General features: G+C 47.9%; 55 protein-coding genes (2 of these 55 cut by a window edge). 29 read left to right on the top strand and 26 right to left on the bottom strand.

The genetic code is table 11. The annotated features are described in order from the left end of the window. On the bottom strand, positions 1-73 hold the 5' portion of the coding sequence (locus tag JHJ32_RS16390; RefSeq protein WP_079718197.1) for a phosphatidylserine/phosphatidylglycerophosphate/cardiolipin synthase family protein. Its footprint begins 1,145 nt before the window's first position; only the first 73 of its 1,218 coding nucleotides appear in the window; the start codon lies at positions 71-73; the stop codon falls past the left edge of the window. An 86-nt stretch (positions 74-159) separates the two neighbouring features. On the opposite strand from JHJ32_RS16390, the gene JHJ32_RS16395 reads away from it, so the two are divergent. Continuing rightward, positions 160-408 carry a Rho termination factor N-terminal domain-containing protein gene (locus JHJ32_RS16395; RefSeq protein WP_200121679.1) on the top strand — a complete coding sequence of 83 codons (249 nt, stop codon included), beginning with the start codon at positions 160-162 and terminating at the stop codon, positions 406-408. Here JHJ32_RS16395 and JHJ32_RS16400 read toward each other — a convergent pair. Beyond that, positions 405-1,559, bottom strand: a complete 1,155-nt coding sequence (locus JHJ32_RS16400; protein ID WP_200121680.1) for a hypothetical protein — start codon at positions 1,557-1,559, stop codon at positions 405-407. The two genes, JHJ32_RS16395 and JHJ32_RS16400, sit on opposite strands and share 4 nt — an antisense overlap. 164 nt (positions 1,560-1,723) lie before the next feature. Here JHJ32_RS16400 and JHJ32_RS16405 point away from each other — a divergent pair, with 164 nt between their 5' ends. Both JHJ32_RS16405 and JHJ32_RS16410 read left to right on the top strand, forming a co-directional pair. Then, the gene (locus JHJ32_RS16405) at positions 1,724-2,677 is read left to right on the top strand and encodes a CvpA family protein (protein ID WP_200121681.1); all 954 of its coding nucleotides are present in this window, start codon (positions 1,724-1,726) and stop codon (positions 2,675-2,677) included. A gap of 13 nt (positions 2,678-2,690) precedes the next feature. Continuing rightward, positions 2,691-3,371, top strand: a complete 681-nt coding sequence (locus JHJ32_RS16410; RefSeq protein WP_079718201.1) for a DUF421 domain-containing protein — start codon at positions 2,691-2,693, stop codon at positions 3,369-3,371. 11 nt (positions 3,372-3,382) lie between these two features. Here the strand turns inward: JHJ32_RS16410 and JHJ32_RS16415 are convergent, their stop codons facing one another. Beyond that, the gene (locus tag JHJ32_RS16415; protein WP_079718202.1) at positions 3,383-4,123 is read right to left on the bottom strand and encodes an MBL fold metallo-hydrolase; all 741 of its coding nucleotides are present in this window, start codon (positions 4,121-4,123) and stop codon (positions 3,383-3,385) included. Between the two features lie 69 nt (positions 4,124-4,192). On the opposite strand from JHJ32_RS16415, the gene JHJ32_RS16420 reads away from it, so the two are divergent. Then, positions 4,193-5,497 carry a M23 family metallopeptidase gene (locus JHJ32_RS16420; RefSeq protein ID WP_200121682.1) on the top strand — a complete coding sequence of 435 codons (1,305 nt, stop codon included), beginning with the start codon at positions 4,193-4,195 and terminating at the stop codon, positions 5,495-5,497. Positions 5,498-5,627: 130 nt separating this feature from the next. On the opposite strand, the gene JHJ32_RS16425 is transcribed toward JHJ32_RS16420, so the two are convergent. Continuing rightward, positions 5,628-7,121 carry an MFS transporter gene (locus JHJ32_RS16425; RefSeq protein WP_200121683.1) on the bottom strand — a complete coding sequence of 498 codons (1,494 nt, stop codon included), beginning with the start codon at positions 7,119-7,121 and terminating at the stop codon, positions 5,628-5,630. A gap of 80 nt (positions 7,122-7,201) precedes the next feature. On the opposite strand from JHJ32_RS16425, the gene JHJ32_RS16430 reads away from it, so the two are divergent. The 4 genes from JHJ32_RS16430 to JHJ32_RS16445 all read left to right on the top strand — a co-directional run bounded on the left by JHJ32_RS16430 (position 7,202) and on the right by JHJ32_RS16445 (position 10,498). Continuing rightward, positions 7,202-7,378: a hypothetical protein gene (locus JHJ32_RS16430; protein ID WP_176146257.1), complete on the top strand. Its 177-nt coding sequence runs from the start codon at positions 7,202-7,204 to the stop codon at positions 7,376-7,378. Positions 7,379-7,561: 183 nt separating this feature from the next. Next, entirely contained in the window at positions 7,562-8,524 is a 963-nt protein-coding gene (locus JHJ32_RS16435; RefSeq protein ID WP_200121684.1) for a YihY/virulence factor BrkB family protein, read from the top strand. Positions 8,525-8,885: 361 nt separating this feature from the next. Further along, positions 8,886-9,398 (top strand): RNA polymerase sigma factor, encoded by a 513-nt coding sequence (locus tag JHJ32_RS16440; protein WP_079718207.1) that lies wholly within the window; start codon positions 8,886-8,888, stop codon positions 9,396-9,398. Between the two features lie 2 nt (positions 9,399-9,400). Beyond that, positions 9,401-10,498 carry an AI-2E family transporter gene (locus tag JHJ32_RS16445; protein ID WP_200121685.1) on the top strand — a complete coding sequence of 366 codons (1,098 nt, stop codon included), beginning with the start codon at positions 9,401-9,403 and terminating at the stop codon, positions 10,496-10,498. Positions 10,499-10,508: 10 nt separating this feature from the next. On the opposite strand, the gene JHJ32_RS16450 is transcribed toward JHJ32_RS16445, so the two are convergent. The 4 genes from JHJ32_RS16450 to JHJ32_RS16465 all read right to left on the bottom strand — a co-directional run bounded on the left by JHJ32_RS16450 (position 10,509) and on the right by JHJ32_RS16465 (position 12,683). Next, positions 10,509-11,534 carry a DNA topoisomerase IB gene (locus JHJ32_RS16450; RefSeq protein ID WP_200121686.1) on the bottom strand — a complete coding sequence of 342 codons (1,026 nt, stop codon included), beginning with the start codon at positions 11,532-11,534 and terminating at the stop codon, positions 10,509-10,511. 10 nt (positions 11,535-11,544) lie between these two features. Further along, positions 11,545-11,748: a hypothetical protein gene (locus JHJ32_RS16455; protein WP_079718210.1), complete on the bottom strand. Its 204-nt coding sequence runs from the start codon at positions 11,746-11,748 to the stop codon at positions 11,545-11,547. Positions 11,749-11,869: 121 nt separating this feature from the next. After that, positions 11,870-12,262 carry a PleD family two-component system response regulator gene (locus tag JHJ32_RS16460; RefSeq protein WP_200121687.1) on the bottom strand — a complete coding sequence of 131 codons (393 nt, stop codon included), beginning with the start codon at positions 12,260-12,262 and terminating at the stop codon, positions 11,870-11,872. Between the two features lie 145 nt (positions 12,263-12,407). Then, positions 12,408-12,683, bottom strand: a complete 276-nt coding sequence (locus tag JHJ32_RS16465; protein ID WP_079718212.1) for a hypothetical protein — start codon at positions 12,681-12,683, stop codon at positions 12,408-12,410. A 161-nt stretch (positions 12,684-12,844) separates the two neighbouring features. Between JHJ32_RS16465 and JHJ32_RS16470 the strand changes: the two genes are divergently transcribed. The 11 genes from JHJ32_RS16470 to JHJ32_RS16520 all read left to right on the top strand — a co-directional run bounded on the left by JHJ32_RS16470 (position 12,845) and on the right by JHJ32_RS16520 (position 21,631). Further along, a complete protein-coding gene (locus tag JHJ32_RS16470) occupies positions 12,845-13,762 on the top strand; it encodes an SDR family oxidoreductase (protein ID WP_233632711.1) in 918 nt (305 codons plus the stop codon). 32 nt (positions 13,763-13,794) lie between these two features. After that, complete coding sequence (locus JHJ32_RS16475; RefSeq protein WP_139378764.1) at positions 13,795-13,983, top strand: hypothetical protein; 189 nt, start codon at positions 13,795-13,797, stop codon at positions 13,981-13,983. Positions 13,984-14,043: 60 nt separating this feature from the next. Then, positions 14,044-15,387 carry an adenylosuccinate lyase gene (gene purB / locus JHJ32_RS16480; RefSeq protein ID WP_079718213.1) on the top strand — a complete coding sequence of 448 codons (1,344 nt, stop codon included), beginning with the start codon at positions 14,044-14,046 and terminating at the stop codon, positions 15,385-15,387. Between the two features lie 63 nt (positions 15,388-15,450). Then, positions 15,451-16,005 carry a NifU family protein gene (locus JHJ32_RS16485; protein WP_079718214.1) on the top strand — a complete coding sequence of 185 codons (555 nt, stop codon included), beginning with the start codon at positions 15,451-15,453 and terminating at the stop codon, positions 16,003-16,005. Between the two features lie 8 nt (positions 16,006-16,013). Further along, on the top strand, positions 16,014-16,697 hold the full coding sequence (locus JHJ32_RS16490; RefSeq protein WP_200121688.1) for an arylesterase: 684 nt from the start codon (positions 16,014-16,016) through the stop codon (positions 16,695-16,697). Between the two features lie 75 nt (positions 16,698-16,772). Next, positions 16,773-17,618: a transketolase gene (locus JHJ32_RS16495; RefSeq protein ID WP_079718216.1), complete on the top strand. Its 846-nt coding sequence runs from the start codon at positions 16,773-16,775 to the stop codon at positions 17,616-17,618. A 67-nt stretch (positions 17,619-17,685) separates the two neighbouring features. Then, a complete protein-coding gene (locus JHJ32_RS16500; RefSeq protein ID WP_200121689.1) occupies positions 17,686-18,639 on the top strand; it encodes a transketolase family protein in 954 nt (317 codons plus the stop codon). A 30-nt stretch (positions 18,640-18,669) separates the two neighbouring features. Further along, positions 18,670-19,215 carry an RNA polymerase sigma factor gene (locus tag JHJ32_RS16505; RefSeq protein WP_079718258.1) on the top strand — a complete coding sequence of 182 codons (546 nt, stop codon included), beginning with the start codon at positions 18,670-18,672 and terminating at the stop codon, positions 19,213-19,215. Positions 19,216-19,248: 33 nt separating this feature from the next. Beyond that, on the top strand, positions 19,249-19,950 hold the full coding sequence (locus tag JHJ32_RS16510) for a hypothetical protein (protein ID WP_079718218.1): 702 nt from the start codon (positions 19,249-19,251) through the stop codon (positions 19,948-19,950). 2 nt (positions 19,951-19,952) lie between these two features. Further along, positions 19,953-20,426 carry a hypothetical protein gene (locus tag JHJ32_RS16515; protein ID WP_200121690.1) on the top strand — a complete coding sequence of 158 codons (474 nt, stop codon included), beginning with the start codon at positions 19,953-19,955 and terminating at the stop codon, positions 20,424-20,426. Positions 20,427-20,440: 14 nt separating this feature from the next. Further along, positions 20,441-21,631: an aspartate aminotransferase family protein gene (locus JHJ32_RS16520; RefSeq protein ID WP_200121691.1), complete on the top strand. Its 1,191-nt coding sequence runs from the start codon at positions 20,441-20,443 to the stop codon at positions 21,629-21,631. 10 nt (positions 21,632-21,641) lie between these two features. On the opposite strand, the gene JHJ32_RS16525 is transcribed toward JHJ32_RS16520, so the two are convergent. Both JHJ32_RS16525 and JHJ32_RS16530 read right to left on the bottom strand, forming a co-directional pair. Then, positions 21,642-22,391 (bottom strand): LytTR family DNA-binding domain-containing protein, encoded by a 750-nt coding sequence (locus JHJ32_RS16525; protein WP_139378765.1) that lies wholly within the window; start codon positions 22,389-22,391, stop codon positions 21,642-21,644. Between the two features lie 4 nt (positions 22,392-22,395). Further along, complete coding sequence (locus JHJ32_RS16530; RefSeq protein WP_176146258.1) at positions 22,396-24,138, bottom strand: histidine kinase; 1,743 nt, start codon at positions 24,136-24,138, stop codon at positions 22,396-22,398. 267 nt (positions 24,139-24,405) lie between these two features. Between JHJ32_RS16530 and JHJ32_RS16535 the strand changes: the two genes are divergently transcribed. Then, positions 24,406-25,092: a hypothetical protein gene (locus JHJ32_RS16535; RefSeq protein ID WP_200121692.1), complete on the top strand. Its 687-nt coding sequence runs from the start codon at positions 24,406-24,408 to the stop codon at positions 25,090-25,092. A gap of 62 nt (positions 25,093-25,154) precedes the next feature. Continuing rightward, a complete protein-coding gene (locus JHJ32_RS16540) occupies positions 25,155-25,772 on the top strand; it encodes a hypothetical protein (RefSeq protein WP_200121693.1) in 618 nt (205 codons plus the stop codon). A gap of 2 nt (positions 25,773-25,774) precedes the next feature. Here JHJ32_RS16540 and JHJ32_RS16545 read toward each other — a convergent pair whose 3' ends face one another. Further along, positions 25,775-26,962 carry a class I SAM-dependent rRNA methyltransferase gene (locus JHJ32_RS16545; protein ID WP_200121694.1) on the bottom strand — a complete coding sequence of 396 codons (1,188 nt, stop codon included), beginning with the start codon at positions 26,960-26,962 and terminating at the stop codon, positions 25,775-25,777. A 206-nt stretch (positions 26,963-27,168) separates the two neighbouring features. Between JHJ32_RS16545 and JHJ32_RS16550 the strand changes: the two genes are divergently transcribed. Genes JHJ32_RS16550 through JHJ32_RS16560 form a run of 3 tightly spaced genes read left to right on the top strand, consistent with a single transcriptional unit; the run spans position 27,169 to position 29,444 of the window. Beyond that, positions 27,169-27,705 carry an RNA polymerase sigma factor gene (locus JHJ32_RS16550; RefSeq protein WP_079718226.1) on the top strand — a complete coding sequence of 179 codons (537 nt, stop codon included), beginning with the start codon at positions 27,169-27,171 and terminating at the stop codon, positions 27,703-27,705. Positions 27,706-27,727: 22 nt separating this feature from the next. Next, on the top strand, positions 27,728-28,288 hold the full coding sequence (locus JHJ32_RS16555; RefSeq protein ID WP_200121695.1) for an anti-sigma factor: 561 nt from the start codon (positions 27,728-27,730) through the stop codon (positions 28,286-28,288). Further along, complete coding sequence (locus JHJ32_RS16560) at positions 28,275-29,444, top strand: hypothetical protein (RefSeq protein ID WP_200121696.1); 1,170 nt, start codon at positions 28,275-28,277, stop codon at positions 29,442-29,444. Before JHJ32_RS16555 ends, JHJ32_RS16560 begins: the two co-directional genes overlap by 14 nt. A gap of 27 nt (positions 29,445-29,471) precedes the next feature. Here the strand turns inward: JHJ32_RS16560 and JHJ32_RS16565 are convergent, their stop codons facing one another. Beyond that, the gene (locus JHJ32_RS16565) at positions 29,472-30,584 is read right to left on the bottom strand and encodes a hypothetical protein (protein ID WP_200121697.1); all 1,113 of its coding nucleotides are present in this window, start codon (positions 30,582-30,584) and stop codon (positions 29,472-29,474) included. Between the two features lie 276 nt (positions 30,585-30,860). Here JHJ32_RS16565 and JHJ32_RS16570 point away from each other — a divergent pair, with 276 nt between their 5' ends. Beyond that, on the top strand, positions 30,861-31,436 hold the full coding sequence (locus tag JHJ32_RS16570) for a thymidine kinase (protein ID WP_200121737.1): 576 nt from the start codon (positions 30,861-30,863) through the stop codon (positions 31,434-31,436). 32 nt (positions 31,437-31,468) lie between these two features. Here JHJ32_RS16570 and JHJ32_RS16575 read toward each other — a convergent pair whose 3' ends face one another. From JHJ32_RS16575 to JHJ32_RS16605, 7 genes are all read right to left on the bottom strand, one after another. Continuing rightward, positions 31,469-31,984, bottom strand: a complete 516-nt coding sequence (locus JHJ32_RS16575) for a glutathione peroxidase (protein WP_200121698.1) — start codon at positions 31,982-31,984, stop codon at positions 31,469-31,471. A 61-nt stretch (positions 31,985-32,045) separates the two neighbouring features. Beyond that, the gene (locus JHJ32_RS16580) at positions 32,046-32,912 is read right to left on the bottom strand and encodes an N-acetylglucosamine kinase (protein ID WP_200121699.1); all 867 of its coding nucleotides are present in this window, start codon (positions 32,910-32,912) and stop codon (positions 32,046-32,048) included. A gap of 108 nt (positions 32,913-33,020) precedes the next feature. After that, positions 33,021-34,322: a TolC family protein gene (locus tag JHJ32_RS16585; protein ID WP_200121700.1), complete on the bottom strand. Its 1,302-nt coding sequence runs from the start codon at positions 34,320-34,322 to the stop codon at positions 33,021-33,023. Positions 34,323-34,324: 2 nt separating this feature from the next. After that, positions 34,325-37,435, bottom strand: coding sequence for an efflux RND transporter permease subunit (locus tag JHJ32_RS16590; RefSeq protein ID WP_200121701.1), 3,111 nt, complete (start codon positions 37,433-37,435; stop codon positions 34,325-34,327). Positions 37,436-37,446: 11 nt separating this feature from the next. Further along, complete coding sequence (locus JHJ32_RS16595) at positions 37,447-38,511, bottom strand: efflux RND transporter periplasmic adaptor subunit (protein ID WP_200121702.1); 1,065 nt, start codon at positions 38,509-38,511, stop codon at positions 37,447-37,449. Between the two features lie 151 nt (positions 38,512-38,662). Further along, positions 38,663-39,982: a gluconate:H+ symporter gene (locus JHJ32_RS16600; RefSeq protein WP_233632712.1), complete on the bottom strand. Its 1,320-nt coding sequence runs from the start codon at positions 39,980-39,982 to the stop codon at positions 38,663-38,665. 13 nt (positions 39,983-39,995) lie between these two features. Next, positions 39,996-41,570: a gluconokinase gene (locus JHJ32_RS16605; protein WP_233632713.1), complete on the bottom strand. Its 1,575-nt coding sequence runs from the start codon at positions 41,568-41,570 to the stop codon at positions 39,996-39,998. 71 nt (positions 41,571-41,641) lie between these two features. Between JHJ32_RS16605 and JHJ32_RS16610 the strand changes: the two genes are divergently transcribed. Continuing rightward, entirely contained in the window at positions 41,642-42,154 is a 513-nt protein-coding gene (locus JHJ32_RS16610; protein WP_079718236.1) for a hypothetical protein, read from the top strand. Positions 42,155-42,174: 20 nt separating this feature from the next. Here JHJ32_RS16610 and JHJ32_RS16615 read toward each other — a convergent pair whose 3' ends face one another. Continuing rightward, entirely contained in the window at positions 42,175-44,523 is a 2,349-nt protein-coding gene (locus tag JHJ32_RS16615) for a BamA/TamA family outer membrane protein (protein WP_200121703.1), read from the bottom strand. 5 nt (positions 44,524-44,528) lie between these two features. Between JHJ32_RS16615 and JHJ32_RS16620 the strand changes: the two genes are divergently transcribed. From JHJ32_RS16620 to JHJ32_RS16630, 3 genes are all read left to right on the top strand, one after another. Continuing rightward, positions 44,529-45,278 (top strand): RNA methyltransferase, encoded by a 750-nt coding sequence (locus JHJ32_RS16620; RefSeq protein WP_079718238.1) that lies wholly within the window; start codon positions 44,529-44,531, stop codon positions 45,276-45,278. Between the two features lie 119 nt (positions 45,279-45,397). Next, entirely contained in the window at positions 45,398-46,186 is a 789-nt protein-coding gene (locus JHJ32_RS16625) for an SDR family oxidoreductase (RefSeq protein ID WP_079718239.1), read from the top strand. Then, positions 46,183-47,157, top strand: a complete 975-nt coding sequence (locus tag JHJ32_RS16630) for an NAD-dependent epimerase/dehydratase family protein (protein WP_200121704.1) — start codon at positions 46,183-46,185, stop codon at positions 47,155-47,157. The genes JHJ32_RS16625 and JHJ32_RS16630 overlap by 4 nt, the downstream gene beginning before the upstream one ends. Before the next feature lie 20 nt (positions 47,158-47,177). On the opposite strand, the gene JHJ32_RS16635 is transcribed toward JHJ32_RS16630, so the two are convergent. The 6 genes from JHJ32_RS16635 to JHJ32_RS16660 all read right to left on the bottom strand — a co-directional run. Continuing rightward, a complete protein-coding gene (locus JHJ32_RS16635; RefSeq protein WP_079718241.1) occupies positions 47,178-47,933 on the bottom strand; it encodes a Ku protein in 756 nt (251 codons plus the stop codon). An 82-nt stretch (positions 47,934-48,015) separates the two neighbouring features. Next, positions 48,016-49,176, bottom strand: coding sequence for a Gfo/Idh/MocA family protein (locus JHJ32_RS16640; protein WP_200121705.1), 1,161 nt, complete (start codon positions 49,174-49,176; stop codon positions 48,016-48,018). 151 nt (positions 49,177-49,327) lie between these two features. Beyond that, entirely contained in the window at positions 49,328-50,773 is a 1,446-nt protein-coding gene (locus JHJ32_RS16645; RefSeq protein ID WP_200121706.1) for a RagB/SusD family nutrient uptake outer membrane protein, read from the bottom strand. 13 nt (positions 50,774-50,786) lie between these two features. Further along, complete coding sequence (locus tag JHJ32_RS16650) at positions 50,787-53,729, bottom strand: TonB-dependent receptor (protein WP_200121707.1); 2,943 nt, start codon at positions 53,727-53,729, stop codon at positions 50,787-50,789. Positions 53,730-54,420: 691 nt separating this feature from the next. After that, a complete protein-coding gene (locus tag JHJ32_RS16655; protein WP_079718244.1) occupies positions 54,421-55,800 on the bottom strand; it encodes a RagB/SusD family nutrient uptake outer membrane protein in 1,380 nt (459 codons plus the stop codon). A 15-nt stretch (positions 55,801-55,815) separates the two neighbouring features. Continuing rightward, positions 55,816-57,671 carry the 3' portion of a TonB-dependent receptor gene (locus JHJ32_RS16660; RefSeq protein ID WP_079718245.1) on the bottom strand. Its footprint extends 1,159 nt past the window's final position, so the window shows 1,856 of its 3,015 coding nt (coding positions 1,160-3,015); its start codon lies off the right edge, out of view — the gene reads right to left on this strand; it ends in the stop codon at positions 55,816-55,818.

Below are 57,671 nucleotides of genomic sequence, written 5' to 3' on the forward strand. Positions count from 1 at the left end.
CTTGATGATTGGGAAGATAGTCTTGGTAGTTGCGCGTCGTGTTGTCTGGCATTTTAGGGTTATCTGCGTTCATGCTACCTAACAAATGGGGCGGACGGTTGTTTTCGCGCCAAATTTGGTTTGGACTTTGTAAAACATGTTATAAAAAACTTCACGGCCATGGCTAAAGATCACGGAAAACAAATCAAGGACGACGAAAAGTATGAAGCCTTGAAAGAAAAGGGAATGAGTAAAGAAAAAGCCGCCCGCATTGCCAACACACCAGATGCCGGCAAAAAGGGCGTTAAAGCTGGAAAACTAGACGAGCGGACAAAGGGTGAATTGATACAGGAGGCAAAAAAAATCGGTATCACGGGCTATTCTAAGCTCAACAAGAAAGACCTTATCGACCGGATAAGAAATCACTAAAACCGATTGATGGACGCCGCACCAGTTTCCGAAGGCATTTTACTTTTGGGGACAACCCATACTTCCCCGCCGAAGCGCAAGACGAGTTCGGCCAGATCGTCCAACACGTCATCAACCGGATGATCCGTCTCATCCGTATGATAAAGCACATTATTGCGATCGACAATGCGTCCCCTGATGACGCGATCCTCTTCGAGCAACACGGCTGCGACCTTGCCATCAAACGCATCCTTTACGATTTCATCGAGCTGATCGGCCCCTAACCGCTTGGTGGTTGCCTGCCTGTATTCACCAATGATATCCTCCAGGCGTTTGTCGTAGTGAGGCGCAAACACTTGCCAAGCGGCTTCCCGAAGCTCCTTTTCAGATAATGCAGCTGCATTCGTCTTTATCCCTTCTTCCAATAACTGTTTATTTCGGCTTATTCGTCTGAAAATGTGCTGATGCTCGGGAAGTGACGCCAATATAAGTGGAAGTCGCGTAGGAATTGAATATTTAGCCATAACTGCCCGGTCAACCGCCCGAAAAAACTGCTCAATATCGTTATCCAAATCTGTTTTTTTTAGCCCATGGTTTTGCGCCGTATCCCATTTTTTTCCGGTAGCCGTACGATAAGCAGCCAGCGTGGCGTGCAGATCACGCAATTCGTGATCCAGTGCATCAATCATGGATTCGGGTATACTTTCCTCCGATAAATCGATCTCATCCAGTTGATATCGGTCTCCTTCGAATAGCTGCGCTGTATTGGTGGTAAGTACCAGCACATGATAGCGATCATTGCTTTGCAAGTATTTCAACAACGGCTTTGTATGGGCGCTATCTGCCACGACAGCCAATGGTTGGACTTTTTTCCGCAATCGATACACATCAAACGACTCACGCGTAGCAAATACGGCCAACCCTTCTCTCGTATGTTGCCAAAACTGGTAATCTCCGGCCAATGCCTCAAACTCGGAAAATATGTTTTGGATAGCCTTATCTCGTACGTATTCTGCCCTGACCGGCTCAAATTGTTGTACCAGTTTCTTAAACACATCAGGGTCCTGCGCATTGTCAGGATGTGTGCGATGGGTAGGCATATACAGGGAAAAAACAGGGGGTTCATGATGCCCCAGCAGTGTATCGAGTTGCTTTTCAGTTAGTGTTGCCATAATTCTTTCTTTAAGCGTTCAACAAACAATAGGCAGTCAATGATGACTACTCTCATACGGTAAACAGCCATCTACGCCAATTGTTGGACACCTTGCGACAAAACATTTTATCCATAGGGATGTATATTTCATGGAACTTTGACAGTTATCGGCTGACATAAAAAATGAACGTTATAGACATCATATTGGTCCTCGTGGTGCTATTTGCCCTGTGGAATGGCATTTCAAGAGGTTTTTTGATTGGGATAGCCAGCTTAGTTTCGTGGGTCGGAAGCCTTGTGCTGACGTTTTGGCTATATCCTTATTTGGCCCGTTTTGTTGAAGTGTACATCATGGATAATGTCTGGACGGTACCGTTGTCTTTCTTAACGACGTTGCTGTTTACAGGCACTATCCTGTCGTTACTGGTGAACCATATTGTACAGCGGATTCCTCAAGCTGCACACACAAATTTGCTGAATAGGTGGTTGGGCATTATTCCGGGCTTTATAACAGGCATACTCTATGCAGCGGTTATTGCGACGTTGTTGTTGTTATTCCCGTTATCCGCGGCGCTCACCGCCCACACACGTGAGAGTGTGTGGGCGCAACGGTTGACCGCAGGTTTGGAACAGGTTGAGCAACCATTTGCGCCGGCGTTCCAAAAGGCGGTAAACCGCTCAGTGAACAAAATGACGATAGCTCCTGAATCTACCGAGCGTGTACGTTTGCCGTTTACCGTCGCCAACCCAACGCCACGGCCTGACTTGGAAAGCCAGATGCTTCAACTCATAAACGAAGCGCGGAAAAAGGTGGATCTATCACCCTTACAGCATGATGAAGAACTTACGCCCGTAGCTCGTGAACATGCAGCAGATATGTTTGCAAACGGCTATTTTTCGCATATCTCACCGGATGGCAGCACCCCTTTTGATCGTATCCGCCGGGCAAAGATCACGTTTCTTGCCGCTGGCGAAAACCTGGCGCTCGCGCAAACCTTGCCGTTGGCCCATGAAGGACTTATGAACTCGCCAGGGCACCGCGAGAATATCCTCCGCCCCGCGTTTGGCCGCGTTGGCATAGGCGTGCTTGACGGCGGCGTATATGGTTTGATGGTGACGCAAAACTTCCGCAATTAACGGATTCAATGACATGGATTGGGAACGTATCTTTCTCCACGAAGTCGACGGCCATTTTGCCTTGGAAGTTGTATTTCGTACGGCGTTCATGTTTATCGTTGTTATGGCCGTGCTGCGGCTATCGGGAAAACGGGGCGTACGGCAATTGTCGGTTTTTGAATTGGCAATCATCCTGAGCTTGGGATCAGCAGCCGGCGACCCGATGTTTTATGACGATGTGGCTATCGTGCCCACTGTGCTGGTGTGCGCCACAGCAATTGGCTTGTACCGCCTGATTACTTGGTTGATGACCAAAAATGAGCGATTTGAGCGGCTTCTGGAGGGACAGCCGGTGTATATTGTAGAGGATAGTATCCTGATCATTAAGGACGAGGCTAAGGACAGCCTTTCGAAGGATGAATTTTTTGCTGAATTGCGAGACAAGGGTGTTGAGCACCTTGGGCAGGTCCGAGCAGCTATTTTGGAAACCAACGGAAGCATGAGTGTATTTTTTTATCCGGAGGACGAAGTGAAATACGGGTTACCGATCCTGCCGCATGCCTATCGCAAGCATTCGGATCTTATCAAACAAGCCGGCTTGTACGCCTGCATATATTGCGGCACGTTACAGCAATTGCCGCCAGGCCGCCATCGCTGCAGTCGTTGCAATCGTCATGACTGGGTGTTGGCCATTAATACAAGACGGGTAAGCTAACCTTTTTTCGGTTAATTCAGCGTCACGCGAAGCCCGTCATGTGCATAGGGATAGTCGATTTGCTCACGGTTTCGGAACATTTCTGTACCGAAGTGAGTAAGCAAAATTCGCTTATGGGTCAATTGATCGGCATAGGCCAGCAGGGTCTTATAATTCATGTGCCCTTTTGCTTCCGAATGGTAGTCATTGCATTCGCAGATGAATAAATCGGCATCTCTTGCCAATTCGATTAACACCGGGGTCCAAGCGGTATCACCCGAAAAACTAATGATCTTCCCCCCAATTTCTATCCGCACGCCATGCGGCAGCGTATCGGGCGTATGCATCACCGGAAAAGCCGTTACTTCAAGATGGTCTGCCTCCATAACACCGTCCGTTATATAGGTTTTGAATAGGAGGTTTAGCTTGCCTAATACGTTGCTGCCTGGATAGAGCTGGTCAAGGAGTTTTGTAATCCGCTCCTTCCCCGTCGGCGGACTGATAATGGTTAATGGTTTTTCGCGGCGCCGAATGGCTTCCTCCAGCAACAAAAACGGCACACCGCCATAATGGTCGCCATGAAAGTGAGAAATCATGATGGTATCTATATCGTCTATGTTGATGCGCTGCTGTTTTATTCCGTAATACGCAGTAGCCCCGCAGTCAAGCAACAAGCGCGAATGCGAAGTATGAATATAAAAGCACGTTTGCAGCTGTCCGCCGCTTCCAAAGGCATCACCACATCCAATGATATCTACTGTTATGTCTCCCATGTTGTTATTGTTTTTTAAAAGATACAAACCAAAATCCGAATTGTTATATAAACAAACAAATGAATCAACATGCGTGTAACTAAAGGTATGAACAGTTATCGCCGTCACATCCGATTCGCTGTCATCCTGCTTGCTGCTTTTACGGCAGCATGCAGCGACCAATTAACGGGAACACTTTTTAGGAGCCCATCGCCGCATGAGCGCTACCTTAACCAGCTACGGGACGCCGGGCTTGAGCATAGTACGATGTACCAGCAATGGCTACATGCATCAAGACATAGCCTTGCCAGTCCGACGACCGTGACTGTCCCCCATCAAGAATCTGCCTATATTGCGCGCGAAAAACCCACAGCTATTGGTTACCTATTCAACGCGCGACAAGGCGAACGGCTACATATCGATATAACAATAAGTAGCACAGACAGCGTACAATTATTTATCGACCTTTTTGAAGCTGCATTGGACACAACCGGCGAACCGCGGCACCTTACCTCAGCAGACACCGGGGCTACAGTGCTTACCTGGGATACGAAGCGGGATGGGCAGTATATACTGCGTGTACAGCCAGAGCTCCTGACCGAGCTGTCTTTCAAGCTCCGGCTTACCGCGGAGGCCTCGCTCGGGAACCCGGTGGCACCAAACGCCAAGCAACACATAGGCAGCGTTTTCGGTGATATCCGGGATGGCGGAAGACGGAGCCATGAGGGTATTGATATTTTTGCTGCGCGCCATACACCCGTTATCGCAGCCGTTGACGGCGTGGTAGGTCGTGTAGGTGATAACCGGTTGGGGGGAAAAGTAATCTGGCTCCGGCCAAAAGACCGTCAGTTTAATTTATATTATGCCCACCTTGATAGTCAATTGGTAACTCCCGGCCAATTCGTAACTATGGGTGACACGCTCGGGCTGATGGGAAATACCGGAAATGCGCGGACTACCCCACCGCACCTTCACTTCGGCATCTATGGGATAGGTGGGGCCGTCGATCCACTGCCTTTTTTGCGCCCAGGGAAATCGACACCACCAAAGATTATCGCCGATACCACCCGCGTCGGCGACACATTACGCAGCAGTACGTCACTGCTTCCCGGCATTTCGCGGCATATGCCCATGCTTGTGGAAGCGTCTTATCGCAACGGATACCGTGTAGTCCTTCCGGATTATAGCAAGCATTTTGTACTCGAGAAACACGCCACACCGCTCACCCCCTTACGTCGCATACGGCTTGCCAGGCAACGTACCCTGTACGCCCAACCAGACACTACATCGGCACAAATCACCCACCTGAACGTAGGCAGCCAAGCCCATGTTTTGGCAGAGTACGATGATTTCTTGCTCATAGAAAGTCCGATACGAGGCTGGATACAGCAATGAAAGGTAATGCCAAAAAAATAAAACTAACTTGCTGCTCCATTGTATAGAGAATAACAAACACTTAACACTTATACCATGTTTTTTGCTATCCTATTTGGTGCAGTTTTTTTCATCGGCATACTGATCTATGTTATCTATCGGGCGAGACGGAGGAGGTAACGGTTCGTTTTTTTCTCAATTTCAAAATGGCCCTCAATTGATTGTTCCAGGTGATGAGGTTGCCGATGATAATTGCATCTTTCATATTGCTTTTCAGGCGCTTCCGCATAATCCGCTTAACAATATCTTTTCCCACTTCACCCGTTTCTTTTACACGGCCCAGCAGTTCTAACGCACATAAGGCGAGGAAAGCACCTATCAAAAACAGAAAATTCCATTGGTGGAGGGACACCAGCTTGAACGTTTTATCAAAATCAGGGCTATTCCATTCAAAGGTGATTTCCAAAGTTCTTTCGGCAAAGTAATCCGCCAACACACCACCTAATAATGGACCAAGCGCAGAAAAAACAGCCGTCACGATGTTCTTGACCGAGAGGTATACGATCGCATCTTCCTTTGGAGCGAGCTTAAGCCCGATATTGGTGAGCGAAAGATTGATCCCCGCGGTGGATATGCCGCTGAACATATGGATAAGCACAAGCAATCCGAGGTTGATATACATGATAGAATAGATGCCAACAAATGACCAAGCGATAATACAAAGAATATATACGGGTGCGCTTATCGCAATGATGCTTTTGTTGCTGTACCTATCGGAAAATATGCCCCACATCCGCAACGTCATTATGCTGGATAGTTGGCTGATGATGGTTAGTACAATGATATAAGACAGCGGTAATCCCATCCCTTGCAACATAAACACCGTAAAAAAAGGTGTGGCAATATTCAGTGCAAAAACCCAAGCAGAATTAAACACCAGCAACCGACGGAAATTTTCGTTTTTCAACGGCATTTTCAGAAGCGTAAACAACCGGGCTTTTGACAGATAAGATTGCGGCTCGGGTGCTCTGGACAAAAAATAAGCCCCTACCAGGCCAACGGCGCCTGCAATAATGAAAAACACGGCAAACGTAGTAAGCTCGTACGCCGGATACCGGCTTCGTATAAAATCAAGAAGCAAAGCAAGAATAATACTCAGCGCCACATTGAGCGTCTGCGTATACCGACTTCTTCGGGAAAAATATTTGCCCAGCATTTTCTCTGGAATCATGTCTTTCATCCACGAATTCCAACTCAAGCCGGATACTGAGCTGAAGAAAAAGTGAAAGAAAAGAAAGAAAATAAGCATATTGATCGACCCGCCCTGCCAACGGAGAACCATCAACCCAATAATCGCGAGTGGAATCCTTGCCAAAGCGATGCAAACGACAGATATTGCCCGCCGGTTCTGGTATTTCCTCACCAACATGATGGAGAGTAACTGGAAGACATTTGTAATCATGGGCAGGGCTGCTAACAGTCCGATTTGAACATTATTGGCGCCAAGTAACAACGCCATAGCGACCAAGAAAGCTCCACCCGTGAGCGACGTTACCACTTCAGAAGCAAGCCCATCCCAAATAACCATCCTCAGCCCACGCTTCACATCTCCTTCCGTTAGTTCTTGCTGGGGTTTTAAAGCCATATATTTTCAATGATATGCGTGTGTTATTGGTGTTTGCATATTTCGCACAACAAACCGGATGGCCAACTGTTGGCACAATAATGAAAAACCGAAAAAAACTCTGGATAGCTTTTGCGTTTATCATCTTAGCTGGGATGCTTGGCAGGTTTGCCTGGATCTATGTCCACGAAACGGCAGGAGTAGTACTTATCATCCTCAGCACGGCATGTTTGGCGGTAGCCCTAACGGTGTTTGCCCGTTATTTCAGCGAATATTAGCAGTTCGCAGGCGAGCACCCAGAGCCATTTTCGACTTCGCTGTAAACTAAACGACGATATTGTCTGTTATCCGACATAGCTGGCGGAACCTTGACATAAATAAAAATATTCCATCACCGGGCTTGCGAACGCATCGATTGATGAGAAAATGGCGATAACATCGAACTATTAAAAAGATAACAGATGAAATCAAAAGGCTTTATCAAAGATTGGCTCACCATCCTTAAGAACACGTTCACCATCTTTATGGACGTAAAAGGACTCAAATTTAGTGCCTCCCTGGCCTATTACACGATATTTTCGCTCGCACCGCTGCTGGTTTTAACCATATCATTGGCTGCATTATTTTTCGGACAAGAGGCGGCTGAAGGAAAAATTTTTGAAGAAATCAATGGACTTGTAGGCAACAGTGCCGCAGCACAGATACAGGAGATACTTAAAAATGTCCAACTCAAAGAAGACAATACATTGGCTCTTGTCATAGGGATCGGAACCTTATTGCTGGGAGCGACCACTGTGTTTGGGGATATGCAGCATTCCATCAACAAGATTTGGGAAATCAAGCCGAAACCGAAACGGGGTTGGGTCAAGCTAATTACCGACCGGCTCCTCTCCTCTTCACTCGTGCTGTCATTAGGCTTTTTGCTTATCGTATCGTTGATTGTCAATGGGGTATTGATGGTATTCATGGACTATGTAAGAAGGCTGTTTTCAGACCTTGCCGTCTACTTGTCCATCGCCATAGAAACCATTACCAACTTCATTGTCATCAGCACCTTATTCGGCGTCATTTTCAAGTTCTTGCCCGATGTACGCATCCAGTGGAAAGATGTAAAAGCCGGTGCTTTTTTCACGGCCGTGTTATTCATGGTCGGTCGTTTTCTCATCAGCTTCTACATCCAGACAACCGGTCCGGAATCTACCTATGGCGCCGCTGCATCTGTCATTGTGCTCCTCCTGTGGGTGTATTATACAGCAGCCATTCTCTATATCGGGGCGTCATTCACCAGAGCATATACTGAATACCATGGATCACATATTGCTCCTGCGGAATTTGCGGTACATGTGGAAGAACGGGAAACAGAAAGCGAAGTTGACCATATTCCCCCTGCAGATGCCGTAAGGAAAAAGACGGAATCCGAATAACGCGACGAATGATTCACCGCAGGGTTGAACCAAATATTTAATTGTAAAAATTATATTACAATACAAAAACATATCCTTGGTATTACTAAATACAGTAATTTTATAGAAGCACATGCAAGAAGCGTTTAATTAGTTAAAATAATTAAAACAAAAAAGCAGCTGTTTTGTTGGCACTTGGCAAACAGATATTCTATTAAACAAACACATTAATCTAATACAGTTTCCGTTAAATTAGCAAGAGACAAAAACTGAAACGGTCAATTCAGTGGTTTCTTCATCGACGATGGCCTTAAAAAGAGCATCAAGCGCATTGTTGACACTTGTTATAAGGGGGATGACGTAAACGATTAATTCTATAGTTATGAATAAGATTGAGTTTAACGCGAAGGTTGTTCAAGAAGCCAGCTCTTTAAGCAACTATGCATTTTACTTCACACGCGACGAAGAAAATGCCAATGACCTGGTACAGGACACGCTGTTAAAAGCGTTTTCTTACTACAATAAATTCAAAGAGGGCACGAACCTGCAAGCATGGCTTTATACCATACTCAAAAACACATTCATCAATTACTATCGAAGAAAAGTTAAAACCAACGCGATCATCCTTAAAACCGATACCATCTCGTCGTCAGACCTGTATAAAAGCTCCCTGCGCAACACCGCTGAGGGAAAGTTTGTAATGGAAGACATCGAGCAAGCCTTGTCCAAACTATCAGCCGAATTTTATTATCCGTTTTCGATGTATTATGAAGGCTATAAGTATCACGAAATTGCCGATCATTTCCAAATCCCTATTGGAACTGTCAAAACACGGATTCACGTTGCCAGGCAGCAACTAAAGAAGAAACTTAGACCTTACGGTACGGAAAATTAGGGATGTTAGAACCAAAGAGCGCGCGGATCGCCAATATCATTATCATTTTATCGTTATCCGTTGCAAGTTTATATTTCGCGGCCCCATTCCTTATTCCGGTGATACTGGCGGCACTACTTGCTATGTTACTTAATCGGGTCAGCGAAATGTTGGAAAAAAAGGGCCTTAATCGGGCACTGGCGGCGCTTGTACCCGTCGCATTGGTACTTGGGGTGGTCGTATTACTCGTGTTTGTCCTTTCCTGGCAAGTCAACCGCATGACTGATGATTTCGACAACATGAAGGAAACGGTGACCACAAAAATAGACGCGTTCCGATCGTGGGTAAGCGAAACGTTAGGCATTCCCAAGGCCGAACAGGCAAAGATGCTCAACGGGGGGGAGCGTCAAGCAACACAGCAAACAAGCACGGTAGTCTTCAGCGTTATCAATACCTTGACCAGTATTGCGGTGGATGGTGTGCTGATTATCGTATATACCTATCTGCTTATCTTTTACCGCGCTCATCTGAAAAAATTCATCCTGCGTATTGTGCCGGACGACAAGCGGCAGGACGCTGACCGCATTGTGCATAAATCGGTGGCCGTTGCAGGCCAATACCTGATCGGCCTGTTCAAAATGGTGGTCGTCCTCTGGATTATGTATGGTATTGGCTTCAGTATCGCCGGGTTAGAAGGCGCCATATTGTTCGCCATTATCTGTGGCATGTTGGAGATTGTTCCCTTCTTCGGAAATTTTGTTGGCAACCTGATCGCTATTTTAGCGGCATTGGCACAAGGCGGCGATGCCCGTATGGTACTCGGTATCGTGCTGGTGTACCTGACTGTGCAGTTTTTGCAAACCTATATTCTTGAACCGCTCGTGGTTGGCCAACAGGTAAACATCAACCCGTTGTTTACGATTATGGGATTGGTAGCGGGCGAACTCCTATGGGGTATCGCCGGCATGGCCCTGGCCATACCATTGATAGGCATCATCAAAATTATCTGCGATAATATCCCCCAACTACAAGCCTATGGGGCGCTTATCGGTCCGGCAGGAACACGGAAAAACAGAACGTCTTTCCTCGATTCGTTGAAAGGCATGCTACGCAGGAAATAGCCCTGCCCGCTCATTTGGTGGCTTTACGCAAAAACGCTAAAAGTTGCCTTTCGGTCTCCGTAGCCAGCGGTTGGCCATTGCCATTTAAGCTACGACGCAAATAAGGCAGTAGCGATCCATCGCTGTAAGCGCTCACCAACCTATCAGGCACATAATATTGCTTGCAGACCGTCCTCGTATTTCCCAGGCGTTTGGATACCGCATCCAAGACGGTAAGGACGTTGGCCTGGCATTCGCGCTCATTGCCGTAATCAAGGCAGCCGGCAAATAGGCGAAATGCCCAAAGTCCGGCATACCAGGTCCGGTAATCTTTGGAGGTAAAATTCAGATTGGCATGGCGCTGAATATAGGCATTGATATCCGCTGCATTAAGCCGGCGTCTTTTTCCTTCGTCATCCATGTATTGGAATAAATATGCGCCCGGCATTCGTACCAACTCCCGCAAGTGCGACGCTAAGCGGGCATTGCGCACCGTAATGTGCTGCCGTACGCCCTTTTTTCCACGAAATCGAAAGATTATTTCACTGGCCAGGATAGTTGCATGCTTCTTCTTCAACGTGGTCAACCCATGGCTGCCGTATTTGCGGAAATATTGTTCATTACCTATCCGTATTAGGGTTTCTTCAGTCACTTTCAATGCTATTGCAGTGACCCGCTCTTTTTGGAGCGGCGTAGATTTTAAATCGCTACGTATTTGCTTCCTTAATTGCGGCAGCGCATTACCGAATTCTACCATCCGCAACAACTTCGCCTGCTGCCGTTCCCTTGTCCAGTCGGGATGGTAGAGATACTGTTTTCGGCCTTTTTCGTCGAGTCCCGTGGCTTGCAGATGGCCATTTTTACTGGGGCTAATCCACACGTTTTTCCAGGCGGGTGGGATGACCAATGCACGAAAACGATCCAATTTCCGGGGGTCCGTCACCCGGTTGCCTTCATGGTCTGTAAAATAATACCCCCGCCCTCGTTTCACACGTGTGTAGCCACGCACCAAGTCCGGAAGGTACCGAAGTTTCGAACGTTTTCGTTTTGGCTCCAATTTGGCGGTTTTACTCCTGTCGCTCCCGTTTGTCCTTGCTCATCTCACTCTGTACCCAACTGAAAAACAACGCCATTTTCATGTTCTCAAACATTCTGACGCCTGACATCTCGTTGGAATGTTCGTCGTTGGCTATGCCTTCGTGCGCTGGTAGGGGACTTTGATACGGAGTGGATGTAGACGCTGCCACTCGGCTCAATTTACTCCTTTTCATAGACAATAATTGCTTGTAAGGACTCGGAGCCTGTAGCATCATAAGGGATGGGCGTTCTGCCGCTACCATAGCCTTATATTGTGAATGGCAGGCCCCATTCGTATATTCGCATTAAAATGGCCTATACCCCGCCGCTTGGCAGGGAACTTGCTTCATCTTTTGGATAATACTCATTTACGGCATCTATAACGTCATAGATTTCAAATGGTTTCCGGATGTAAGCATTCGCTCCACAGTGTTGGGCAATATCATCAATGTCGCGCACGGCCGAAATCATGATAATCGGGATCGTTGCAGTCTCTTCATTCAACCGCAGCTCTCTACATAGATTGCTCCCCCAGCACCAACTCAATCCTTCATCCATTAGTATAAGCCCGATATCATTATCCTTCAATATTTTGTACATTGATTTTCCACTGTCCGTAATCACTTCATATTCCTCGAACTGCATAATCTCGGCAACAATGTCTGCCATATCCGGATCGTCCTCGACGTACAAAATTTTCTTTCTCATCAAATTTACAATTGTTAGTGTTGATTGCTGTCAAAAATTAAAACCCTTTATCGCTGATTGAAATGTACATCATCCGCTGACGGATGTATGTAAAAGGTGTACAAACAACCCGTTTAAATGTTTTCTTCCCGACGATATTATTGTTTTAATTTTGATCGTTTTGTTTGGTTTGTTCACCACCCGCTACCTTGTCCTTATGTAATCGGTTCCCGCCGCCCGGCTTCACATCGCCCTGGCTCGCCCCTTCCCCTTCAGGCACGGTATTGATCTGTTCAACTTGAGGGTCTATTCCCGCTTCATAGTTTTTTTCCTGCTTTTTATCCTTCAAATCCTTCCTTGCTCGGATCAGATCGTCGCCCTTTTTGTCACGCAGGCGGCTACTATCTGCCGAGACCTGCGCACTTTCTTTCTTTATAGCCATATTGCATTGAGTTTTGTTGTTCGTTATATCGTGTGTTTCGTTATGTTGTGTATACTTACTTACAATCGCGCACCCCGAATGTTTAAGAAAAACCAAACCAACGTTGGATCGGATTGTTAGGCAGATAGAAATAACATTGGTAAAACAACAATATTCTTGTTATGGCATCGAATAAAACCATGAGCCATGAAGCTCAGCAATCGCATGAAGATCCGGCTAACAAATACCCAAAACCACCGTTTCCCAAAAAGCCTCAAGAAGTGCCGGGTACGGAGAGCGCCATGGACCCACAGGCCGACCATGGTGAACAATCATACCGCGGAAAAGGCAGGCTAATCGGTAAAGCAGCGATTATCACCGGCGGAGATTCTGGTATCGGAAAAGCGGTAGCCATTGCCTTCGCGCGGGAAGGCGCCGATGTGCTGATTAGTTACTTGGACGATGTCGAAGACCGGGATGCCGAAGATACCATTAAATATATCGAAGAGGCGGGAAGGAAAGGCGTCCAGGTGAAAGGCGACATTAGCTCAGAAAAGCACTGCCAAAAAATTATTGAAACAGCCGTAAAGGAATTTGGCAAAATTGATATCCTGGTCAATAACGCGGCGTACCAAATGTCAAGGGATACCTTACAAGATATTCCGGCATGGGAATGGGAGAAAACATTTGCCGTCAACATCCATAGCATGTTCTACCTGTGTAAGGCCGCCGAACCGTATATGCCACCGGGTTCGAGCATTATCAATACCACGTCAGTCAACGCTTATGAGCCAAATCCGACCTTGTTGCCCTACGCTGCGACAAAAGCCGCCATCCAGAACTTCACGGCCAACTTGAGCCAAATTTTACTCGAACAGGGGAAAGGCATCCGCGTAAATGCTGTGGCGCCCGGTCCCATATGGACGCCGCTTATTCCTTCTACCATCCCAGATCATGAACATTTCGGCGAAAACACACCATTTGAACGGCCCGGGCAGCCCGTTGAGGTCGCCCCGGCGTATGTTTTTTTAGCTTCTGAAGAGGCTAACTATATCTCTGGCGCGACACTTCCGGTTACTGGCGGACGTATTACCATATAATTTTCTTGTTTTACTTTAACACTATATTATTCATGAAAACGTTGAGATTATTAATAGCATGTGGACTAATAGCAAGCATGGCTTCATGCGGAAATTCGGGGCAAAATCAGGACACCGACGGATCAGACTCGCTGTTTATAGATTCAACGGCAAACGATTCAGCGACCTGGGGAGACACCACCCCGACTACTGACTCGCTGGCAAGCCCTTCTTTCCCCTGATGGGGGCGATGGGTAAGGTGAACAGGAAAATACCTACCTTTGCAGAAAACTAATTTCTGTATGGCGTTATCACCACTGACGGCCGTGTCTCCTGTAGACGGCCGTTACCATCATGTAACTCACGAGTTGTCTGCTTTTTTCTCCGAATATGCGCTGATTAAATACCGCGTGTTTGTAGAGGTCGAATACTTTATTAGTTTATGCGGTTCGGGGGTGCCCCAGTTGGCGCATTTTGATGGCAGCCTCAACGATAAGCTGAGGGATATCTATCGGCATTTTTCATTGGAAGACGCCCAATGGATTAAGGAAAAAGAGAAAGAAACCAATCACGACGTGAAAGCGGTAGAGTATTTCCTGAAGGACCGGTTTGAGTCACTGGGACTGGTAGACTCATTGGAATTTATCCATTTCGGGCTTACTTCGCAAGACATCAATAATACGGCTATCCCTTATTCGTGGAAAGAAGCATTGACCAACGTTTATATACCTCAGGTTAACGCGGTTAATAACACGCTCCGGCAACTGGCCACAACATGGGCCAGAATCCCCATGCTCGCCCGTACCCATGGCCAACCGGCTTCCCCCACCCGCTTGGGGAAGGAGATCAATGTATTTGTCGAACGGCTTACCAACCAGTTGCAGCTTCTCGTGTCCATACCGCACGCCGCGAAATTCGGAGGTGCCACGGGCAATTTCAATGCGCACCAAGTGGCCTATCCTGACTTAGATTGGGTGGCATTCGGCAATGCCTTCGTGAACGATACGTTAGGATTGCACCGCTCACAAACCACTACGCAAATTGAGCATTACGACCATTTTGCGGCGCAATGCGACGCGTTAAAACGCATCAACAACATCTTAGTCGACTTATGCAGGGATATCTGGGCGTACATCTCGATGGATTATTTCAAGCAAAAAATCACGAAAGGTCAAGTTGGTTCGTCAGCAATGCCCCACAAGGTCAATCCCATTGATTTTGAAAATGCGGAAGGTAATTTGGGCATTGCCAATGCGCTTTTTGAACACCTCGCTGCGAAGCTGCCGATATCGCGCATGCAACGCGATCTTACCGATTCGACCGTGCTCCGTAATATCGGAATGCCCATGGCACATACACTTATCGCCTTCAAGTCCACTATAAAAGGGTTGAATAAGCTCATCCTGAATGAGGCGGCACTCAAAGCCGATTTGGAGCAAAACTGGGCTGTGGTGGCGGAAGCGATTCAAACGATTCTGCGCCGCGAAGGGTATCCAAAACCCTACGAGGCCCTCAAGGAATTGACCCGAACCAACGATACGATCACCCAGACTACCATCGCGGCGTTTGTGGATACGCTTAACGTAAGTGATACGGTAAAAGCCGAACTGAAGGCCATAACACCGTGGGACTACACGGGCGTGTAATCTGACGATATGTTGACCCGGATTTTGCTGGAATATTAATACCTTTGTAAAAATGACGAAGAAATGGCTACGATAAACGTTTATACCGAATATACACCGAACCCCGCGACCATGAAGTTTTTGGTCAATAAATTATTGGTCAATGGCAGCTTGGACTTCCCGGATCGGGAAAAGGCACAAGCATCTCCGTTCGCACGGGAGCTGTTTAAGTTCAATTTCGTGAACGGTGTGTTTTTCGCCAGCAATTTCGTGACCATTACCAAAACCGAGGATGCCGAGTGGGAAGACATCGAAGCGATTTTAAAGGACTTCGTAAAAGGGGCCGTGGAATCCGAACTCAAGGTGCAAGAGGTGGTAAAAGATGAAGAGGTAAACTTTGAAGGCACGGAAACCGAGATTAAAATACAGCAAATCCTGCACGATTATGTGCGTCCGGCGGTCGAACAGGATGGCGGAGCCATCAATTACCGGTCATTCGAAGAAGGGACGGTATTCGTTGAGTTGCGTGGGTCGTGCAGCGGCTGTCCCTCTTCCACGATTACGCTCAAAGCGGGCATTGAAGGACTACTCAAACGGATGGTCCCGGAAGTACAGGAAGTGGTAGCCGAAGCAATGTAAGCTGACATATGTCTTTCAACGTATTCTTTGCCTCGATCCTCGGAGTCTTTTTTGCTGCGGCGTGTAGCAGCGCACCCGACCAAAAGGACAATCGCCGTAAAGAAGCCGATCGGCGAGATACCACTGCCGGCACGGCAGAAAAAAGGACCATTTTATTTTATGGAAATAGCCTTACTGCCGGCTATGGGCTTGAAAGTCAGGATCTGGCGTTTCCAGGCCTTATTCAGCAACGGATAGACTCCTTAGATCTACCTTATCGTGTCATCAACGCCGGGCTAAGCGGCGAAACTACAGCCGCTGGAAATGAGCGCATCGACTGGTTGCTCAACGAGCATATCGACATTTTTGTCTTAGAATTGGGCGCAAACGACGGCCTTCGGGGAATACCTACCGAAGAAACCAGAAAAAATCTGCAAAATATCATCGATAAGGTGACCGCAAAATATCCCGAATGCAAACTGGTACTCGCGGGTATGATGGTACCGCCGAGTATGGGTGGTGACTACGGCAAGGCATTCACAGCCCTTTTTCCGGCATTGGCTAAAGCCAATAACATGGCTTATGTACCGTTTTTATTAGAAGGGGTAGCGGGAGAAGCGGGGCTTAATCAACGTGACAGCATCCACCCCACCGAAGAAGGACACCGCATACTTGCCGAAAATGTATGGAAAGTATTGCAGCCATTACTTTAAACTTTCCATTTTCCCGCGTCTAATTTATCGGTAAAATCCTTAACTTTAGCACCGAATCAGTAATAACCCATTATAATGAGCGAAGACATAAACAAATTAGAACGTATCGCATCCCAGGTCAGGCGAGACATCGTGCGGATGGTTCACGCCTGTCAATCCGGACACCCTGGCGGATCCCTGGGTTGTGCCGATTTTTTTGTAGCACTGTATTTCAGCGCGATGGAACGTAAAGCCGGATTTGATATTGACGGTATCGGGGAGGATATTTTCTTCCTTTCCAATGGACATATCTCGCCCGTATTTTATAGCACTCTTGCCCGTGCTGGCTATTTTGATGTCAGTGAGTTGGCCACATTCCGCAAGATTAATTCCCGCCTCCAAGGCCACCCGACCACCCATGAAGGGCTGCCCGGTGTACGTGTCGCCTCGGGATCGCTTGGACAGGGCCTTTCCGTAGCCATCGGAGCGGCACGCGCAAAAAAGCTGAATGGTGATGACCATTTGGTTTATGCCCTGATGGGCGACGGCGAGCAGCAGGAAGGCCAGATCTGGGAGGCCGCAATGTATGCACCATACAACAAAATAGACAATCTCATAGCGACTATCGACTATAATGGGCAACAGATCGATGGCGCCACCGAAAATGTATTATCTCTCGGCAACCTTAAAGCTAAGTGGGAGGCATTCGGCTGGGATGTCTTAGCGATGAACGGCAATGCTATGCAAGAGGTTGTAGCCGGTCTTGCCGAGGCAAAGTCGCGCACCGGAAAAGGTAAACCGATTCTAATACTGATGAAGACAGAGATGGGCTATGGCGTGGATTTCATGATGGGATCCCACAAATGGCACGGGGTAGCCCCCAATGACGAGCAACTGGCCGCTGCGCTTTCCCAATTGGAAGAAACATTAGGCGACTATTAGTAATACGACATCACCTATCAGGCGTCAGATAGGAAGCTGATAGCTGACAGCTCAAATCTCAACAATAATGAAAAAATATACATACACCGATAAAAAAGACACACGCTCCGGATTCGGGGCTGGATTGTTAGAAGTAGGGCGAAAAAACGACAACGTGGTGGCACTGTGTGCTGATCTGGTTGGTTCCCTGAAGATGAACGACTTTATCAAGGAGTTTCCCGATCGCTTTTTTCAGATAGGCATCGCTGAGGCCAACATGATGGGGATAGCTGCGGGACTGACCATTGGCGGAAAAATCCCTTATACAGGCACATTTGCTAACTTTTCCACGGGACGTGTTTACGACCAAATCCGGCAATCCATTGCTTATTCGGGAAAAAACGTAAAGATATGCGCGTCGCATGCGGGGCTTACCTTGGGCGAAGACGGTGCGACTCATCAAATTCTGGAAGATATCGGTTTAATGAAGATGTTGCCGGGAATGACTGTCATCAACCCGTGTGATTATAATCAAACCAAAGCCGCTACCATTGCTATCGCTGACCATGACGGACCGGTATACCTACGTTTCGGCCGGCCCGTAGTCCCAATTTTTACCGATGCCGACCAAAAATTTGAAATTGGCAAGGCGTGGATGGTCAATGAAGGCAGTGATGTCAGTATCTTTGCGACGGGCCATTTGGTATGGGAAGCCATCCAAGCAGGCGAGCAATTGGCCGAATTGGGCATCAATGCCGAAATCATCAACATACACACCATTAAACCACTGGATGAGGAAGCCATCTTGAAATCGGTGGCCAAAACGGGTTGTGTTGTCACTGCGGAAGAGCATAACCGGCTCGGAGGCCTCGGCGACAGTGTCGCACAGGTTTTGGTCAAAAACCGTCCAACACCACAGGAATATGTAGCGGTGGATGACAGTTTCGGAGAGAGCGGCACACCAGCGCAGCTTATGGACAAATATGGATTAAACGCTGCTAATATCGTGGCAGCTGCCCAACGGGTGATCAAACGGAAGTAAAAGCAAGCAGCGAGGCAAGGCCAGTGGATGATGGAAGACGCCCAGATATTGGAGAAATTTGCAGATAAGCGTACACGGGACGATGCATTTGCATTATTGCTAAAAAAATATCAACAGAAAATCTATTGGCATGTGCGGCGTTTGGTCATTGATCACGACGACGCGGATGATCTGGTACAGGACATATTTATAAAGGTGTGGAAAAATCTGGAGAATTTCAGGGAAGATGCGCAGCTTTATACTTGGCTTTACCGTATTGCGACCAATGAATGCATCACGTTTCTGAATAAGAAAAAACAACGGCAGAACGTTTCGTTGGATGACGAAAGTTCTGCCTACCTTACGGATTCACTCACGGAAACTGCTTATTTCAATGGCACCCAAGCGCAACTAAAACTGCAGCAAGCGTTATTGACATTGCCAGACAAGCAGCGTATGGTATTCAACATGAAATATTTCGATGATCTAAAGTATGAGGAAATGTCAGACATCCTCGGCACAAGCGTTGGCGCGTTGAAGGCATCTTACCATTTGGCAGTAAAGAAGATCGCACAATTTTTTGAGGCAAACGATTAAACCTTTAGGTAACAAAAACATCTAAGGAATACCATGAAGGATAAACACACATATAATCATGTGGGCGCATCGGGCACACTCCCTGAAGCCTTGCGTGTGAATCCATACGTCCTGCCGGAAGGTTATTTCGAAGATTTGCAACAACGCATACTGTACCGGTGCCGCCATATAGACGATCCGCAACCCGGATTTGTGGTGCCCGAAGGTTATTTCGAGCAACTCGGAGATAGCATGATGGCCAAATTTGCCGAGCAAAAGCTGAAGGACATGGTCGACGAAGCCGGGTTTTCGGCGCCACCGGCGTATTTTGCCGATCTGACAGAACGGTTGTTGGCGGCACAAAAGCTCAGCAAACAGACCAGGGAAACAGGCTTTACGGTTCCCACTGCTTATTTTGATACCCTGCAAGACCGCATCACCAACCGGGTTCTCGGACGGGAAATGGCCCCTGTTAGGAAAATCAACAGGCCACGGTGGATGGTGTATGCCGCGGCAGCTTGTTTTGCTGTAATAATAAGTGTCGCGGGTCTACTCAGATTAACTGATGATAGTCGGCCGAATGCCGGTCCATTGGCATCAGTATCTGATCAGGAAATCCTCAACTACCTCGAACTTTATGGTACAGCAGACGACGTAGTCTATATTTCCGAACATTTAGATGATTTCGACAAAGGCTACATTGGTGAAGGACTCAGTGAAGAAGATATAGAAGCATACCTTAATCATACGCTGTAGAGATGACCGTAATAAAACAATTGAATCTTATCGCAATTACGCTGTTGCTTTCCGTTACCAGCCTAACAGCACAGGAAAGCAGGGCACAGCGATTTGAACGAATTGAAGCGGAAAAAATAGCCTTCATTACGAAAGAACTCAACCTTACGCCCCAAGAAGCTCAAAAATTTTTCCCGGTGTATAACCAGTATTACAAGGAAATATCTACACTGAAGCATGAGCGGCGGGGCGGAAGCTTGAAAGGGCAGCAGAACCTACAAAGCCAACGATTGCCAGGCAACACCCTCAATCCCAGCAATCACGATGTCCTGGCATTTGATGCCAAGGAGCTAGAGTTAAAAAAAATCTACCGGAAACGTTTTGCCAGCGTTGTTGGGGAGGCCCGCGCTTCACGATTTTTCGAGGTTGAAGAAGAGTTTCGCAACTACCTGCTCCGCGAGTTGCAATACCGGCGCCGCGATAAAGAACACGAGTAAACCCCACCGGATGCATGCTTACTAATCGGCAGCTTTTTTTATTGAATACCGCGCAGACCTCCCACTCTCCAAGGCTTATTGAGATCGAACGGGCAGAAGGGGTTTACCTATATGGGCCCAATGGTGAGAAATACATCGATTTGGTGTCTGGCTTTGCGGTAAGCAATATCGGGCATCGGCATCCTAAAGTACTCGAAGCAATCACCCATCAGCTCAACAAATACTTGCATGTAACCGTATATGGCGAGTTTGTACAGGCTCCCCAGGTTGCACTGGCCACCAAACTGTTATCCGTGCTTCCCGATCGGTTCGACACCGTGTATTTTACCAACTCCGGAGCTGAGGCTACAGAAGGTGCCATGAAAATAGCGAAGAAGTTTACCCGACGCCGTGAAATCTTTGCCGCCCACAAGGCATACCACGGCAGTACACAAGGTGCCTTAAGCCTCATGGGTAACACCGAGTACCATAGGGCATATGCTCCCCTCTTGCCAGAAATCAAGTTTATTCATTATAACGCACCTGCGGATCTCCATCAGATTACTACCGACACGGCTGCAGTAATTTTGGAAGCCATACAAGGCGAAGCGGGTATACGCGTGCCCGATGCAGACTATATGCGCGCGGTACGCAAACGTTGTGATGACGTGGGCGCGCTTCTTATTTTTGATGAAATACAAACCGGCTTCGGCCGTACGGGAAAGCTTTTTGCCTTTGAGCATTATGGTATCGAGCCGGACATCATCCTGCTCGCCAAAGGTATGGGGGGTGGCATGCCAATCGGCGCGTTTGTGGCAAACAGGTCCGTAATGGACGTCATTAAAGACAACCCTATTTTGGGACACATTACCACATTCGGCGGGCATCCAGTAAGCTGTGCTGCGGCGTTAGCATCGCTTCAGGTCATATTGGATGAACGTCTGATTGGACATGTTGACCGCAAAGCCCAATTATTCCGCCAATATCTCCAACATCCTGCTATTCATGAAATACGGGGTAAAGGGCTAATGCTCTGTCTGCAGCTAAACACATTCGCTCAGGTAGAACAAATCAGCAACTACTGTGCGGCACAGGGCGTCATTATCGACTGGTTCCTTCATTGCGAAACCGCGCTACGCATTGCACCTCCGCTCACCATCAGCGAAGACGAAATTAGAACGGCCTGCGACGTCATTCTCGACGCACTTTCAAAGCTGGATGGTTAGCGGCCCGCGGCTACTTCATCTTCAAACGCGCTAAAAATTCATCCTTCCTGCGCGACGATACTTCAAGTGTCACGCCATTTGCTAGCACCACAGCTCCCCCCTTCCCCCTGACATATTTAACTACGTAATCTAAATTGATCAAGTGTGAATGGTGTATGCGAAAAAAATGATATCCCCCAAGTAATTCTTCAAAATGCTTCAATGTTTTCGAAACGGTATACTTCTGCCCTGATACGGTGAAGATGTGCGTATAATTGACATCAGACCGGCAATGTACTACCTCCGACACGTCTACGAACTCATAGCCATCGGCCGTTGGCAATCCCATTTTTTTTGGTTTATCAGCGCCGGACAAATTATCCAATAACGCCGCAACGCGCACTGACAATTGTTGCTGTTCGTTCCGCTGGAAGACCCTGTTCATTGCATTGGCAAAATCCCCTACGGCAATGGGTTTCAGCAAGTAGTCCAAAGCAGCAAAGCGGAAAGCCTGAACCGCATATTGATCATAGGCTGTAGTGAATATCAAGTTAAAGGCAACAGCTCCTAAGGCGTTCAACACGTCAAACGCTGTTCCACTTTCGCCAAGCTGCACATCCATAAAAACGATATCGGGCTGCCGAGTGCCAATGCCCATTACGGCCTCGTCAACGGTCGCAAAGGTACCAACAAGGCGTACACTATCCTGGTAAGGGAGCAGCAAACGGCGTAAACTGGCTACGCAATGTTCCTCATCGTCAATAATTACAGCATCCATCATGGTCTCAAAAAGCAAGTTGCAGCGGCAGTCGCACTTCCGTAAAGACTCCCCCTCCTTCCGTTTTGTCTATGATATCCAGGCGTCCTTGCACGTTTTTCTGCTTATTCAGTATCGCCAACCGCGCCTCGGTAAGCCGGAGCCCAAATGAACGCTTAGAAGCTTTGGCAACATCTTCCGTTCTCCTTCCTACCCCATCATCGTCTACACTACATATCAGCGTTTCTCCTGCCTTCCGAAAAGCGATGTGAATGTGCCCTTTCCCTTCCTTCCTGGCCATCCCATGCCAAATGCTGTTTTCAATCAAGGGTTGTAACAGCATGGGGGGTACTAAGGTATTGTCTATATCAATGGCCTCATCGACGTCAATACGGTAACTAAACTTATCCGATAAGCGCTTGGCTTCCACTTTCAGGTAAAGCTCCATGAACAATAAGTCAGCGGCCAACGAAATCTCCTTCCGGTCAGAATTTTCCAGCGTTTGGCGCATCAACTGAGCAAATTGGGTAAGGTATTCCTGAGCTGATTCAATATCGCTCTTGGCGATATAATCGCTGATAGAATTCAACGAATTAAAAATAAAATGGGGATTTAGCTGGGCGCGCAATGCCTTTAATTCAGTATCGGCCACCAACGCTTTAAATTCGGCATCTTGTTTTTGGACGACAATGTCACGCCTGCGTTTGTACAATATAAAACCCAATATCCCAATCACCAGCAACACGCCTCCACCCAATAAACTCGCATTTCTTATGGTCGTTTGCCGTCGAATCTCTGCTTGCGCCAGAGCTTTCTGCTTCTCGAAATCATACTGTAGCTGCCTGCGGTTGATTTCCACGCGGCGGTTTTGGCTGGTGAGGCTGTCCTGAAAAGCATCGTAGCGCTTATAAGCTTCCAACGCATCTTTATAGCGATGCTGTGCGGCATATACATCCGCCAACGTAGCCCAAGCAGCCTTTTGGACAGTGGCATTGTTCAAAGCGCCGTCCATCTTCAGCGCATCCGATGCGAAACGCTCGGCATGCACCAGATCATGCCCCGCCAAGTAAACCATAGCGGCATTGATGTAAGCTGTTGTACGGACAAAACCAATTTGATGCTGTTCGATAAGCGCTAAACTTTCTTCTATAGCTTCCTGAGCAGCATGCGTTTCGCCCAAATGCACATACACTAATGATAGACTGCACAACCCATTGGCAAGAAAAACCCAATTGGATGTCTCTCGAGCTAAACTGATGGCCCGCTTTAGATAATATGCAGCAGAATCATTTTGCTGAAGGTTCCCATAGATATTACCAATATTGGCAGTGGCTGCAAGTTCCATGTCATTCTGAAAAGCCAATACCCGACGAAAATAATTCAAAGCTTTCCCGTACTCCTCCTGTTCGTAATAAATGTTACCAATGTTTCCAATGATGCCTGCCTGATAGGACGCCAATACGTCTTCACTTTCGGCCAGCTGCATCGCCTGTTGATAATACTCCAATGCTCGGTACGGATCTCCCAGCGCATATTGATACACCAAGCCCAGTCGTTCATAAGCGAGTAGCGTACCTCTTGCGTAACGGATAGCGCCCGCTATTTCTAATGTTTCGTTGGCAAAAGCCAGCAGTATCGTATCCGTTGGGTTGGCCAATAGGCGCTGCCTGAGGTAATCGTTGCGGAGGTCTACTAATGCGGTGTCTATTACGTCTCGGCGCGCAAGGTCCGCATGAAGCGAATCCAACGGCCGCTGAATGTATCCTTCCATCGAACCAATACTACATATTACGACGAGGGATAGGAGACCTTTCATAGAATCAAACTTAGGTAAATTTTGTACTTAATGCAAAATAATTAATTTGTATGCAAGAAAAATTAATTGACCCCTTCGCTGTCCTCCACAAGCACCTATTGAGTTAGAAATTTACGGTTAATAAATCACTTGGCACAAGAAATCAATAAAAAGCGGCAGAAAATCAGTAGCACTTCGCCCATGAAGTATCAAGCTGTATTTTTAGAAAAACTTTTGATAATCATGGAATCATACGACAACACCACGGTACCCGACCCCAAACTGATGGACAAAGACAACCTGAAATCCTTTTATAAGGAACAATTGCCCTCGCTGCTAAAAACCGTATTTCTAAACCCAATTTCCGGTACGTTCGAACTGTTTAAAAACCCACAAAAAGGCGCCTACAACAACTCAATCCTACTGTTATTGAGCACGATGGCTCTCTATCTTGTCGTACCTTATCTACTGGCCGGTAAGTATATAAGAGAAATGCTTTCCCTCGGCGTGCTGCTAAAAATCTCCATCTCTTCAGGCGTATTCATACTGGTGATTTCGGCCCTCGCCTTTGGGATAAAATCAATCAGCGGAAAGCCCATCTTTAAAAACGAATTGCTTGTGGGTGCATTATGTGGCATCGGATTGGTTTTGGTACTTGTGTCCTTTGTTTTTGTGCGCGTTTTTTCGGGTAATATCGACCTATTTGACATGATGGATCCGAGTCGCTTACTTTCAAAACTCCGCCTCTTACTGGTATTCACGCTATATATTTTCCTGTTCATGGTTAACATCTTCCAGCAATCCCTTAAAGCCAGCGGCACGAAGGATGCCATCAGTTGGTATATTTCGCCATTGGCTATCCTTTTGGCGTTTTACGTGTGGGGGAAAATTACCACGGCATTTTTGAAGCCGGATATGTCGCCCTTCTAGTCCGAACAGCATATCTATGTTACCGGAATCATAAATCATTACGCTTAAAAAAGAGAATACCCATGAAATCTTCCATTATCATCGTTGCATTATTCGTATGCGCTACTGCGGTGAGTTGCTCCAAAAAGGATACTCCCGTACCCAGCGCTGATTATTATTTCCGTTTCAAAGTAAACGGTGTGCAAGTGGATTACCCATATCGAACGGGAATAGAACATAATCTCATAGGAAACGTAAACATGGCCGGGCATGACGCCGATCTGGGGAGCTACTACGTATGCAATCTTGCAGGCATGCGAACACTTGCCGAAGGCGGAGCATTAAACAATTATCGCAACAACCTGGTTATTTTCATGCAACATCCTGAAAAATTCGATACAGGGGTCACCTATTCCAACGTTTCTTCGGGCTCCACCATGCTAGTCTATCAGCTATTTATGATGGGATATTACGACAACGATGGGGTATTATACAGTGCTTCCAATCTGAATAACAATCCGTATAGCGTATTTGGTAATGCAACCGTAACATTTGATGAAATAACCGACACGAATGTAAAGGGATCGTTCTCCGGCGCGCTGGAAGCACGCGATGTGAGCAACGGAATCGTGGTCGTCACAGGCACGGTCGACATCACGGATGGTGAGTTTTTCGTACCGAGTTTCCGCGCAGTACCGTAAAACTAAACCACCCGGCACAACACCCCTTTCAGGTACTCTCCTTCGGGGAAGGATGCTCGTATCGGATGATCTTCAGGCTGAGAAAACTGGTGGATAAACTGGATTTCCTTACCTGCATCTATCGCTGCCCAGGCCAACACTTGCTTAAAGGTCGTTATATCCATCGCGCCTGAACATGAAAATGTAGCCAATAAACCGCCCGACTCTAACAGCAGCAGCCCTCTCCTATTTAAATCCTTATAGGCCCGGGCCGCTTTATCGAGGCTCGAACGCGAAGGCGCATATTTGGGCGGATCAAGAACAATAAGATCGAACCGTTCATCACTATCCGCAAATGCACGGAGTTGCTTGTTTACATCAGCTTGGATACCCGAATGTCTTTCTCCAGTCCAACCATTCAACGCTACGTTCGCTTGCAGCGTTTCGATAGCTAAGGCAGAGCTATCCACACTCACAACCTCCTTAGCCCCGTGTGCCAACGCATTCAACGAAAATCCGCCAGAATAACAGAAACAATCCAATACCCGCTTTCCAGCTGCATATTTCGCAGTCAATAAACGGTTGACTCGCTGGTCACAGTAAAATCCTGATTTCTGGCCTTCTTGGATATTCACCCGATAACGGATACCATGCTCAGACACTTCGACCCATTCTGGGGGATGAATACCGAAAAGCAACCCGTTGTCCAACGGCAATCCTTCGTGCATACGGGCGTTGGCATCGCTGCGTTCGTATATACCGCTGGGAGCCAGTAAGCGATTCAGCTCGCCAACGATAATTGGCTTCATGCGCTCCGTGCCTGAAGCGTGTATTTGCAACACCAGAAAATCCGCATACTTATCGACAATCAATCCAGGCAAAAAGTCTGCTTCAGCGAATATAAGCCGCAAGGTATCGGTGTCTGCGGCATCAAGCAAACGTTTCCGTGCGGTTATCGCCCGTTGTATCCGTACACGCCACCATTGTTCATCCGGAGACTGGCTGACGTCCCAATCCATCAGTCGAATAGCCACACGCGATTGGCCGTTGAATATGCCATAAGCGACAAATTCACCTGACGAATCCGTCACCTGAACGATATCGCCGTCAAGGATGTCGCCGTTACTATCTTCTATTGCGCCTGAAAAGACCCATGGATGCCTTTGGCGGGCAGCCTTGTCCTTACCCTTTTTGAGTTTAATAATGTGCATCGGCTGCAAACATAGGCAACTTACCAGTTATACACAAGCGGGCAAACACCCATAGACCGATGAAAGTACGTTTTTTCCCAAAACAAGTTTTTTATGCACGGGATGCAACACATGCCTCCTTGCCTGCGTCTATTAGTCAAAAGCAAGTCGGGAATAGCAGCAGAGCGCATTGGAAATACCATTTTTGAGTCATAGTAAGCAACGAGTTGGAAGCCTCATTCAATGATAAGCATTATGAATTGGTAGTGGCCTGTAAACGAGGCGATCGCCAATCCCAATTCAAATTGTACAACTTGTACGCAAAATCCATGTACAACACGGCTTTACGCATTGTACAGGATGAAGCGGAAGCTGCGGATGTATTGCAAGAGGCCTTCATAGACGCATTCACCCGCTTGGACAGTTTCCGTCAGGAAAGCACATTTGGGCTTTGGATAAAACAAATTGTAATAAATAAATCCATCTCCTCCCTGCGCAAGCGGCGATTGCCGTTGCAGTCGCTCGACGAAGAAGACGAAATCGCTGAGGAGGAAACGGAAGATAGCCATATTGAATGGAAAGTGGAAGCGATTAAAAATGCCATTCATAAATTACCCGACGGCTATCGACTGGTTCTTACGTTATATTTGCTTGAAGGATACGATCATGAAGAAATTGCACACATCTTGCGTATCAGCGAAGCAACTTCGAGAAGCCAATACCTTAGGGGAAAGCGTAAACTACTGGATTACTTAGTGAATTGACGGTGTTATATCAGGAGACGACATGAAAAAGGATTTAAAAATATTCATTACGGAAAACAGGGCTGCGTTTGACGACACAAATCCACCTGCGGATCTCTGGCAGCGGATCGCCAGCGCTCTGGATCAACAAGAACAACCGCATCCCGGCAAGCTTCTGATTAAAAAATCCTGGGTGATGCAGGTATTACGCGTAGCAGCCATTACATTTATAGTCGGTACGGCTGGCATCTTCATATACTTTTATGGAAAAAAACAGGCCTATGATGATTACAGTAAGATCAATCCGCACTTAGCCGCCGAACAGCAGGTGTACGCACAGCTTGTCACGCAAAAAAAAGACTCCATAGCCTACATCGCCACATCTAATCCCGCATTATACGGCGAATTTTCGAAGGTACTTAACCAGATGGAAGCCAATTACCAGATGCTGAAACAGGAGTTTGCGAGAAGTCCGAATAAAGAGCTGACACTTGAAGCCATGATACGAAACCTCCAGGCACAAATAGAAGTGCTTAGCCAGCAAATGGAAATACTGAATTATATAAACAGTACGAAAAACCAAGCCAAAAATGAACAGATTTAAACCATTCGTTACCTTCATCATACCCTTGTTGCTTCACCTGGCGGCATTCGGCCAGTCCTGCCGGTACGTCGATGAAGAAACATTGAAGTCATCCGTTGTGGCGATCGACGAACTGACCGCTGAAATCGGCGAAGAAGTGCTGAAAGCTCTTGGAGATATCGATTTCCATACCATTGCCAGTGATGCAGTAAAAATGGGTGTGCAGAACCTGGATTGGACGCAACCGGAAGTCCAGCCCGATATGACCAGTCATTATGGTTTTCAAAAAGAAAAAATCATCGAAAAAGTCTATCCAATCCGCAGTCAAACAAAGGTGAGCATTGCCAACCGATATGGAAAGATCAGGCTCCACAATTGGGCACGCCGGGAAATCAAGGTCACGGTAAGGATACGTACTGCTGAAAACTCAGAGAAACGAGCACAGGAAGCACTCGATCGCGTTCATATTGATGAATCCATTTCAGAAAACAATGTATCATTTAAGACAAACATCTTGGCTGACGATTCCAGTTGGTGGTCTTCGTTGACAAGCGGAGCTACAAACCGTGCCCTACAGGTAGATTATGAGATTTATCTGCCGAGGGAGAATGAATTGGCGCTGGCCAATCGGTATGGCCCGATCGAATTGGGCGACCGGGATGGCCGCGTGGCGATATCGGTCAGCTATGGCAGTCTTCAAGCCGGTCGTCTCCAAGGCCCTAACAACTCATTGGCAGTTGCTTATTCCAGTGCTGCGATAGTTTACCTTAATGAAGGCGACGTATCTGTCCGATATGGCGGCTTTAAGCTATCTGAGGCCGAAAAAATCACGTTGGCGATGAGTACTTCAAGCGGTGGTTACATTGGCAAGGTCAACCGAGAAGCCGATATCAGCCTGCGCTACAGCAGCGGGTTTGAAATGGGACTCGGTCCGGCTATTCAAAAAGCCAATGTCGCGGCATCCTATTCCAATGTACACATCAAACCGGCCACAGGAGCGGCGTTCCATTTCAGCGTTTCGGTGAGCTACGGCGGATTCGACTATGACCCCAACCGCATTAGTATCGGCAGTAAATCTGAGCGTAATACCTCGAAAAGCTACACCGGTTACTGGAATAAAGCGGTCAACAACTCGGTAAACATCAGCTCCCGCTATGGCGGAGTAAGCCTAAAGTAGGCAGTACGCAGGGAAGCAGGCGATAAATTATCCAAATCGCTTTTTCAGTACTGCGTATAACTTATCTACAGTAGCTTGTTTATCGGCCCAGTTATTTTTTTGGGCATAGTTGGTTTGCAGGAAAGCATCCGCCGACGCAAAATCATCATAACGGTTAAGCAACTCTATTGCTTCACTATAAGCCAAGCTGTAGCCGTTGAACAGATCCTTAATAAACAACAATTTGTCATTAAGGCTAATAGCCGCCTTAATATCCGCAACTCGTTCGGTATCTCCTCCCCGACGGGCGGCCAGCAGCGAACCGGCAGCTCCGGTAGTGCCCGCTTTCCGTTGTGCCGAAATGAGTTCGTTCAGTGTCAGTGGACGCACTGCCTTTTCCGGCTCCGTCGGGGAAGCCGTGGGCAAATCGGAGGCGTCTACACTCACCGCTTTCTCCGCAATGGTAACTTCATTGACCACTTCGTTAGCCATTTCCTCATCATCGGCTCCTTCATTAGCATCTTGCACTTTGTCCGCTCCATTGGGAACCTTATCTGCTCGTTCGGATGTACTATTCGATGATTCAACGTCAGCACTTCCTTCTTCATCTGTCTTAGCAATCAGCTGCGGCGACACGTCGCCCGCTGTTTCACTGACGTTCTCAATTTGTTGGGCATGTAAGGACTGTTCGGTTTCCGTATCCACAGCAGGCGTAAAAATCGGCTCGCTGGCATCCTTGTTATGCTCCATGTCCTCCTTTGAAGGCGCTGGTGCCGGTTCGGATTTAGCCGTAAAATCCCGGGGATTTTCCCGCACTTCTTCAAATTGCGCAGCATGTATCGCCTGCTCCTCCGCCGTATCGATTGCGGGGGTAAAATGAATTTCCTTTTCCGTTTCGGTGTTTTTTTCCATTCCGCCGTCTTGGCTATCAGACGATTCTTCATCTGAAACAGCTGACACAGCTGACACGTCACGTTTATCCGTTTTCAGCATTTTATTGTACAACGCCGCAAGCCCGGCAAAATAATGCGTCGTCGATTCAAAAAGATCGCCCTTCAAGGAGTGCTTTGGCATGGTATCATCCGCCAATTGTTGATATTGGTCATTAATGTCATCCAATAGTGCCGCTATCCGCTCTAAAATTTGCTGTTTTGTCGCCATACGATACTGATAGAAACGCCTTTACCTGTACGTTATCAATAAATAATTCTGTCTGCTATCCGCTGACAAGATCGGAATATCTACCTGTCAAAACAAGTCTGATCAAGTCATTAACGAAAGATTAGTCAAACTTAGCTAAATTGCCGCGAATATACAAATTACAAAAACGCCATACCAAAGCGGTTTATCGGCATTAAATGCTGATATTAGCGGCGCTTAACGGCAGATAATATGAGTGGCCAACGAAAAGGCCCAAACGAAATATGCGATACGGATATGCTATTCTCCGAAGATAGGTTAGTGCGGCGTGATGCCTCATATGGAAGCATCGAAGTGATTTGCGGTTCGATGTTTTCCGGCAAGACTGAAGAACTCATTCGGCGAATACGCCGGGCACAATTCGCCCGGCTGGATGTGGAAATCTTCAAGCCGACAGTAGATACGCGTTATCATCACACGGATATCATCTCCCATGACAGCAGCCATATTCCCTCTACGCCCGTTGGGCATTCCTCGGCGATTTTACGATTAAGTGATACGACACGCGTTGTAGGCATCGACGAAGCGCAATTCTTTGATGACGGACTGCCTGACGTGTGCAATGAACTGGCAAATCGCGGACTACGCGTTATTGTAGCGGGTTTAGATATGGATTTCAAAGGGCGACCTTTTGGGCCGATCCCGGCATTATTGGCCATTGCCGAACATGTCACGAAGGTCCATGCGGTTTGTGTGCGTTGCGGAGCTCCTGCAAACTATTCGTACCGCTTAGCGGGAGACCAACAAAAACTGCTGTTGGGTGAAAAAGAGAGTTATGAACCGAGATGCCGGGCATGCTTTTTTTCGGCGTAACGGGCCATTCGGACATCGCGTGCTGTATTAGCTTATAACTTGCTAATCAACTCGTCGCTCATCGGCTCTACTTTCGATCGGAAGCGATGAACAAGATTGCCCTCTTCATCGACAAGGAACTTTTCGAAATTCCACTTGATCTCACCGGTGAAATCAGCATTATCAGTCGTGGTTAAGTACCGAAATAACGGCGATATGTCTTCTCCTTTGACACTGCTTTTCTCGGCCAATAAGAACGTTACACCAAAATTCTTTTCGCAGAAGCCCTTTATTTCTTCATTGCTTCCCGGTTCCTGCCCGCCGAAGTTATTGGCTGGGAAGCCTATCACAACCACTTTATCACCGTATTTGTCTGCCAGCTCCTGCAAACCTGCATACTGCTTGGTAAATCCACATTCGGAAGCGGTATTTACGAGTAAAAGTTTTTTGCCCTTAAATTGGGATAGGTTGATTTGTTTACCGTCAATGGATGTAAAGGTAAATTGATGCACGTTATCCAATGATGAACCCAGCATCATGGAAATGACTAATAATACCATCGATTTCATTTCTATTTTCTTTTTTTTCTAACAGCTAACCATTAACCATCGCCCGTCTTCTCCCTACGGATTACAACTGTATCTCGTAATTTTTCTCACGCTGAATGATATAATCAAACAACTCCGCAATAGGACGGCGCAGCGTCTTACCTACCTTGACCTCGTACTGGTCACATACTTCTCGCAGCTGTTCTATAAAATGGAAGGCAATCGATCCCACGAAGTGACACACGTAATCCCGATAGTCGGGAAAAAGCTTGATGTTCGTCGCGATAAACTCCCTAAAACCATTCTTCAACAATTCGTCGATAAAGGGATGATGAATATTCTCTCCCATAAAAATCGCGAAAGAAGCCAAATAAGCATTGGGGGACGCCCGCTGATACACGTTCTTGATGACGATTTCCTTATTAATTCGGTACTTCGCACAGAACATCTCGGAGAGATCAGCAGGCATTGTACCGTACAGATACTTGGTTACAAGTTGTTTTCCAAACCACACGCCCGACCCTTCATCACCCAACACATAACCAATCCCCTGCCGGGTGGGAAGCACATCCTGGCCATCGAAGAAGCTAACATCCGACCCAGTGCCCAAGGTAGCAATGTATCCCTTCCGGTCGCCGCATGCCGCGTAAGCGGCGCCAAGCAGATCCGTTTCCACGGAAATAAATGCATGGCTAAAAAGTTGAGACAAGGCGTTTGAAACCATTTCGCGCCTATCGGGGCTCGTGCACCCTGACCCAAAAAAATACACCTCGCTCACGCGGTCTGCATAAGGTAAAATCTCAGGTACGTTCTGTATAATTTTGGCAATGTCCTTTTCATTCACAAAAAAGGGGTTCAATCCTTTGGTTGTAAATGCCAATCGTTGGCCGTCAGGGAGAGCCAACATCCAATCCGATTGAGAGGAACCGCTATCTGCTACTAATATCATTCAATACACAAGTTTACACGTTAGCTGCTTCAGAATATCAAACTTAGATAAATTTGCTTTTATTTGCAAGTCAATCTCCCGCCGACTTCATACTTACTTATCGCGTACTTACTCTGTTTTTAGCGTACCTGCTATCTGATTTAATGTTATTTCGGCCAGTTTGGCTTGATATTGGGCCGTGCTATATCGGGCACTGGCATCCACGAAGTTGCGCTGGGCCTCGCGAAATTCCAGCGGAGCGATACTGCCAAGCTTAAATTTTTCAAGCGTGATATCCATGTTCTCTTTCGCAATAAGCTTATTCCGCTCCTCAAGCCTGACCAACTCCAGGTTCATCAAGTAGGTCTGGTAGGCCGCAAGCAACTGGGCCTCAATATTCTTACCAACCCGATCAACCTCGATTTCTGCCGCTTCCATGGCAAATTCCGCATTCTGTTCGTTGCGCCGCTGCATAAGTCCATTAAAGATGTTCACGGAGGCGGCAATGCCGTAATTAAACCCATTGTTTTTCGATTCGGTAGAAAACCCAAGGGCGGCCCGGGATTGCGAGCGCGTATAAGCCGATGAAACACTAATTACAGGGTAACGTTCACCTTTTATACGTTTGAGCTCCAGCTGGCTTATCCGGTGATTGACAATAGCCGATTGCAAAGTTGGGTTCAATTGCTTCGCCCATCGGGAAAGTGCTTCGTAGTTCAGATCGTTTGCGATGATAATCGTATCGGCCACGCTAAAATCCGTATTCACGTCACGCGCCAACAATTCGTTGAGCCGGATCTGCGTACTCCGATACTGATCGCGCTGGCGCAACAAGTTGGTGGTGTCGGTGTTCATATCCACACTCGCCGCTAGTACCTCCAGTTTGGATGCGCGGCCAATTTGATATTGATTTTCGGCTGTTTGATAGCGAAAGGCAGACAGCTCCAGTGCCGTCCGGGTGGCATTGATAAGTTGTTGTTGCTGCACCAGATCAAAATAGCTACTCATTACCTCGAATACAGTAGTCAAAATAGCCGCTTTCAGGTTGGCATCGCCAAGCGCTTTCAACGCTTTAAGTTGTTCATAGCGCGTAAACATTTGCAGGCCATCAAATATCGTCCAATCAAGACTGGCCCCGTAAGCCGCAGATCGGCTTCGGGCGCCGCGCAATGCACGCGTCTCTCCACTCAACAAGGTTTGTGTAGTATTTTGGATAGACGCAGCCGCCGACACATCGCCGCTGACCGTTGGCAGCATACCGGCATTCCCAACATGCACGTTGTTTGCCGCTATCGCCAAGTCCTTGGCTACTAAGCGAATATCATAGTTATTTTCCAACGCAAGCGCGATAGCCTCTTCTAAGGTAAGTTCTGGTTGAGCGACTCCGAAATAAGGAATGACAAAAAATATAATATAAATAAGTTTTTTCATAATTAATGCACGCCGGCCATCACCTCTTCTTCTATACGTTTAGCTTCTTCCAATTCATGGTTAACTTTGTACGCTCTTGACCAAAGGGCATAAACAGCAGGAATGACATACAAGGTAAGTATCAGAGAAAATAGGGTCCCCCCCACGATGACGACTCCCATACCAATACGGCTAGTCGCCGCAGCTCCAAATGCTACGGCAATCGGCAAAGCGCCCAATGCAATAGTCAAACTGGTCATTAAAATCGGGCGTAGCCGTGCTTCAGCAGCCTCAATAATCGCTTCCCGTACAGGCAACCCTTTTTCCTTAAGTTGATTGGCAAACTCTACGATGAGAATACCGTTTTTTGTAACCAACCCAATGAGCATTACCGTACCGATCTGGCTGAAAATATTCCACGATTCACCCGTGATCCAAAGGGACAGCATCGCACCTGCCACCGCCATAGGCACTGTGAGGATGATGATAAACGGATCCAAAAAGCTTTCGAACTGTGCGGCCAGGATCAGGTAGACCAACAACAATGCCAGGCCGAAAGCAAATAATGTGTTGGAACTACTTTCACGGAAATCGCGCGATTCACCGCCCAGATCGGTGGAAAAACTCTCGTCTAACACTTCGCTTGCAATCCTGTCCATAGCGTTGATACCATCTTCGATGGTCTTGCCCCGTGCCAGTGACGCTGAAACCGTAGCAGACATAAACCGATTGTTGTGGTACAATTGCGGTGGACTGCTGCGTTCTTCCATGGTCACCACGTTATCCAACTGGACCAAGCCACCGTTTGTACTCCGCACCGATACGGCTGCCAAGTCCAGCGGTGAGCTCCGATCTTGATCCATAAACTGTCCAATCACTTGGTATTGCTTTCCATTCATCAAGAAATAGGCAAACCGCTGACCGCTCAGTGACAATTGTAATGTCTGGGCTACATCCAATACCGATACCCCCAGGCTTTGTGCCTTCTCACGGTCTATGCTGATATTAAGCTCCGGCCTGTTAAATTTCAGGTTTACATCTACGTTAACGAATGTCGGATCAGCCGTTGCTTTGCTCATAAACTCAGGCACTTTTTCTTCCAGTTTTTGGAAGTTGACTGCTTGAATGATATACTGTATGGGCATCCCTCCCCTTCGGTTTACCGAAATGGTTGGCTGTTGCGAGATAAACGTACGTGCTTCGGTAAACCGGCGCGTCTGCCGCGTCAATGCATCCACGATTTCCTCCTGCGAGCGTTCCCGCTCGTCCGGAGCGACCAGCCCGATACGCATCCGGCCATTGTTGGTTGCTCCGCTTCCCCCGAACCCCGGCGAAGTGTTCACGATATTCACCCTTTTTTCGGGGACAGAATCATTGACGAGCTGGGCCAATTTCAGCATAAATCTATCCATATACTCAAATGAACTGCCTTCGGGGGCTGTCACACTGGCACTGATAAAGCTCCTGTCTTCATACGGCGCTGTCTCCTTCCTTAAGTTCGTCCAAAACCACGCAATTAAGCCAAAACATACGGCCAAGATGGGGAAGCTCACCCACTTTACTTGCATAAAACGGCGTAGGGAATTGGCATATCCCTTAGTCATTTTTTCAAAATAAGGTTCTGTAAGGTGGTAGAACTTTGAGTGTTTCGCCCCCCCCTTCCGCATCAGATAAGCGTTGAGCATCGGCGTCAGCGTCAGCGCTACGAATGCAGAAATCAATACGGCCGATGCGATGACGACCCCGAATTCGCGGAACAAGCGACCTACAAAGCCCTCCATGAACATCACTGGCAGAAACACCGCTGCAAGTGTAATGGAAATGGAGATAACGGCAAAGAAAATTTCATTAGATCCTTTGATGGCCGCTTGTATTGGCGACATCCCTTCTTCTATCTTTTTATAGATATTCTCCGTCACTACTATACCATCGTCTACCACTAAGCCGGTCGCCAGCACGATAGCCAATAGCGTCAGTACGTTGATGGAAAACCCACATAAATACATAATGAAAAAGGTCGCAATAAGCGATACCGGAATATCAATAAGCGGTCTGAAAGCTATGCTCCAGTTTCTGAAAAAAAGATAAATAATCAATATCACCAGTACCAGTGCGATCAGGATAGTTTCGGCAACTTCCATCACTGACTTTTTGATGAACAATGTATTATCAATAGCGACATCCAGCTCAACATCTGCAGGCACTTCATTGCGAAGTTGTTCGAGACGTTCATAGAACGCCTCTGCAATCTCGATATAATTGGTTCCCGGCTGCGGTATAACCGCAAGCGCTACCATTGGTGTAAGCGACTCGCGGATGTCCGTTTCCAAATTTTCAGCCGCCAATACTGCTCGTCCGATATCACTGAACCGGATAATCCGGTCGCCTTCGGATCGAATGATGAGGTTGTTAAAATCCTCCTCTGTCGTTAGGTTGCCAATCGTCTTGATCGCCAGTTCGGTGTTTTCACCTGTAATTTTTCCCGAGGGGAGCTCCACATTCTGGCGGTTGAGCGCATTACGTACGTCCAGCGGCGTAAGCCCGTAAGCAGATAAACGCATCGGATCTATCCATAAGCGCATTGCGTACCGCTTTTGCCCCCATATTTGCACCGCACTCACACCTGGAATAGTTTGCAAACGCTGAGCAACCACATTGTCAGCAATATCATTCAAATCCAATGGGTTGCGAGTCTCGCTCCGCATGGTTAGCGTCACGATGGGTTCCGAATCGGCATCCGCTTTGGACACCACAGGCGGTGCATCAATATCCTGGGGCAAGCTGCGCATGGCTTGCGAGACTTTGTCTCGTACATCGTTTGCAGCTTCTTCCAAATCCTTACTCAACACAAACTCGATGTTGATGTTGCTGGAACCTTGGTTACTCGATGAAGAAATATTCCGTATTCCATCGATTTGGTTGATGGCACGCTCCAAAGGTTCAGTGATTTGGGACTCAATGATGTCGGGATTCGCCCCTGCATAGCTTGTCCGCACCGATACGATCGGCGGGTCTATCGAGGGAAATTCGCGCACACCAAGAAAGGTATATCCGATTACACCGAACAAAATGAGCATCAGGTTCATTACAATGGTAAGAACCGGCCTCTTGATACTAATGGTGGACAAGCTCATCGCTGTTTCATTTAATCTGTTTCCACAAGGTTGACACGCACGGGCATACCGTCTTTGAGTGACATCAAACCCGATATGATTACCGTATCGCCTATTGCCACCCCGTTATTTATCAACACATCGCTTCGCGTGCGATTTTCTGCCTCTACGGGAGTAGCCATAGCCGTTCCGTCTTTATACAAGAACAGCTGTTTGCCATTTTGAACAGGAACAATAGCTTCGGTAGGCACCAAGATGGCATTTTCCAAACGGCTTAATGGCAATTCAACGCGAGCAAAAGAACCCGGAAAAAGCTGCCCGTTCGAATTTTCGGCTAACGCCCGGATACTAATAGTCCGCGTCGCAGCATCTACACCTGGCTCGATGGCATAAATCTCTGCATGATACATCGTCTCCGAACCACTGACGCTAAATTTCAGTGCTTGGCCTACCTGCACCTGACTACTGTATTTTTCAGGAACCGAAAACAAAATCTTTACCGGGTTGATGCTCATCAAGTTCGCTACTATCGTCGTGGGGGTGAGGTACTCGCCCTCCGAAATTGAGCGGAGCCCCACCTTTCCGCCGAAAGGGGCATGAACGGTGGTTTTTGCTATTTGTGCCCGAATCAGCGCGGTTTGAGCCTTAGCAGATTCATAGTCCGCGTGCGCCACATCATACTCCTGCTGGCTGATGGCTTCCTTTTCCAGCAACAAGCGGGCACGGTTTTCATTATCTTCAGCCAGTTTTTCGCGGCTTTGTGCCTGTATAAGCTGTGCTTGTAATTCAGAATCATCGATACGCAACAGCAGCTGTCCCTTCTGCACCATTGTCCCTTCCCGGAATGCCAGTTGTCTGACAATACCGGATACTTCACTACGTATCTGCACTTGCTCATTGGGCTCGATCGAACCCGACAGGGTGATGACGTTAGCAAACTCGCGGGGTTCCACTACAATACCATTGACTTCCATCGGACTCCCCCCCTGTACCGCATTAGGTGGCGCGATTTTCGTTTTACTGCTTTGGGTCAACCGATAACTCACAAAGGCCACAGCAACGATAGCTATCGCAATATATAGGTATTTCTTATTCATTTTAGTATCTGAAAGGTCGGTTTCGGGTACGCCCTCCACCTCAAAAAGATCTAAATATAGCGCTTTTCGTTTGTCAAAACTACGGCAAACATTAGGTATTTTATCGCTGTATCACATTTTTTACGGAATAGGTATATTTAACCACGACGGGCTATATATAAATATCCAGCAGCAGCACGCCGAGGAGCCCAACGACGGACACGATACTTTCCATCAGTGACCACGATAAAATGGTGTCACGGATACTGAGGCCAAAATACTCTTTAAACATCCAAAATCCGGTGTCGTTGACATGCGAGAACATTAACGAGCCAGCGCCCGTTGCCAAAACCATCAGTTCGGGGCTTGTTTGGGTAGATTCAATAAGCGGCAATACAATACCGGCAGCCATCAGACCTGCTACTGTTGCCGAGCCGAGGGCTACCCGGATTACTGCCGCAATAGCCCACACCAGTACCAAAGGGGAGAAAGAAAGACGGCCTGCCCAGGCGGCGATGTGATCGCCCACTCCACTATCTACGAGCACCTCCTTGAACGAACCGGCGGCACCGACGATAAACAAAATCATCGCTATACTGCTCACCGCCTCTTCCAAGCTTATCATAACAGCCTGCATGGTTTTTCCGCGGGCGATACCCATGGTAAAAACGGCAACAAATACCGAAATTAGCAGTGCAATAATGGGGTTACCGATGAATGACATTACGCGCAGCGCGGCAGAATCGGCGGGAAGTACAAAAGTAAAGCCCGAAGCAATCGCGATTAGCAATACTGGCAATAACCCAGTCAACAGACTAATCCAAAATCCCGGAACCACTTCATCGGATGGCATATCCGCTTGCATAAATTGGGCGGGAGGATTAGGGTAGATACCTTTCAATGTCCAAGAAAAAAGCACTCCTCCTACTATCACCGCTGGTATGGCTACCACGATCCCATAAATAAGCGTAAGCCCCATATCGGCATGATATAGTGTACCGATAGCCGTTGGTCCTGGATGCGGCGGCAAGTAGCCATGCGTCACAGACAGCGATGCCAGCATCGGCAGCCCCACATAGATAAGCGGCAGCTTGGTCTGGGCTGCAATCGCAAAAACAAACGGTACCAGAATCACAAACCCCACGTTATAAAACATGGGGATGCCCACCGCAAATCCGATCAATACGACGGCCCACTGCACATTCTTTATCCCAAAAGCATTAATCAAGACGGTTGAAATCCGGTGTACCCCACCACCATCGGCTATCAATTTGCCCAGCATAACCCCAAAACCCAATATCAAGGCCAACGACCCCAGTGTGCTTCCCATTCCTTGCTCTATTGAACCAATCACATCCGAAATAGGCATCCCCAAGGCCACCCCTACCACTAATGAGGTGATAATCAAGGAAAAAAAAGCGCTTAGCTTGAACACCACAACAAGCAACAACAGCAACAATACACCACATACAACAATAAGAATAGGCACCATCGTCTAAATTGGTTTAATTAGGTGAGTGATAAAATTCGTCTTTGACTCTGCCATATAGTCGTTCGAACAGTCTGAAATTTTCCTGATAGCGTTGATGGTTGTCGAGATCGGGCAGATAACGCGCAGTGACAGTATCTTCCAACACATCCCGAAAATCAGTAATCCTATTCAACGCTTTTAGGGCGACCATAAACGCTCCCTTGGCTGCACTCTCCACGCTTTCCTTAACCAGCACCTGCTTATTAAATACGTCGGCCAATAGCTGTACCCACATGGGGGAGCGTGCAAAACCACCGTTGGCATGGATGACATGAACAGGGCCGCTGATTTCTTCCAACACCTTCCCCACGCTGTACATCCCGTATACAATTCCTTCAAATACAGCCCGCGTAAAATGAGCCTTACGGTGGTGCATTTGTACCCCAAAAAACAGTCCTTTCGCGTTAGCATCCCAATGCGGTGCCCGCTCGCCAGCAAGATAAGGCAAAAAGATCAGCCCTTCGGCTCCTGCTGGAACGGAGGCCGCCTCTTCAGCCAGCTGCTGATACGCGTCCTCAATGGTCGTCCCAGCGACACCGAAATTATCGTTATACCAGCTCAACACCACCCCGCCGTTATTGACCGCCCCACCCAGTACAAATAAGTCTTTGGTCAGCACATAGCTGAATGTACGTGCCTGGCTATCGGTTTTGGGCAAGCTGGACGCCATCCGAATTGCACCGCTTGTACCAATGGTCACCGCCGCGTCTCCGGGCGCAATGGCATGCGCCCCAAGATTGGCCAGACAACCGTCGCTTCCGCCAACAACAAAGGGCGTGTCCTCCGGGATGCCCATCACCTTCGCCGCCTGCTTATCCAGGCCTGTCAGCGTATGGGTAACCGGCACAAGCGTCGACAATTGCGCCTTGGAGATGCCTACCAGCGCCAAAGCCGGTGCATACCAATCAAAGGCGGTGCTATCGAATAGCCCTGTAGCCGAAGCGATGGATTCATCCACAACGTAGCGGCCGAAGAGCTTGAAGAATACATACTCTTTGATGGAGATAAATTTATGCGCATGGCTAAACGTGGCGGGGAGGTGTTCACGCATCCAGCCCAGTTTACACAATGGCGACATGGGATGGATCGGTGTCCCGGTTTTCAAATAAATATCGAGTCCCGCGGCCGTCGCCTTGAGCTGGGTCGCAAACATCTCGCTTCGCGTGTCAGCCCAGATGATGCAGTTGGTCAACGGCGCGTTTTGTTCGTTCACCGCGATCAGGCCGTGCATAGCGCTGCTAAAACCCACGCCCAGTACACGGTTGCCGGGAGCAGTGTGCGCTACCGCCTGCCCCACCCCAGCGATGGACTGGATGACCGCCATATACAGCGTATCGGGTTCCTGTTCGAAATAGCCAGGTTGCGGATTTAAAATACCATAGCCTATGCGATATTCCGCAACCACTTCACCACCGATGCCGAAAGCAACCGCTTTGGTGCCGGAAGTACCGATATCTACGCCGATAATATAATCCATTAGTGTCGTTACGCTATATAATTGGAAAATGAAGTAAAACACAATCGTGTCCACAAATATAGAAAAATACATAACTTTTCCGTTTTTTCCTTAACATTGCACCATCAACATCAACAGTGAGCATGCGAAAGGTTCTTTGTTCCATGGTTATCCTATGCGTTTCGACGTTGCTGCATGCGCAACAAGAAAATATCATTAACCATTTTATTATTAAAGAAAACCTTATTAAAAACGGCAAATTGGCAGTCATCGCCACGGATGCTGACGAAAATCCGTTAACTTCGGTTTCAGGCACTTATCAATTTGTTGTCAACGGTTTTAAGCAAGAATTGGAATTCCGTGAAGGGGTAGCCATAACACCCAACGCCATTGAGTCATCGGCATTTGTATTCATCAAGCACCGTAATCAACAAGGTTCGCATGGCCGGTTGTACTATGTGGTAAAAAACGACAATGGACTCAATCCCATTGCCATCAGCTGGTATTTCCTGATTCTCGTTCCGGCGGTGATCCTCCTCGCCGCTTACCTATTCAAGCGGATGATAGTCTTAGCCGTCATCATACTGGTGGGGTTGTTTATCTTCAATTATAGCAAAGGGTTAGATCTGGAAAACATCGTCGAGACCATCGTGCACGGCATCAAAGATTGGGTTTGAAATGCGAGTAGCCCTCGGACTCAAAAAGGCATCCCGATACCAAAATTATATTGTACAAAATTGTAGCGGTCTGGCGCATTGGTGATACGATATTGTTCCTTAAACTCCCGGCTATTGAAAAGTTCCGTAATCACCCATTGATTTGCGCCGTCGAATTGCGGATCGCGCACTTTCAGCCCGGCGTCCAGTCGGATCACGAAATAGCCGCGATCAAAACGCAGCCCTACCCCTGTGCCGATTGCCATCTGCCCCAAAAATTTATCGAACCTAAATTCACCGCCCGGGTTTAATTCATTCTCCCTTATCCGCCATACATTACCAAAATCGGCAAAGGTCGCCGCTTTGAGTTTTGCTCCAAATAAGTCATTCAATACCTTAAAGCGATACTCCACATTACCTTCCAGTTTGACTTCGCCCAACTGATCAAGGTTGCGCAGGTTCAGGCGCAATCCAGGGTCCAGCACCTGGCGATTGTAATTGCCCGGCCCCAGCGTACGTGCCTGCCATGCCCTGATGCCGTTCATGCCCCCGCCAAAAAAACTTTTCTCAAAAATCAGCAGGCTGGAGTTATTGCCATAAGGCACGGCAATTCCCGGATTAAGCCGGACAATCAATTGCCTGTCACCCCCGAAATACCGGTAGTACCGCAAATCCGTCTCTGCCTTGGCATACTGCAAATACGGCACGCCAAACACCTCTTTTTCACCATCGACATTCCGCTGGAAGTCTATCACTTGGCTGGCTACCCCCAGCAGGTTGCCGCTTAGGTCAAGTGCGCCACGGAAATAAATAAAGTCTTCCAGCCGGGATAGCCTCACGGCGTTCAATGTGTATACATACTGCGACCCCAACCCGAAGTAAGCCCTGTTATTGCTCCGCACGTAAAGCAAAAAGCCTTGATCGATTAACCGCTGCGCAAATTCTTCATTCAGTTGCCCATACCGATATTCCAGCACTAGTGGCGTCAGTGTGTGGTGCTTATACCGGGTATCAGACCAATTATAAGACAGTGTTCCGCTAAAATAGCGGTTGGAATACGTCTGAAACTGGTCAAATGCCTGGATGTTGGCCGAAAAAATCGTTCGAGGCAACCCGTTTCTTCCACCAAGCGGTACGGAAAAAGGTGTAAGCAACCGGGGAACTGTAATGTTTACCCCTACCTGAAAATCGTTGTTGAACACCCTATCGAGCAGATTGCCTGGCAACCGGGAATCAAACAACACGCCATAACGTAGCTTTACCTCCAACTGTTCCAGTCCACCAAACAAATTGCGGTGGGTAAAGGTATTGCCAACATTAAAGCCGCTCATCCCCGAATTGAACGTGTATTCACCCTCGATTTGATTGGCCATATATGGTCGAGGAGTAAGCTCATAATACACATTAAGCCGATTGGAGTCGGGCTTGCTATACGCGATTTTCACACTGCGGAATCCGTTTAGTTCGTATAGGCGGTCGTAAGTAAGGTTCTCCAGGTCAACATTATAGGCATCCCCATGGTGGTGGAAGAGGTAACGGGCGATAGGCGCCGGATGAAAGCGGCCGGTATAATCCTCAACATACACCTGATTGTCCAACACCATTTTCTTCGGCATCACATGGTTCAGGTCATCACGGCTATGCTGGATGATGACAAAGCTGCTATCAATAGTGAACTTCGTATGTGCAGCTTGCCCTTCCGGATTATCCAAGATGAGCTTGAGATCGGCTTGGTTTCTACGAAGGCTGGTATCCACATCTACCCGCATATATTGCCTCAAATACTCGTAGTAACCCTGCTGGCGCATCAGGTGGTATATCCGTTCGCGCTCAGCGACCAACGAATCGGCGTCATATCGCATGGCAGGCCGCACTTTACGGCCGATGACACCGTGCTCGGCATATACCTGTGCTAATTGGGGGTCGGCTATATTCACATCTACATTGCGTACCGTATAAGGCACGCCCAGATTTGCATGAAAGTAAATATGTGCCCGTTTTCCTTTTAATACAATGTTGTTGCTTACTTCAGCATTGAAATACCCTTTGGATGCAAGGTAACGATTAATTTGTTGCGTAGAAAAGTCGACCAGCGCGCTATCGAGCACATGCGGAGGTTCGCCCACATTGCGGATATTCTTTGTCCGATAACGTCCCTTTCTGGCATTAGCCAAGTTATAGATGAATAGATTTATACGAGAATTCGGCCGTAGGTCAGGCGGAATATACGCCTTTGCCTGCTCCGTCAGCCGGGGTTCGATCCCTTCAATTTCTGTTTTGGTCACCAACGCCTGCCCTTCCTCCAGCAGTCTTGTCGAGCGGCAGGATGCGAATAATATCAGCAAAAGCAGTATACTTGCATACACAAAAAGGCAATCCCGTTTATCCATTAACTATGCTTTCAAAACTGCAAATACGTACCATCGCTTCACTCCAACATAAAAAATTCCGTAGGGAACATGGGTTGTTTGTCGTAGAAGGCGTTAAATCCGTAACGGAATTTCTCCGTTCAGATTATACCGTGCAACATGTTTTTTACACCTCCCAAGCGGCTACAAAATTGACTAAAATCCCGCAAAATATAAAATCGGATGAAATCAGCGACTCGGATTTGCAGCGTATCAGCGCGCTGAAGACGCCCCAGGGCGTGCTTGCACTTGTACGTATCCCTACCGCCCCCCCAATCACTGACAACATGCTGCGCAACACATTTCACTTGGTACTGGATGACATCCAGGACCCTGGCAATCTGGGTACCATTATCCGCACTGCCGAATGGTTCGGATTAAAACGCATCATCTGCTCTGTCAGCTCGGTAGATGCCTATAATCCCAAAGCCGTGCAGGCCAGCATGGGATCACTTGCCCGCATGCAACTGGTTTACACCGATATCCGGGCGTTGGTAGCGCAAGCGCCGGTGCCTATCTTCGGTGCGGTATTGAACGGTTTATCGCTCTATGAGGCGGATTTCGGCCACGAAGGGCTTATTGTACTGGGCAATGAAGGCAATGGCATCAGCCAGGCCGTGTTGCCTCACATTAACCACCATATCACCATCCCCCGCGTTGGCCAAGCCGAATCACTTAACGTAGCCATCTCAGCTGCGCTGTTTTGCTCAGCATTAGCTCGTAAGGAAACCCTGTAATTCAGAAATACCGCCCAAAAATATCGCACTGGCGATGAGTAATTTATTAACAAAAATTAACGAATTTTATTTTACCTGCAGTATATGACAAACCAAAACCTGTTGTAAATTTACAGGCGATGAATAAAACCTACGCATTAATCACGGGGGCTAGCCAAGGCTTGGGAAAGGCCTTTGCACTGGAGCTGGCCAGCAGGCAAATCAACACCATTTTGGTTAGCCTGCCGGGTGAAGGGTTGGATTTTGTAGCCTCTCAAGTAGTAGCTTTGGGGCAAGAAGCCCATTGTTATGAAACGGACCTCACACAAAAAGATAACATCGTTGCCCTTGCCGCTTGGGTCAACGAGAGGTTCGCCCTAAGCATCTTGATCAATAATGCGGGATGCGGCGGCACACAACGCTTTCAGGACGTCACGGTCGATTACCTTGACCGCATTATCCAGCTTAACGTAAAAGCCACATCGCTGCTTACCCACCAGTTGCTTCCCAACCTGATGAAACGTGACAAGGCCTATGTACTCAATGTAGGCAGCGTCGCTGCCTACAGTCCGATTGGTTATAAAACCGTTTATCCCGCCTCTAAGGCCTTTGTCTATAGCCTTACACGAGGGTTATACCAAGAATTTGCAGACAGCAATGTATTTTTTAGTCTTGTCAACCCCGGCCCTATGATGACCAATGCTGATTCAGCCAGCCGTCTGCAGCAACAGGGGTTTTTCGCTACGATGGGATTGCTTACGCCTGATCAAGTCGCCGCCATATCCATCCGGCGGCTATTCAAGCGCGATTCGCTGATTATGCTCAATTGGGTAAACAAGCTCACCTGGATGGTTATGAAATTTCTCCCTGTCTATATCCGGCTACCGCTGCTCACTAACGCCATCAAGAAAGAAATCAACCGCGCATGAACGTACTGGTTACCGGGGCAAATGGCCTGCTGGCCACGAATACCATTATCGCACTTCTGGCGCGCGGTTACCGGGTTAGGGGGCTTATCCGCGATGCCAAAAAATTTCTTTTGCCGCCACAAGACAAACTGGAACTGGCAATCGGTGATATTACCGACCCCACGTCGCTTGCACGCGCCGTAGCAGGGTGCGACTACATCATCCATAGTGCGGCCACTACTGATATGAGCCTGCTGCATTATAAAGACTATCACCGCGTCAATGTTGCCGGGACCGAACAGGTCATCACAGCCGCGCTGGCCAATGGCATAAAAAAGGTGGTCTACGTCAGCACTGCCAACACCTTCGGCTACGGCAGCATGCAGCGACCGGGAAATGAAACGCAGCCCATGAAATCGCCCTTCACCGAGGCCCATTATGCACGGAGCAAGCAGGAAGGCGAGCAGTGTGCCCTCGCCGCCAAAGATCGCTTGGCCGTTACGGTCGTCAATCCGACTTTCATGATTGGCGCTTATGACGGTAAGCCCAGCTCAGGTGCCATTATCCGTATGGGCTACGGCAAGAAGATCGTGTTTCACCCCCCCGGCGGCAAAAATTTCGTCCATGTCGAAGATGCAGCCCAGGGGGTTGTTGAGGCACTCGAACGGGGCGAAAACGGGGCGGCTTACCTGCTCGCTGGCGAAAACCTGAGTTACCGTGGCTTTTTCAGAAAACTGGCCGGGTATTCTACCGGCAACCCGCTGCTGGTTACCGTGCCCAAGCCGGCTCTGTTGGCCGCAGGTTACTTCGGCGACGTGCTAAGAAGCATCGGCATCCGAACGCCCCTTTCGTCTGTCAACATGAAAATTCTATGCGTCAACAACTATTACTCCAATCACCAAGCCCAGCAAGCATTAGGGGTAACCTTCAGACCTATCGACTCGGGAATCGATGATGCCATCCGGTGGTTTAAGGCACAAGGTATGTTATGACCAAAATCAGGCCTATACGACTACCCTAAGCTTGCCCGCAACTGTTCAAGCAGGTCGTTGGAGTCAGTGCGCTTCACTTTCATCTTCCGCACAGTAGGCCGTTTACCTTTTGCTTTAGCCCGGATGATTTTCATCAATTCTTTGCTATATTCATCTTTATAGTCATCGATATTGAATGCTCCCGAGTGCCTTTTAATTAGCTGCACTGCCATATCCATTTCCTGCTTAGCAATTTTTACGTTTTCGGGGACATTAAGTTCATCAACACCCCTAACTTCCTCCTGAAACCGCAGTTTATTGAGCATCAATATATTTTGATATGGCCGAATGATAGCCAAGTTTTCCGTATTGCGAAGGACAAAGGTCGACAAGCCCGCCATTTTTGTTTTTTCCAACGCTTTCAGCAACAGCATATATGCCTTTTCACCACCTTTTTGGGGTTGAAGGTAATACGGCGCTTCAAAGTAAATGCTCTCAATATCGGCTTCTTTCACGAAAACCTGTAAGTTTATCATTTTTGTCTTTTCAGGGCTAGCCTCTTCAAAGTCAGCCTCATCCAGCACGATGTAGTTGTCATCCAGTAGATAGCCACGCACGATGTTGTCCCAGTCCACCTCCTTACCTGTCCGTTCGTTGACACGTTTATACCGTATCCGCGATAAATCCTTCCGGTCCAGCATGTCCAAATCCGGTCGGCTATCCGTTGTCGCACTAAATAATTTCACTGGAATATTGACCAGTCCAAATCCGATTGCTCCTGTCCAAATTGCCCGCATCGTTCCTTTTTCCGTAGAAACAAAAAAACGTCCGTTTTGTTGGAGGCACTTTGGTATGGCCTCTGCAAGCGTCCATCCAACGTCACACCTCCACCCGTTGGCCGGTTTCCATGGCCTTATAGATGGCTTGTAGTATCTTCACGTCCTGCCGGCCCATTTCACCGGGTACGGGGGTCGGCCGATTTTCCTTAATCGCTATGGCAAAATCATCCATTTGGAGTGCTTGTTGGTTTACGCCTTCGCAATCCATTTCACCCTCGGAAGTTTCTCCCTGTATTCCGGAGTATGGATACGCCGGTTCCAGCTTTGCCCATCCGTGTTCGGCTTCTGCCCGTAGCAGGTTCATGCTTTCTGAATAACTGGTTTTGCACAATGCTGTCACACCACCTGGGAATTCCATTTGCCAGGTCAGCGATTCCTCCACTTCCTTGAAAGTTTCTGGGTCCGTTTTAGTCCCCTCCTCAGCCGTTACGGCGATGGGTTCCATGCCTGTTGTATACCGTGCGGCTTGCACGCAATAGATGCCCACGTCCATTAAGGGGCCACCACCAGCGAGGGCCTTATCCAGCCGCCAACCTTCCGTACCGTTCATCCCGTTTTCTGCCATGATATGCATTATCGCCCCCATCCGCTTTTCCTGACCAAACCGCATCATCTCAATATTATGCGGTTCAAAGTGTAGCCGGTAGCCAATGGAGAGCAGTTTACCCGCCTCCTTCGCGGCTGCAATCATCCGGTCGCAATCTTCCACCGTCACGGCCATGGGTTTCTCACAGATAACGTGCTTACCGGCTTGAAGTGCCCGTATGGTATACTCCGCATGCATTGCATTGGGCAGCACCACATATACGATATCAATATCTGGATTATCGGCAATCGTATCAAAATTCTCATAGTTATACACATTTCCTTCAGGGATATCGTAGCCGCGTCGCCACTTGTCGATTTTGGCAGGCGTGCCGGTCACAATACCGGCGAGGTAGCAATGATCGGTATCTTTCAATGCTGGACCTAACTGCCCTTCGGAATACTGACCTAGCCCTACCAGGGCAATGCCCAGTTTCTGCTGCGCCTGTTGCTGGTCGGTACGTTGTTCTGCTTGCTGGTTGCTCGGCGACGTGCAACCGCCAATGCTGGATAGCCCGGCAAAGGCAACTCCTCCAATGCCCATCAGGGATAGCTGGCCTACGAACTGCCTGCGGGTATACACGCCTTTACCTGAAAAAAAACCTTTTTGTTCCATAAGCGTTGTCGATTGGTAACATCCTTTCTTCCAAGAAGACACACAAGGGCTCGAATTGTTGGGTTGAGCTAAAAAAAGCTTGAGGCAATACAAAGAAAAAGCTGCTCCCAACGAGTGAGAGCAGCCCAAAAGCACTTAAATGCACAGCAGATTAGTAACCCGCTGATTGCTGTCCACGAATGTTTTCGTTTGCGTCGATTTCCGACTGCGGAACTGGCCATACCCAGGCACGGTGTTCCGGGGTGAGGGTCACACCGCTGCCAGCAAGCAGTCCGGGGTCGGTACGTTCGATTGTCCGCGTCGTCCGTTTTATGTCAAACCACTGATGACCTTCACCCACAAGCTCCTTTTTACGTTCCGTAAAAATCGCTTCTATCAGGGCGCTTCCTGTCAACGTCTCCGGGGCATAATCCGCTATACGTGCTGATCGCAGATCATTCAGATCGGTATTGGCCAGCGCTTCCTTAGCCCCTCCTTGCCGCGCCCGGGCTTCAGCGCGTATCAGGTACAATTCACCAGTACGGATTACCTTCCAGTTAACCAGGTTGTCGGAGGCATTTCCTCTTCCGTAAAATTTCCGTAAGATGTTGCGCGGGGCGCCCGAAAGCGAACGCACGCCGAAGTAGGTGCCGTACCGTATGTCGTTATTCTGATCGTACAACGCAAGCAAGGGATCCGCCGGACGGAAGCGGTTTCGGTTGGAAGGTGCATTATGCACACCCGAAGACGGCGACCCTTCGCCCGCATTGAACGGCACAGCCCACAGCACCTCAGCGGTCGACGCATCCGTCCATATCCCTTCAAAGTCAGCACCTGTTGCCAAGGGCTCCTCTGCGATTACTTGGGAAGCAAAAGCTTCAGCCTCTTCATACTGTCCGGCATACAAGTACATTCGCGCCAGCAGCGCCCGCACAGCTTTTTGATCGAGGTAAGATCTACTGTTTCCCGAATTGATCGTACCGTCTACATTGCCCAACAATGTTTCGGCTTGCGTCATATCAGCGAAAATCTTTGCCCAGCTCTCGGCAACTGTCAGCCGTGAAGGTTTGTTATTGATGTCTACGATTTCCACATAAGGAATTCCCAGTCCTGTGCTGTTCAAGTCATAGTCTGTACCCCAATACCGTAAGACATCAAAATGCGCAACCGCCCGAATCGCGAGCGCTTGTCCTTTAATACGGTTGACGGCCTTCGGATTGGTGGCGCTGAACTGGTCGATATTCCGCAGTACCAAGTTAGCCTGTGCTACCACGCTATAGGCCTCCTGCCAAGCCGTGTTGATATCGCTATCAGTTGATTCATAGACCCAATTGACCTGTTCCTGCCAGTTAGCCAAGTCCTCCGTGGTCCTTACCAGGTTGTCGCCCATCATGTCCGGTAGACTGGCCCATGTGCTGGTGGTTTGCGCACCACTAGCGAAATAACCCACTTCTCTGAAGAGGGAGTAAGCCCCGGTCAAGGCGTATTCATAATCTTCGATGGTTGTAAAAATCTGGCTTCCATCTTTTACGAACTCTGGCTCGATATCAATGATACTGTTGCATGCTGACAACGAAAAAACACCTGCCAGCCCTAAAATAAAATTTCTCCTTTTCATAATGCCCTCCAAGTTAAAACCCAACATTTAATCCGAATGTGTATGTGCGTAGCGCCGGATACTGCGCACCATTTAATGTACCCCGCGCCATTTCCGGATCAAATCCCTGAAAATCCGTCCATGTCACCAGGTTTTGGCCTTGTGCAAATAGCCGTATGTTACTCACACCAATCTTGTCCAGCCACTGGCGGGGCAGCGTGTAGGATAAATTTACATTGCGCAGGCGTAGAAAATCGCCATCTTCCACGAAGTGGGATGTGCTGCTGCGGAAAAACGGATAGTCCACACGCGGGATCTGTGTTTGGTCGCCCGGTTGCTTCCACGCCGTACTCATTACCGCTGCCAGGTTGTCACTCACGTAGTTGGGGTTTTCTACGTTAGCCCGGTCGTTATTAAAAATCGAATGTCCAGTGATAAACGAGAAAAACACGTCTGCACTAAATCCTTTGTAGCTCAAACTGGTACCAAAACCGCCGAAGTACGGGGCTTCGTATGATCCCACAATCCTTCGAAACGAAGGACTGTAATCTTCTGTCACATTTCCTTCGAGGTCGATATACAGTGGATTCCCATTATCCGGATTTACCCCCGCATACGGCACCACGTAAATGGAGTTTATTGATTCACCTACACGATTGATGGTGATAGTGCTGATGATTTCCTGTTGGTCGCCTATCAATTTACGCACTTTGTTTTTGTTATAGGTAAAGCTCAAATTCAAGCCCCAGACAAAGTCCTTCGTCCTGATCAAATTGCCATCGAGAAAGACTTCCACTCCGGAGTTCTGAAGTTCGCCGATGTTGGCGGTCAGTGATGTGAAGCCTGTGGTCCTGGACAGTTGCTGATTGAGGAAGAGGTCGGAGGTAATGGAATTGTAATATTCTATGGTAGCGCCAAGACGGCCGCCTAGCGTATTAAATTCAACTCCAGTGTTGAACGTACTTTTACGCTCCCATTGCAGCAGCGGATTGGCCAGTTGGTCCTGCACCAATCCACCCACACCCGCATAAACAGCCCGTGCGTAGAGTTCGCGCGACTGGAAGTCTTCAATGCCTGCCTGATTACCGGCCGATCCGTAGCTGATCTTGTATTTCAAATTATTGAAGATCGGTTTCAACGGTTCCATGAAGGCCTCATCCGACACGATCCAGCTGAAGCCCACCGAGCCGAAGTTTGCCCATTTGCGGTCAGCACCGAATCGTGATGAACCATCACGTCGTCCGGTTATATCTAAGTAATAACGGTTCTTGTAGCTATACTTAATATCTGCAAAATAAGACAGCAAAGCATTTGCACTACCATTGCCACCCACATCGGGGATGAAACCATTCTCCGCGTTGCCTGGTGTAATGCCCGCCTCGTTGTCAAATGCACCTCCCAATCCATAACCCGTAAATTCAAAGGAACGCAATGTATTGTTGATGATCTCATTGTAGAGCGTTACAGCGAAGGTATGGTCTTCTGACACCGTTTTACCATAGCCCACCGATGTCGTTCCGGTGTACCGGAAGTACCGATCAAGCTCCCGAAAGAGACTTCCCTGGCCACCCACATCAAAACTTCCCGAATATGTATCCGGGCTCGTGTAGGCCGCCGTTTCGTTAGACCGGAAGTCGCCGCCCCAGGATGTCCTGGCGGTTAGGCCTTCAAGAAAAGGTGCTCGGTACTCTACATAGACGTTTCCGACTCCTTTAAGCTGCTGGCGAGCGTCCCGATTTTCCAACAGTTCTGACAGCGCATTCGGCTGTCCAGACACAAGTTGCGTATAATTGCCTTCTGCATCGTACGGCGTTTCGTAAGGATTTGACCAACGGATGGCGTTTAGTGGCGAAGCGATGGAAGTATTGTTTTCGGATGTGTTGTGATACTCGGAATACCCAAATGTGCTGTTTAAACCGAAGTTAAAGGCTCCGGCCGTACTGCTCACGTTTACACGGCCAGTATAGCGCTTAAGGCCCGTATTACGCACCGTTCCAGTTTGATCAAATATAGAACCCGACAAAAAGTAAGTCGTATTATCTGTTCCGCCTGAGGCACTCAGCGTATGATTAGCGGTACGGCCGGTCCGAAAAAATACCTTTTCCCAGTCGGTATTGATTTGACGCAATTCAGCTAACTCTGCATCCGTCCACTCGTAAGGATTTCCGCTGAGCAATTCAAAATCCAGCTTCTGATCGGTACTCATTACCCTCAAGCGGTTTTCCGGAATGGTCGATCCGCCATATTGAACGTTGTAATCGATGCGTGTGCGGCCGGCTTTCCCCTGTTTTGTCGTGATTAGCACCACGCCATTAGCTCCACGTGATCCGTATTGTGCCGTTGCCGAAGCATCCTTCAACACCGATATGGATTCGAAATCTGCCTGATTTAAGGAAGAAAAGTCGTTCGCTGTGATTTCCACCCCATCCATGATAAACAGCGGGTCATTGCTTCCCAACACCGATCCCTTACCACGGATCAAAATAGAAGCCGCCGCACCAGGCTGTCCCGAGTTCGCTTGGATCAATACGCCGGGCACTCGTCCTTGGATGGACTGGTCGAACGACCCAATCGGTACCAATTCAAAGTCTTTTGCCTGCACGGTGGAGATCGAGCCTGCCACTTCCCGCCGGTTCTGCGTGTTATACCCCGTCACGATGACTTCAGATAGTTGTTGGGCATCATCCTGCATGGACACGGTCAGCGGATCCGAACCCACCGCAACCTCTTTCTCTAAAAAGCCGATATAACGAAATATCAGCGTCGTTGCTCCGTTGGGAACTTGCATCGCAAAGCCCCCATTTTCGTCTGTCTTTGTACCCAAATTGGGCGATCCTTTTACGGTCACGCTTACCCCTGGTAAAGGCAACCCATCGTTTTCTGCTATTACATTACCTACTACTGTCCGTTCTTGGGCAAAAACGGCATTAGAAAGAAAAAAAAACAGCAAAAATAAGCTTGTAAAATGTTTACTCATGTGATTGATTATAAAAATAACGGCCAAAGGTGAGATTTTTACAAACAAACACCAACAAATCGCTTATTTTTTACAAAAAATATCAACACACCGCCTTGTTGCTTACATTTGCAATAATGATTTGCAAGCATTGACCACCTCGAGCTCATATCCAAGGCGCAATTGTTGAATTGATTTAGAAATACCGTCAATGGCGTCCAAAAGGACGCGAAACCCACAATCCTATAAAGAAATAAAATAAACAGATCGCTTGTATTGATTTCTTTTTTTCGATGGAGGCTTTTAGCATTGAGAATTTTAAGCGCTCATAGTGCCTCTTACGGCCTTAGAAAACGATGTACCGCATATCCGCTCGCCTTTAGACCCAAAACAATGGGCGAAAATCAGAAACTCACCGAGGTTGAAAATTATTTTCACCGAAGTCTCTTCAGGAAAACGCTCCGGAATGTTGCCGAAAAGACTTCGGAGGATTTCAATCGCTCTTTTTTTCTTTCATAATAAGAAAATAAGACGAACCATGAAATCCTGTAATTAATCAAAAATTAATCGTACTTACTTTAGTTTTAGCCGTTTGGCCTTTTACGCTAAATATGCCACATGTACTTTGATATTGCTACATCCTAAAAACAAGCGGGCCACCTTCCGTACCTAAGTATTGGAAGATGGCCCCCTATTAGTTCTCCGTCTTAAATTAGTTTAGATATTCATCATTTTGGTCCAACAACGGGTTGACGTCCATCTCACGCTCAGGGATGGGATAAATCAATCGTCCGTTGTTATAATCCAACGTTATTTGCCCCTGATTTCCTGTAAAGGAGATAGACCGATGTAGCCGCTTGGTGTCATGGATAAGGAAGCCTTCAAAGGCCAATTCCAATTCCCGCTCATGCAAAACGTCATCCAGGGTCACCGTTGGCTTTGAACCGGCAAGAGACCGCTCCCGAATCAAATTAATATCCGCAACAGGTGTAGCACCGACGGCGGTTCCCAACCTAATGTTAGTTTCCGCACGGACGAGGTACATTTCGGCAAGTCGGATTACCGCTATGTTTCCAAACTGGTTTGTGTACTTATTAGTCAATCGTTCGCCGTTATCGGCACTGGTATAGAAAAATGACCTCCGCACATCCGTATCCGAGTCAAACAACGCGAGGTACGCATCACCGATGATGATATCGCCGCCACGGCCGCCGTGGTCCTGATCGGCGTAGTGGGTAATCAAGGTGTTGGTACCGTCCTGACTCGTCACTTGCATCGCAAACACATCTTCGCCAGAGTCTTGTTCATTATTAAATGCTGCTGCAAACGACCCCACAAGCGCATGCCCGCTGTTTTCGATGACGTCATTTGCTGCGTCGCGCGCTTCGGCATAATTTCCCTGTTGCAGGTACACGCGGGCCAATAGCGCTTTTGCTGAATATTTATCTGCGAAGACGCCATTCGTTGGCGGGAGCGAATTGTAGGCATCATTCAGATCGGCAATCACTTGAGCATAAACCTCTTCCACAGTATTTCGTGCTACCGTCAGATCACCTGCATAGTCTAGCACCCCTTGGAGCACCAATGGTACGCCCAATTGTCCGTTCTGTTGTCCTGCCTCGTAAGGCAACCCAAAAAATCGCACCAACTCAAAGTAGGTGGCAGCCCGCAAAAACTTCGCTTCACCCAATATCCGAGCCTGTTCATCGGCTTCTTCCACCACGCCAATGTGGTCTACTACGAGGTTGGCCATATTGACCAATGCATACGCATTGAGCCAATGATCGCTCACATAAGTGTTATTCACCAATAAAGCCTTATTAAATACTTCCCGAGGCTGTTGAAAGGTACCTATCCATGAAACTTGACTAGTAGCTCCGTACAAATCGCCTAGCATCTGAATTCGTCCCCCATAAGCAGCCGAACGTCCGGCTCGTTCATACACACCAACTAGCAGATTTTGGATATTCTCTGGAGTTGACAACGCAATTTCCGAAGAAATGGATTGTGCAGGCTCCACATCCAATTTGCTATCACAAGCAATACCTAGTGCCAACAATAATCCTAATCCCAGTATTTTGTAGTTTTTCATGTTAATCTTTCGTGTTTAAAAGTTGAAATTTACACCCAATGAAAACGTCCGTGCTGCCGGAGCCGAATAAAAATCAATACCATTTCCCGCTGCTGTCTCGCCAGCATCGCTTCGGGCTTCTGGATCATAACCCTGATAATCGGTGAAGGTAAGCAGATTAAATGCTGCCAGATACACACGTAGATTATTGATCCCTAGTTGCTGTAAAGCCTGTTGTGGAATGGTATAACCCAAATTTACATTACGCAAGCGGATGAAATCTGTTCGTTCAAGGTATCGCGTCGAGTGCGCAGTACCATTACCTAATCCAAAACGTGCCTGAGGAACGTCGGTGATATCACCCGGCTGCCGCCACCTCCGCAATTGGTCCCGGCTCTGGTTGTCGTAGTAGTCGCCATTGGCCGATTGGTAAAGTCCACCAGCGTTATAGATGCTTGCACCCCATTCCCCTTGGAAGGTAAAGCTAAAATCAAAGCCTTTGAAAAACAACGCACTTGTGAAACCGCCAATCCACACAGGGATAGGCGATCCTGCGACAATACGGTTAGCGCGGTTCGGATCGTTCGTTGTTTCCTTACTCAATGTACCGTCTTCGTTTTTGGAGTTTAAATAATACAACGCATCCCCATTATCCGGACTAACACCAGCATATTCCAGTACATAAAAAGAATTGATAGCTTCGCCCTCGCGAACAATATTGCGCCCACTTATCACATCAGCGCCATTTGGCAGTTCCTTCACTTCATTGTTGTTTCTGGCAATGTTAATACTTGTATTCCAGGTAAACCCCTCCTTCTTGATATTTTCCGTATTCAACACAAACTCTACACCTCTATTTTCCATTAGACCGATATTACGGGTGATGGTCGAAAATCCGGACGTTCCGGGAAGAGGTACGTCAAAGAGCAAATCTTTGGATTGCTTTACATAATAATCGAGCTCACCAGACAAGCGATTGTTCAAGAAGCCAAAATCAACGCCGATGTCATACTGGTTGACCTTTTCCCACGTCAAGAAGGAGTTTGCCGGTTGCGTGGGAGAAATACCTGGGCGCTGGTTGTAAGAAATACCGCCATACAGGCCCAACGAGGCAAAATCACCGATCTCGGCGTTGCCCGATTGTCCCCAGCTACCCCGCAGCTTGAGGAATGACACCACTTCCGATTCACTAAGGAAGTCTTCTTCAGAAAGTATCCAGCCGGCTGACGCCGCAGCGAATGTTCCATAGCGGACACTTTCGCCGAAACGGGACGACCCGTCGCGACGGACACTCGCTTTCAGCAGGTAGCGATCTTTCAACGAATACGTAGCCCGGACGAAGTAAGAAAGGAAGTTGTACTGAGAGACATTGCCATTGCCTGCTGTAATTTCAGCCGCACTGCCAATTGTCTGAAAATCGTCCGTCGGAAATTCGATACCCGTTACGCTTTGAAACCGCCGCCGCGTATCGTTAAACTCCATACCCACCACGGCTTCTAAGTCGTGAATATTGGCAAAATTCTGCGAATAGGTAAAGTAGTTACTGGTAATATAAGACTCTGTACCTACACTAGAAGCATATCCTTCACCATTGGTGGATTGGAAGGGGGCAAGTCGGCCCGTGTAGCTGTCTTCCGTTTGGTAGTACAGGTCATAGCCGAAATCCGTATTGAATTTGAGATAGGGCAAAAATCGATATTCACCAAAGGCTTTACCGGTCACCCTTCGTATTACTGTATTATAAAAGGCATGTCTGTCCTGCAGCAGAAAGTTTGCATAAATAGTATTGCCATTAGGCTCCCCATCCGGCAAATAAGCCGGCGAGATCGGCGACAGGGCCACCGCTTGCAACGGTGTCACAAAGGCGTTATCATTGGCAATCCGATCTATGG

Source organism: Parapedobacter sp. ISTM3 (assembly GCF_016533505.1).
GTDB classification, from domain to species: domain Bacteria; phylum Bacteroidota; class Bacteroidia; order Sphingobacteriales; family Sphingobacteriaceae; genus Parapedobacter; species Parapedobacter luteus.

Coding starts and splice junctions, on each gene's coding strand:
- JHJ32_RS16395 (WP_200121679.1), top strand. CDS start 160: ATGGCTAAAGATCACGGAAAACAAATCAAGGACGACGAAAAGTATGAA.
- JHJ32_RS16400 (WP_200121680.1), bottom strand. CDS start 1,559: ATGGCAACACTAACTGAAAAGCAACTCGATACACTGCTGGGGCATCAT.
- JHJ32_RS16405 (WP_200121681.1), top strand. CDS start 1,724: ATGAACGTTATAGACATCATATTGGTCCTCGTGGTGCTATTTGCCCTG.
- JHJ32_RS16410 (WP_079718201.1), top strand. CDS start 2,691: ATGGATTGGGAACGTATCTTTCTCCACGAAGTCGACGGCCATTTTGCC.
- JHJ32_RS16415 (WP_079718202.1), bottom strand. CDS start 4,123: ATGGGAGACATAACAGTAGATATCATTGGATGTGGTGATGCCTTTGGA.
- JHJ32_RS16420 (WP_200121682.1), top strand. CDS start 4,193: ATGCGTGTAACTAAAGGTATGAACAGTTATCGCCGTCACATCCGATTC.
- JHJ32_RS16425 (WP_200121683.1), bottom strand. CDS start 7,121: ATGGCTTTAAAACCCCAGCAAGAACTAACGGAAGGAGATGTGAAGCGT.
- JHJ32_RS16430 (WP_176146257.1), top strand. CDS start 7,202: ATGAAAAACCGAAAAAAACTCTGGATAGCTTTTGCGTTTATCATCTTA.
- JHJ32_RS16435 (WP_200121684.1), top strand. CDS start 7,562: ATGAAATCAAAAGGCTTTATCAAAGATTGGCTCACCATCCTTAAGAAC.
- JHJ32_RS16440 (WP_079718207.1), top strand. CDS start 8,886: ATGAATAAGATTGAGTTTAACGCGAAGGTTGTTCAAGAAGCCAGCTCT.
- JHJ32_RS16445 (WP_200121685.1), top strand. CDS start 9,401: ATGTTAGAACCAAAGAGCGCGCGGATCGCCAATATCATTATCATTTTA.
- JHJ32_RS16455 (WP_079718210.1), bottom strand. CDS start 11,748: ATGAAAAGGAGTAAATTGAGCCGAGTGGCAGCGTCTACATCCACTCCG.
- JHJ32_RS16460 (WP_200121687.1), bottom strand. CDS start 12,262: ATGAGAAAGAAAATTTTGTACGTCGAGGACGATCCGGATATGGCAGAC.
- JHJ32_RS16465 (WP_079718212.1), bottom strand. CDS start 12,683: ATGGCTATAAAGAAAGAAAGTGCGCAGGTCTCGGCAGATAGTAGCCGC.
- JHJ32_RS16470 (WP_233632711.1), top strand. CDS start 12,845: ATGGCATCGAATAAAACCATGAGCCATGAAGCTCAGCAATCGCATGAA.
- JHJ32_RS16475 (WP_139378764.1), top strand. CDS start 13,795: ATGAAAACGTTGAGATTATTAATAGCATGTGGACTAATAGCAAGCATG.
- purB (WP_079718213.1), top strand. CDS start 14,044: ATGGCGTTATCACCACTGACGGCCGTGTCTCCTGTAGACGGCCGTTAC.
- JHJ32_RS16485 (WP_079718214.1), top strand. CDS start 15,451: ATGGCTACGATAAACGTTTATACCGAATATACACCGAACCCCGCGACC.
- JHJ32_RS16490 (WP_200121688.1), top strand. CDS start 16,014: ATGTCTTTCAACGTATTCTTTGCCTCGATCCTCGGAGTCTTTTTTGCT.
- JHJ32_RS16495 (WP_079718216.1), top strand. CDS start 16,773: ATGAGCGAAGACATAAACAAATTAGAACGTATCGCATCCCAGGTCAGG.
- JHJ32_RS16500 (WP_200121689.1), top strand. CDS start 17,686: ATGAAAAAATATACATACACCGATAAAAAAGACACACGCTCCGGATTC.
- JHJ32_RS16505 (WP_079718258.1), top strand. CDS start 18,670: ATGGAAGACGCCCAGATATTGGAGAAATTTGCAGATAAGCGTACACGG.
- JHJ32_RS16510 (WP_079718218.1), top strand. CDS start 19,249: ATGAAGGATAAACACACATATAATCATGTGGGCGCATCGGGCACACTC.
- JHJ32_RS16515 (WP_200121690.1), top strand. CDS start 19,953: ATGACCGTAATAAAACAATTGAATCTTATCGCAATTACGCTGTTGCTT.
- JHJ32_RS16520 (WP_200121691.1), top strand. CDS start 20,441: ATGCTTACTAATCGGCAGCTTTTTTTATTGAATACCGCGCAGACCTCC.
- JHJ32_RS16525 (WP_139378765.1), bottom strand. CDS start 22,391: ATGATGGATGCTGTAATTATTGACGATGAGGAACATTGCGTAGCCAGT.
- JHJ32_RS16530 (WP_176146258.1), bottom strand. CDS start 24,138: ATGGAAGGATACATTCAGCGGCCGTTGGATTCGCTTCATGCGGACCTT.
- JHJ32_RS16535 (WP_200121692.1), top strand. CDS start 24,406: ATGGAATCATACGACAACACCACGGTACCCGACCCCAAACTGATGGAC.
- JHJ32_RS16540 (WP_200121693.1), top strand. CDS start 25,155: ATGAAATCTTCCATTATCATCGTTGCATTATTCGTATGCGCTACTGCG.
- JHJ32_RS16545 (WP_200121694.1), bottom strand. CDS start 26,962: ATGCACATTATTAAACTCAAAAAGGGTAAGGACAAGGCTGCCCGCCAA.
- JHJ32_RS16555 (WP_200121695.1), top strand. CDS start 27,728: ATGAAAAAGGATTTAAAAATATTCATTACGGAAAACAGGGCTGCGTTT.
- JHJ32_RS16560 (WP_200121696.1), top strand. CDS start 28,275: ATGAACAGATTTAAACCATTCGTTACCTTCATCATACCCTTGTTGCTT.
- JHJ32_RS16565 (WP_200121697.1), bottom strand. CDS start 30,584: ATGGCGACAAAACAGCAAATTTTAGAGCGGATAGCGGCACTATTGGAT.
- JHJ32_RS16570 (WP_200121737.1), top strand. CDS start 30,861: ATGCTATTCTCCGAAGATAGGTTAGTGCGGCGTGATGCCTCATATGGA.
- JHJ32_RS16575 (WP_200121698.1), bottom strand. CDS start 31,984: ATGAAATCGATGGTATTATTAGTCATTTCCATGATGCTGGGTTCATCA.
- JHJ32_RS16580 (WP_200121699.1), bottom strand. CDS start 32,912: ATGATATTAGTAGCAGATAGCGGTTCCTCTCAATCGGATTGGATGTTG.
- JHJ32_RS16585 (WP_200121700.1), bottom strand. CDS start 34,322: ATGAAAAAACTTATTTATATTATATTTTTTGTCATTCCTTATTTCGGA.
- JHJ32_RS16590 (WP_200121701.1), bottom strand. CDS start 37,435: ATGAGCTTGTCCACCATTAGTATCAAGAGGCCGGTTCTTACCATTGTA.
- JHJ32_RS16595 (WP_200121702.1), bottom strand. CDS start 38,511: ATGAATAAGAAATACCTATATATTGCGATAGCTATCGTTGCTGTGGCC.
- JHJ32_RS16600 (WP_233632712.1), bottom strand. CDS start 39,982: ATGGTGCCTATTCTTATTGTTGTATGTGGTGTATTGTTGCTGTTGTTG.
- JHJ32_RS16605 (WP_233632713.1), bottom strand. CDS start 41,570: ATGTATTTTTCTATATTTGTGGACACGATTGTGTTTTACTTCATTTTC.
- JHJ32_RS16610 (WP_079718236.1), top strand. CDS start 41,642: ATGGTTATCCTATGCGTTTCGACGTTGCTGCATGCGCAACAAGAAAAT.
- JHJ32_RS16615 (WP_200121703.1), bottom strand. CDS start 44,523: ATGGATAAACGGGATTGCCTTTTTGTGTATGCAAGTATACTGCTTTTG.
- JHJ32_RS16620 (WP_079718238.1), top strand. CDS start 44,529: ATGCTTTCAAAACTGCAAATACGTACCATCGCTTCACTCCAACATAAA.
- JHJ32_RS16625 (WP_079718239.1), top strand. CDS start 45,398: ATGAATAAAACCTACGCATTAATCACGGGGGCTAGCCAAGGCTTGGGA.
- JHJ32_RS16630 (WP_200121704.1), top strand. CDS start 46,183: ATGAACGTACTGGTTACCGGGGCAAATGGCCTGCTGGCCACGAATACC.
- JHJ32_RS16635 (WP_079718241.1), bottom strand. CDS start 47,933: ATGCGGGCAATTTGGACAGGAGCAATCGGATTTGGACTGGTCAATATT.
- JHJ32_RS16640 (WP_200121705.1), bottom strand. CDS start 49,176: ATGGAACAAAAAGGTTTTTTTTCAGGTAAAGGCGTGTATACCCGCAGG.
- JHJ32_RS16645 (WP_200121706.1), bottom strand. CDS start 50,773: ATGAAAAGGAGAAATTTTATTTTAGGGCTGGCAGGTGTTTTTTCGTTG.
- JHJ32_RS16650 (WP_200121707.1), bottom strand. CDS start 53,729: ATGAGTAAACATTTTACAAGCTTATTTTTGCTGTTTTTTTTTCTTTCT.
- JHJ32_RS16655 (WP_079718244.1), bottom strand. CDS start 55,800: ATGAAAAACTACAAAATACTGGGATTAGGATTATTGTTGGCACTAGGT.